Raw genomic sequence first — 56688 nt, 5'->3', positions numbered from 1 at the left:
TTGGCCCGGTGTCCTCGGTGGCGTTCTGTTCCATGGCCTGCCTAGTGACCACGGTAACGACGGTCAGGGCCACGCCGCCCAAGACGGTGCTGGCGGCGAGGATCTTCCCCTTGTGCCTCCCGCACAGGTTCTTCGCTTTCTCAACGAAGGAGGAGGGCTCGCCATCCTCGGGTGTGGAGTTATTCATGCACACACATCTACCGGACCCATCCCTCACCTGTCAGGCAATCACCCGACATCGCCCGATTAAGTTCAGTAGCTACAGAGAGTGAGGTTCACCTCTGTCTAGTTGGAGGACTGGCGACAGTTGAATATGCGAGCCCACCACTATCAGACCCCGTATCGCAGCGGGCTCTCGTTCTGCTGAGAGGTGTCCTTGCTGAGCGACCGCATCGTCGCCGATCGAACCTTCATCTTGGGCTGTAATGGGACAACACTCGTTAATGCTTACGGCTGAATCGGTACCTCATAAACGATCTCGCACAAGGCCGCTGGCACCACGATGTCCGCGGTCTCCACTGGCTGCCCCTCATCGCTGAGGTACGTCCGCTGAATCCGCGTCACCAACGCTCCTCGCTGAACGCCCAGGAGGTGAGCCTCCTCCGCGGTTGCTTGCCCAGGTTCAGGTCGCTCCACAGCCCGACTGACCGTGATCCCGATTTCCGCCATCCGATCGACGACACCCTTCCCGGCGTGCGGTCCACCCTCCGGCAACACGACGATCGTCCCGGCCGTCAGCTCGTAGGGCTCCCAACTCGTCGACAGCTGAACCGGCCTGCCGTCCGCCAGAAACTCGTACGCCGTGCGCACGCACAAGTCACCCTCGGCGATGCCGAGCCGTGCCGCGATGTCTTCGGGCGCCGGCACCTTCGCATCCGTCCGGCTCTCCCACGTACCCCGCTTCCGTAGTGCCGCCATGTCGGCCACGAAAGGCGAGCCGCCCACCTGCTCGCGGCACGTAGAGCGCACGATGCGTACGCGCTCCCGCGGCTCGGCGACATAGGTGCCCGAGCCGGCGCGCCCTTCCAACACCCCCTGCGAGATCAGTAGCTCCTGTGCACGGCGGATGACGTTCTCTCCCACCCCACACTCCTGTGCGAGTTGGAGCCGGGACGGTAGCCGGTCGCCTGGAGTCCACTCCTGGTCAGCGATGCGCTGCCGAAGCACATCGGCGACGCGGAGGTAAGGAGGCTGCGAACGCATATGGAAAATCTAGTCCACTAGCTCTAATCTAGTTAACTAGCTATACGGACAGTAATTCCTCGGCGACGGAGGCCAGCCTGTGCCCTCACCAGAAGCTCGCGCAGAGCATCTGCGTAAGCAGCTCTTGGCCGCCGGGTTCGCCCCGCAAGTCCTGGATCACGGCGACCACATGTCCGTCGAGACGCAAGTCCCCGACGGCCAGTCCGAGGAGTCCTGGCAGGGGTTACTGCGGCTGCTGGAGGAAGCCGACTGGTTCGGCCTGGTCGACAGCAGCGAACGCGGCCGCACTGCATGGGCCGCCATCAGCAAAGAAGCCCCCGAGACGGCAAGCGGCGCCGTACGGGGGCAAGGCCAACCAGCTACAGGGAGCTGATCAGCATGTTCGAGAGTAGTTGCTGTGCAACTGCAAGAGCCAGGCAGTGCTACAACCTCCCCCAATCACGGCCGTGTGAGGGCATCTGCCCTGGCGCGCACCGCCCTCACTCCGACCTTCACCCGCGCGGTACCGCCTGGCTGGAGGCTCAGTGATGCCCTCACCTCAGCTTCCGGGCACCGCCCGCGGAGGCCAGCTGGAGCCCTACCGCTCGGTCGAGTGCCGCATCGGCACGCACATGTGCGGTGAAGGCGAACCGCGGCAGTTCGCCGCCGATCTCCCGCTGATCTACGAGATCTGCCAGTGCACCTGCCACACCCCCGCCACCAGCGACAACACGACCCATACCAGCAGGGGGACAGTCTGATGCTGCGTACTCACGCTCCACGCATCGAAGCTGTGGACATCACACCTAGCACGGTCCGTCTGCGCGACGTCATAGATATAGGCGGTCGGCAGTGTGAGGTGGTCGACCTGCGTGAACGTTTGGACGGCTCGAAGGTCCTGATTCTCCACACGGGCGAGCTGTTGACCATGCACCCAGGTTCCCGGTTCGCAGCGATCCGCACCACGGTGGTCGTCCCCGTCCGCACCATCCCAGGTCGGTGATGGCCGACGTGAAGCACCGACACGAGGAAATCGCCGAAGCACTACGCGCGGACATCGCGGCCGGCACCTACCCCGCGGGAAAGGCCTTGCCTGCGGAAACTCAGCTCGCGCACCGGTTCGGGGCAAGCGTCCCGACAGTCCGGTTGGCCCTGGGCCGTCTGCAAAACGACGGGCTCATTGAGAAGGTGCCAGGCAACGGCAACTACGTTCTACGGCCTTTCGAACGCATCACCTACACCAACGACAAGTCGGTGACGGACGGGCTGACGCCGACCACCACGACACTCACCGTGGAGATCACCACCACGGAGGTCGAGGCCGATGTGCAGCTCTCCACACAGCTGCGGGTACCCGTCGGAACCCGGCTGAACAGGTATGTCTTCCTCAGCCGCCAGGGCACATCCCCGCACAGCCTGGCCCAGGTCTACGTCCCGTGCAGCGTCGCGGAACTCACCGTCCCGCCAACCGGTTGGTCACCCCTGGGGGACGACATCCGCGCCCAGCTGGTTGACCGGGGCATCCGGCCGACATCGACCGTCGTGCACATCGCCGCCCGACTCCCGGAGCCCTCTGAGGAGAGGCAGCTCCGGATCGGCTCCGGCACAGCCGTCCTGGCGATCCGGCGCAGATCGATGGACGCCGACGGCCGGGTCATTGAGGCAGCGGTCCTGGTCCTACCAGGCCACCGGTCCGAAGCGGTGTTCAGCACCCACATGCCGGTCGACGAAGCGGAGGCGAAGAAGTGACGGCTGACATGGACGACGACATCGCGAGGCTGACACTCGCGGGATACAGCTCCGTTTCCCTGCGCCTTCTGCCCTGGACCAGCGAGGCCGGTACGCCCTGCTACCTCAGTACTGACGACAACACTGGGTACCTCTCCCGACTTGCTGACGAGGTGGAGGATTCGCAGACCGAAGCGGCGCATGAGGTACTGGGCGCGGCCAAAGCGGTACTCGGCGACAAGCGGTCGGGATACCGGGAAATGCGTTTTGCCCTGGCGCGGGCGACCGAGTCGCTAGGCGACATACTGCTGATCGCGAAAAGCCGCGGTGAGCGGCTGCCGGCGCCGGATGTCGAGCCAACGACATCCGGTGGCGAAGAGGAGGATAACGGGACAGGGGAACACTTCAAGGCCTGAGCGCTCTCCCCACATATGCTGATACAGCCAGCTGGCCCGACTCCCGTGCCAGGGAGCCGGGCCGCGCTGCCTCGTTCTCATTCACTGTCCTGGTCGCAGCCGTCGGTATGGTACGAGCCCTCGCAGAGGCGATGAGGACACGCCGGTCTGCAAATGCCCTCCGCCCGCATCCACAAGTTGCGAGCCCTCACAGGGACGATGAGGGTGCGTGCAAGCACAGGCCCCCAGGCTCCCGCAAGTTGAGTTGCGACCCCTCGTAGGGGCGATGAGAGCCGGATCGTCACGATCATTTCGTTCTGATCGTGATGTTGCGACCCCTCGTAGGGCGATGAGGGCGTCACCGGCTCCGCCGAGGACGTGGCCCGCTACGCGTTGCGACCCCTCGCAGGAGCGATGAGGACAAGCGGGGCGCGGTCCACAACGTCGGTACGTCGGCGAGGTGCGACCCCTCACAGGGGCGATGAGGACACTTCGCGCAACGGCACCGCAGCGGCCGGGCCTCGGCGTTGCGACCCCTCGCAGGGGTGATAAGGACGGGTGACGGTGTTCCGGTCGTCCACGGTGCCGGCGGGTTGCGACCTCTACCAGGGGCGAGGAGGAAGCGGAGGCCAGCTGATGGACACCAAGCACTGTGCCATGTTGCGACCCCTCGCAGGGGTGATGAGGACCAGCTGCACAGCGGCCACTGGACACGCGTGCCCTGACGTTGCGACCCCTCGCAGGGGCGATGAGGACGCCGTGGCCAGCAGCGCCAGGTGCTGCTGATTACCCGGTTGCGACCCCTCCCAGGGGCGATGAGGACGGCCCGCTTCCTGCCGGACGTGGCGCTGATCGTCCCATTGCGACCCCTCCCAGGGGCGATGAGCTGCCGCCCGGATGTGCAAGGTCCCGCTGGTGCTGCAGTTGCGACCCCTTCCCAGGGGCGATGAGGACCAGGAGCAGCGGGGCCTGCCAGAGCGCACCTACGAGTTGCGACCCCTCCCAGGGGCGATGAGGACCGTCACCGGCGGGGCGCAGGGCTCGCAGCAGATCAAGTTGCGACCCCTCCCAGGGGCGATGAGGACCGGCGAGGACCGTGCGATATAGGCTCATGCGCTGCGTTGCGACCCCTCCCAGGGGCGATGAGGACGAGTGCCGACTCCCGCTGCATGGACCGAGGCGATAGACGTTGCGACCCCTCCCAGGGGCGATGAGGACGTGGGCTCAGGACCAGGGCATGAAGACCTGGGCCTACATGTTGCGACCCCTCCCAGGGGCGATGAGGACCGACGACGGCGGCGCACGGCCGGATCGCACCAACGGTGGTTGCGACCCCTCCCAGGGGCGATGAGGACCCTGGTCGGTGGAGCACCAGTCCGCCCGGCCGGTGGAGTTGCGACCCCTCCCAGGGGCGATGAGGACATGGTCGCCGGGGCCATCCGGGCCATGGGCACCGCGTTGCGACCCCTCTCAGGGGCGATGAGGACGCGGCCGGGTGTGCTGGAGCGGATCGCGGACTGGATGTTGCGACCCCTCTCAGGGGCGATGAGGACGCCAGCGCCCAAGTCGTCAGCTGGGGTGTGACGATCAAGTTGCGACCCCTCTCAGGGGCGATGAGGACCGGCCCGACCAAGCTCGGGATCGGCGAACCGGTGCACGGGTTGCGACCCCTCTCAGGGGCGATGAGGACTCCGGCACCCTGCACGGCGCCGAGGTGAAGATCTTCATGTTGCGACCCCTCTCAGGGGCGATGAGGACCCCAGGGTGTCAGCGGGCCGGGTCAGCTCGGGGATATGTTGCGACCCCTCTCAGGGGCGATGAGGACCACGGGCCCGTCGGCGTGCCCATCCTGACCCCCTTAGTTGCGACCCCTCTCAGGGGCGATGAGGACAGGGTGGTCTCGTCCAGTTCGGCGGGAGCGATGCGGTGTTGCGACCCCTCTCAGGGGCGATGAGGACTCGTCGAGCCCGAGACCCTGCCCGCCGCCGTCGCAATGTTGCGACCCCTCTCAGGGGCGATGAGGACGCAACGCCGCCATGGCCTTCATGTCCAGCCCACCCACGTTGCGACCCCTCTCAGGGGCGATGAGGACTCGCTCTGGAGGCACAGCTCTCCCCGATCACCTCGGAGTTGCGACCCCTCTCAGGGGCGATGAGGACACTTCGACCCGGCCGCGGGGCTCTTCGGCACCCCGCGTTGCGACCCCTCTCAGGGGCGATGAGGACACCCACCGGACCCACCGGACCCACCCTTTCCCTCTTGTTGCGACCCCTCTCAGGGGCGATGAGGACCCCACGGTAAAGCCACAGGTCACCCGCGATCCATCAAGACCGCATCCGGGCCTCTTTGCAGCAGACCTCCGGTAATGCAGCCGATCCCGGTGTGGCGCTGAAAAGTCGCGTGCCGGAGGCATCAGCAAGGTCCCTGGCCCGAGTCAAAGAATGTCGCTGGGTGCCGGCTCCACCGCACCCCACTCAAGGCGCTGTGGAACCGCGCCAGGGGGAAAGGTGTAGACGAGCACGTTGTCGTAGGACAGGTCGAGAGCGTCTTCCACGTCGGCCTGGAAGCGACGTAGTTGCGCCTCGCTGAGTTGGCCTTCGAAGACGCTGCGTTGCACGTGGTGGAGGTACTTGCGGCAGGTTCGCAGGATTCTGGAGTTGCGTTCGGCGAGCGTGTCATAAACGACGACCACGTACATGTCGCCTCACCACCAGATCCGGAACGGCTTGTACGGCGAGCCTTCTAGGCAATGGCGGGTCAGGGCTAACGCGTCCAGGTAGAGCAGTTCGTCGTATGAGACGTTGCGTCCGAGGGTGCGGTGGCCGACCGTGACAGCGAGTTCGTCACGGACCGTCTGGACGACGAGCTTTCGGCCGGGCTCGCTGAGCATGGCCTGGTTGGTGTCGCTGTCGAAGTGGTGGGACTTGAGCTGGTTGCGTTTCGCCATGCGCAGGAGGAGACGCTCGGCGAAGAGCGGCTTGAACATCTCGGACAGGTCGAGCACCAGCGAGTGCCGCTGTCGTTCCATGCTGCTGTGCAGGAAGGCGATGCCGCTGTGCAGCGGTGTCAGACGCAGGGCGGTGAGCAGCCGTGCGTAGGTGATGCCGTTGACGTAGCTGATGAACGCGTTGCCGGCGTTTTTCGGCGGGCGGCGACTGCGGCCGCCGAGTTGAAGCCACTCGGGAAGCTTGGTGTCCAGCACTTCCCAGGCGGACCGGCGGAAGGTGCCCTCTGCGCCCATCAACTGTTCCGGAGTACCGGCCAGCGTGATGGACTCCTGGAGCACCTTGTACGGGCGGGTCAGCAACGTGCGGTCGACGACACGGCGGACGTTGAAGGCGCAGGACTCGACGATGCTGCGGGCGACCTGGAGGCTTCGCTCCGGGTTCTCCGCGAGTCGGGCTTGGGCGAGGACGGTCTCTCCTGACGTGCTCGTCTCCGAGGTGAGGAGTGAACCGGTGTAGTCGCCGTAGTAGCTGAGCAGGTGGACGTTGACGCGGTGGCGGTTGAGGAGGGAGACCACCGCGGTGTTGATGTCGACTTCAGCGCAGGCCACGATGTCGCGGACGTCCGTGATCGGGATGTGGACGTTGCCGGCGTCCTCGCGCTCGATGAGCAGGGACTGGTCCTTGCGGCGGATCCGACATGGTGTGGTCAGCCAGTACGTACGGGCGGCGGCGGGCATTTCACTCCGTCCAGCAGTAGTCGGTGAAGCTGCAACCGCGGCATGCGGAACGTGTGAGCCGCTCTGGGGAAGTGGGCGCGGCGGCCACCGCCAGGACTTCGACGATGTCCGCTTCGGCCTGGGCCTTCGCTTCGGGGGTGTAAGGAAAGCGCTGGGTGCGCCTGGTCTTCGGGTAGTGCAGGACGGCGCCCTGGGCTTCGATGCCCAAACCGCGTAGTCGGTGGCAGTAGTGGCGACCTTGTGCCTGGTCGGCGGGGCTGGCGCGTGACGAGGACTTGACCTCGTGCACCCAGTGGCCACCGTCGACGAAGTCGAGTCGTGCGGCGCCGAGGTCGACCGGTGAGTGGCGGGTGTAGGAGGTGTCGTGTACGGCTTCGCCGAGCTGTACCGCGGTGCTCAGGTGTTCGGGGCGAATCCCGCGGACGTAGAGCCACAGCTGGCGGCGGCAGTGGTAGAGGTACTTGATGTGTACGCCGCCTACGTCCGCCGCCTCCATCACAGGACCTCTCCGGGCTGGTAGGTCTGCTGGGGGCGTCCGCGCACGGAGAGCAGTCCGCGGTCCGGGGTGTAGTCGCCGTCGATGATGCGGACCTGGAGGGTTTTCTCGTAGCGGGTGAGTGGGCCGGCCCAGTGCGGCATGGGGATGAGGAATTCGTCCGCCAGGAGTCGGCCGGCGGCCTGGTTACCGGTGCCGGCCTCCTGGAGTGCCGCGACGTAGCCGTCTCGATCTTCCTCCAGGATCGCCTCCGTGCCCTCGAAGAGTTCGTCGAACGTCTCGGAGAGGCCAGATCGGTCGTCGAAGGGGTAGGCGAACCGGAGAAAGGCGCTGTCGAACTCGTCGCGTCGTTCCATGACCTCCCGGCGCCATTCGACACCCCAGTCCGTGGCATACACCTCGTTGAGCCACTCGGTTGCGTCGGATTCGTCGACGGCTTCGCCGGCGTGGCGGGTGAGGATGTCCCAGGTGCTCTCCACTGGCTCGCGCCGGTAGATCCCGTCGGCGTACTCGTGGCTCCGGTCGCCTCGGCGCGTGTTCCAGATGGGACGGTGGACGATCACGTCGGCCGGCCGCCGGGCGCCGATGCGGTTGACCCGGCCGAACCGCTGGAGCAGTGCCTCAAGTGGCGCCGCGCCCGTGAACAGCACGTCGAAGTCGACGTCGAGACTTACTTCCACAACCTGCGTGGCGACCAGCAGCCCGGGTCGCCGCGTGTGCTGGCGATCCGGTGCAACGGTGCCGAACCGCTCGCTGATCTTCTTCTCGATGCTTGAGCGGTCCTTCCGGCGGAAACGTGAGTGCAGCAGGAGCGCTGCCTCCTCGCCGTGGCGTTCCCGGACGGCCGGGGCCAGGTCGGCGTACAGCTCCAGGGCATGGGCAACGTTGTTGGCGATGACCAGGACGGATTCGTCGTTGGACAGGCGCTTTCTGATCTCCTCGCGTGCGGCCTCGTCGGTGAGGTGGTGAGGGCGCGTGTGGAGCAGGTGGCGGATCGGCAGGCCCAGGTCGGTGGCCTCTAGGAGGGCGGTCGGCGCGGTGAGGGTTTCCTTGAAGACGTCGGCCATAACGGTGGGAAGGGTCGCGGACAGCACGGCGACGCGCCCGCCGAGGCGTTCCCATAGGCGTGCGCTGGCCAGGAGGTAGCCGAGGCGACGAGCGTCATACGCATGCAGCTCGTCGAGGATGAACACGGAGTTCGCGGCGTCGACGAGGATGCCGGAGTGGGCGGGGCCTGCAAGAGCGGCCCGCAACAGTTGGTACGGGGTGCCGACACGGACGCTCTCATGGAACAGCTTGGTGGCGGCGGCACGGGACAGCGCCTTGGCGGCGGCATCGACGCGGCAGGGGCCACCGGTCTCGTCCTCTTCGTCCCCGTCCTCCGGGCTGATGGACACGGCGAGGTGGTACGAGGCGGCTCGGGAGTGCGCGACCCCGACGGCCGTGGGGTCGCCCAGCACGTCAGCCAGCCGCGTGGCCATGGCGTTGATGGACGACAGGTACGGCAGGGTGAAGAAGACCCGTGGCACTCCACAGCCAGAGGACATAAGGGCGGTGGCCTGGCGGGCCGCCCAGAGCAGCGCCGCCTCGGTCTTGCCGCTTCCGGTCGGGGCCCGTAGCAGTAGGTGACCGGTGATGTCGGCGGCCTGGAGCTGATGCTTGCGCAGCGTCCTGCCGCGGTTGGCGAACTGCTGCTCCAGCCGACTGCGAAAGCCGTCATCAAGAGGCTGTGCTGTGGACAGAGAGCGGTGAGCCGAAGACAGGTGATCCGCGAGGGTCACGGCGCCTTGAAGGAGGACGGCTGCCAGACCCTCGTCACGGTCGACCGGGTCTGCCCAGCGGTCCAGGACGTCTCCCAGCAACCGGTGAGCATGCCCTGCCAGCCGGTCGATGGTCGCCTCCTTGCTGTCACCAGCGTTGGCGTCCACCGGCAGGGCCGCACGGGCGGCCGCCTCGTGAAGCCACGCTTGCAAGGCAGGGAGGGCCAGTGGCTCGCTTGGGGCGAATCGGGCGGCCATCTCAGCCGCTGTGGCCACTCCGTAGAGCGCCTCCACATCACGGCCGTTCTCTCCGGTGAGTGCGCGATGGTGGGTGACGACCGCGCTGGCGACCCAGGAGAGCAGGTCCGGGTCCTCAACGAGGAAGGGCAGGAAGCCGAGCGAGGCGACCTCGTGGCGCTCGCCCCAGCGGCGGGCCCGGCCGCTGATCATGGTTTGGAAGCCTCCGGCCACCTTGCCTGCGTCGTGCGTCAGGTCGGCCAGCTCCACGGTCGGCCAGAAGCTGCCGGCGAAGACCGCCTCTGCCACGTCTATACGGCCCACACGCCGTCGAAGCAGGTTTGCCGCGGCGTAGGCGGCCGAGAGGTGGGCGGTGAGTAACTCGGGAGGCCGGTGCCGTTGAGCACTCTTGGCCCAGACGGCGGACAGCGGGTCTGTCATGGTGCAGAAATCCGTTCTCACCCGGCCGCACCGGGCTACGGTACGGCCGGATCGGGTGGTACGGGTCAGGAACGCAGCCCGGTGTCGGGGTGCGTGCAGGGGAGAAGAGCGACGGCTTGGCCGTCGTCCGTGGACAGGCTGTCGGTGACGGGACGTTCCGCACGGCCGGAGGAATCGAACCGGTAGGCGTCCCACTGGGTGCGTCCCCGGCCATGCGCGACCGCCGTGGGCAGTCGCAGCAACGTGCCCGGGGCACCGCGCTCGTCTGGGACAACCGCGTGACGCTGAGACCCGGGCGCCGCGCGCAATGAGACCTGGTGCATCTCCAGGCCGACCAAGTCCTGGCTTCGTCCCAGTCGTAGTGGCCACACCGGACGGCGGAGTCTGCGACGCCACAGCTCCGGCTCGTCAACGAGCCATATCGTCAGCCTGGCGTCGGTGAGGAACTCGCGGTTGCGCGGGGTGGGCGAGGTCCGTTTTCCGCTGCCGTCGAGCGGGTGGTACGTCTCGTAGTCCATCCCTTTGCCGCCGGCCCTGAAGGCCATGGCGAACCGCAGGCCCGGGTCCACCTGCGCCCAGCCTCCGGCCGCGGCGGCCAGCGCGCCTCCGACGGTGGCGGGCGGCGGGCACGGGAGGCTGACCTGGACACCGGCATACAACGGGTTGCGGAAGGACACGACCGGTGCGGTGAACGTGACCTCCAGTGCCGTCCGTCCCGCGGCCGAGGGCGCTTCCGCCTCCTCCGCGGTCATGCCGCCGAGTCCTCGAACCACGTGTCGTGCTCACCCCGCTCGAACTCGCCGGCAAGCCGCTTCAACAGCACACGCGGATGATCCAGGACCAGACGGTTCTCGTCGATCAAGTCCTTGAGTTCCCGACGGATCTGTTCACGCTGGTCGCCTAGGAAGCCGGGTGCCCAGCCAAGCAGGACCGGGCCGTCTTCCAGCTCGTCACTCCAGGCGGCCAGCTCCTCACGCAGCACGTCCGGCAGGAAGACGGTCTTCCCGTCCCGTCCGCCCACGACGCGGGTGAGCGGATTGACTCCGCCCTTCAGCGGAGCGAGAAGGACGAGCGACGGGGTCCGGTCGCCATAGTGCTGGGCCTTCTTGGCGCCACCTCGCACGGCAGCCAAAGTCCTCAGCAGTGTGGCGATCCGGCGGCGGCGCTCCCCGACCGGGAGGCGCACGGCGGCGGTGCCGCGCAGCGTGGTCTCCTCCGCGCCCGACGTCTTGGCTTCCTCGGCCACGTCCTGGCTGATGGCTACCCGCAGCCCGTTGCCATCCGTCTCGAAGACGCCGACGCGCGGCAGGTCCAACAGTAGATCCCCGGCCAGCGTGGCGCTGTAGAGCTCGTGAGAGTGGATGACCGGGTGCTCCCCGGCCGGGAAATCGCGGCTCATGGTGCCGAAGTCCAGGGTGGGGCGCTGGGGAACGACGGAAACCAAGGTGCCGGTCGCCAGCACCGTGTCCCGCTGGTAGCTCTCCTTCTTCACCGCGACCATGTAGCCGAACAGGTCGTCGTCCAGGTGCCGGTCGGGGCGTCCGGCGGTGTACGCCTGTTGCTTGGCTCCCTTGCCGACGAAGGGGGCCCTACGCCATGGACTACACCGACCTGTCGGAGGCCGACCTCGACAGCTGGGCGACGCTGCGGCCGACTGGAAACACGCCACGAGAGGACTGGAGACACTAGCCAGCGACGCCCACAAGGGTATGCAGGCGAAATCGGACAGGGCGCGCTGGGCCGGCGTCAATGCCACGGTCACTCGCGCTTTCGTCCAGAAGACCGCCAAGGAGTTCGGTGACCTCCACACCGAGGCCAAGAGCATCTGGAGCATCCTCGACGACGCCCACATCGAGCTGGTGGGACTGCAGCGCCAGGTCCGTAACCTCGTTGCGAACGCCCGCGAAGAGGGTTTCTCGGTCGTGGATCACAAAGACGGCACCGTGAGGGTGTCCCAGGTTATGAACACCGTGAAATTACCGACCAGTGGCGAAAAGGCCAAGGAAAGAGCGCAATGGTATGCGGACCGGATCACGGATCTGGTGGGGCATGCGACCGAGGTCGACGCGTCAGTCGTCCGTGCGCTCGCCGCAAGCCATGGAAACGATCCGTACAATGCCGGGCATAAGGCCTACACCTCGCTCGATGAGGATTTGCTGCCCCAAGCTCTCAAGCTGATCGCACTCGGCGGCGACATCACCGCCCAGCAGCGCAAGGAGCTTACTTGGCTCTGGGCGTCGCTGACTCCGGAGGGCCGCGCCCAGCTGTGGGCAACACACTGCGATGCCCTGATCCTCGCGGGCGTACTCTCCCCCACGGTCTACACCGGGACGAATGACGACGGGGCGGGCCGCTATAACGTCAGCTGGCCGAACCCGCACGACTTCCTCATCCTGGAGGAGGCCAAGGCGATGGTGGTGGGGGGTTATCTCAGGGGGTACCCCGATGCAGCACGGAATATGAGTCACTACCTCAGCGGTTCCGGTTCGCCGGTGCAGTTGGACGTCGACCGGATGCTGAACGACGACGCTGCACTCCGCCAGGTCGCAGCGGGCTCGATAGACAGCGCGCAGCAGGAGCAGTGGCGGCGGCAGGCCCTCGCCGCCTTTGCAAAGTCGGGCGGGAAACCCGTCGCCATCCCTGTTCAGACCGCTCCCAAGGGCTACACCCACTCCGACGGCAACTGGTACCTGGCCGTCGGCAGAGCCAACACCAACACCACTGGCACGGTCACCGTCACGCCCGGCCAAGACGGCAAACCCCACGTGTCCCTTGACTACCAGGTCAACGTCTGGGACCGGTACAACTGGGATCCCGGAAAACACGCTCCGGTAGGGGGCATGAATATTTCCGACGCCGACCTGGCACGGCTGCACAAGACTGGTCTGGCCCGGGAATATTCCATGCGGGGCAGCGGATCAGTGCAGCACGTCGAATTGACCGGCGGTCCTCCCGGTGGCCACCCGCACGATACGACGGGTCGCATTCCCAGATAACTTGCTTGCCGCAAGGCGTGGGGCGTCAAAGCGTCTCTGCATCGACCCTGGAAAAGATCAGATCGCTTTCTTCTGCCACGGCCTCCTGCCACCGCACTGGGGATGCCGGTGCGTGCCGCAGCGCCTCCGGGTAGCTGGCCGATGCATAGCTGTTCGTGAGCCGATACGCATGGAAGCCGTGGGCTTTGAAAGTCTTCAACAAGTCGTTCACTGACTCGCCCAGCTGCTGCATACGGTCCGGAGTCACCTCCACCGTGATCTCCGCGTCCGGCCGGAGTTTTCCAAGCAGCGGCGCCATACCGCGCACTACGCTTCCCTCCGCCCCTTCCACGTCGATCTTGATGACCCTGGCATTGGCGATCTCGTCCTCCGTGAGCACAGCCGCCATCGGCTGGGCCTCAATCTCGAATGTGGACTCGGCAGGGCCGTCATACGGGACTATCGAGTTGGCGCCCATATTCCGTGAACTGGCCAAGATGAACCTCAAGGTCTCCTGGCTGTCGGATAGGGCCGCGTTGACGGCTCGCACATTGACGCAGCTGTTTAGACGCACCTGTTGCAGCAGCCGCTCGTGAAACGCGGGAGACGCCTCGATGGCCGTCACCTGCCCTGTCTCCCCGACGAGCCGCGACGCCAGCACGCTGTAGTACCCGATGTTCGCGCCGACGTCGACGAAGCCGTCCCCGGGTCGCAACCGTCGCTGGAGCCAGGCGGTCATGTGGGGCTCCCACACGCCGAACAAGTACAAGTACCGCTGGATGAGGTCCTGGGTGTCGACGGCGAACCGGGACCCGAACAGCGACTCGACCACCCGCCGTCGCGGATGGTCTCGCAGCCGCGGGTTCAGGTATCGAGCGACGAGTGGCGACTTGCCCAGCGTGCCGGGAGCATTGCGCACATAGCTGCGGCCGAGGGTAGCCAGTACCTCCGCAGTGGGGTTCTTCATCCGCTCGCCTCTCCGCAGCTCCACGGGGCGCCCTATCCCAGCGGCAGGGCCGGGGGAGAGGCTGGAACAGGCAAGGCTGTCACACCCGTCACAGCGTCACTCCCGTTCTCGTCCTCGGTGGCCGAGACGTAGCCGGTACCACTCTCTGTTCCAGCCATCCATACCCGAGCCGGCCGAACCTCTCATACGATCGCCCAGTCATCTTTAGGAGTGCAGCCTACCTGGGGGAAGCGTGGATACGGGCGAGCAGCTCGTGACGGTCGCCGCGGTGCTGCTGGGCGCCATCACCACCCACATCACCAATTTCCTCATGGAGCGCAGTCGCCACCGTCACGAGTACCGGACCCGTTGGGACGAAAAGAAGCTCGACGCCTACGCCACCTACATCGATGAGGTGCGCGCCGGCATCTTCGCCGCTGTCCAGCTCTACGAGCAACGAGAGGGGATACGCAGTACCGGGCGGCCCGAACAGGAACTCGCCGCGGACCTCGCGGACGCGGCGCGGCTGCGGGGCCGGGCCTTTGAGCGGGTGCTGCTCCTCGGCGGGGACGACGTCGTGGAGGCGGCACACGAGCTGAACGCACGCACGCTCGAAATCGACTGGCAGGCGAGCGGGAAGACCACGGACACCCTCGAAGCCTGGCGTGAGCGGAACCGCGTCGGGTTCCGCGCGATCACGGCCTTACATGAAGCCGCGAGGGTCGATCTGGGCGTGAGCGGCAGCATCACCGGCGAGAAGCACCCGGAACGCGATCTGCTGCTCCCTCCAGACGACGCCCCCGTCGGGTGACATCAAGCCTGGCATCAACTCCCTGGACAATGGCAGACGCCACTTACAACTCCGACTTGCGTAGGTGTTATGAGGGCGCAAAATCGCCCTGCTGCGCGTTGATGACAGCAAATACTTTCGTGTTTAATTCCGCGTGCTGTGGACGCATAATTTAGGTGATCAAAGGGTTTTCCGTATCGCTGGTGGTCAACGTTTGACGCGATTGCGCACAGCTAGGAGTGCTAGGCCAAGAAGGACGGGTTCAGCGAGGCGGGAGGCCATTTCGGTATAGGTGCCGGTGGTGGTCAGGTCCTGATTCGAAGAACGGAACACTACTGAGTTGATCACTACCCGCAGAGATCTTTCAAATCGCATGGTAGTGACTCGCTCGGTCCACGGTCCGACAGGGTTGACCGGAGCGGGAGTGTCAGTGGTTAGAGTGATCATCTGTCCAGCAGTGACCTGGCGACCGGTGGTATGAGGTTTTGGTTCGTTGGCTGGAATACCCCACAAGGTCATGGCTGCAATCGTGGCAGTCATAGCTACCCCCAACCAGGCCAGAGCCCGAGTTGCGCGCAGCCCGTATCCGGAGACGGCCCAGTAGGCGGTCAGCAAAGCCCGTTCGCTTCGGGGCCTTGTGGCATCATGCCGACGCATCTCCATCTCGCCGTAGTAGAAGTCGGCAGCGTCTGGTTCGTTCTTGCCGTCCTCCAGCGACTTGCGCAGCTGCCGGTAAAGGGCGGCTACTGCTGCCGGGCGCAGTTCGGGGGTGTCCGGCGATGGGAGGGTCCAGCCGTTGGAGGGGGTGGGCCGGCGGGCGATACGTGCTCGCCAGTGGTGTTCCTCGGCCAGTGTGTTTCGCTGACTCCAATGCCAGGGGGCGTGTCGGAACCAGCCGGTGGGGGTGGTCGCAAAGGTGCACCAGCCGTCAATTCGTAGCTGGTCGAGGTGGACGGCGCCGGTGAATCGGCAGTCGCTCAGGTCGATGTCATGCAGTGCGAGGTAAGCGGCGTCGACCCCGCTTACAGATGTCAGGCGTACACCAGGGTCCAGATCGGAAAGCTCCCTCTCTGGTAGTGGATCTTCTGGTCCGGGATTGTGGAAAGGAGTAGGACGTCCTGTGATCAACACTGGGTACTCGAAGACCGCATCTTGAAGATTTAATTCCGCGTAGCGCAGTTGGAGCTTGGCAGTTGAGGCCAGCCGGGTACGCACGAAACTAACCTGGCGCGCGGAAATTTCTAACGTTACCGGATACTGGAACATGGCGCGATCCAACGCTACCCATTTCCCGCAGATTAGCGGTCCAATTTGCGATGCTTGCTTGAATTGCGTCTCGCGAAACAAAACGTTGCCGGAAAATACCACGCAATCGAACATGGCGCCGAGGTAGAAGGTCGCTCTGTAGAAATGGGCGTTGCGAGAGAACGATGTATTGCTGAACAAGGCGTCGCCGGAGAAAATGGCCTGACTGAAGGCGGCGCTAGAAAATGTTGCGCCGTAGAAATGTGCGGTATTGGAGAAATTCGCACCATAGAAATGGGCGGCTCGGGAAAACGTCACCTGGCCAAAGTGGGCATCGCTGGAGAAGATTGCCTGACCGAACTGGGCGTCGTGGGAGAAGGTGGCTCCCCTGAAGTAAGCGGTACCAGAAAATGTTGCATTGCTGAACAAGGCGTCGCCGGAGAAGGTGGAATCGCCAAAACGAGCCTCATCGGAAAACGTTGCCTGGTCGAAATCTGCGTCGCCGGAGAAGGTTGCCCAGTCAAACCTGGAGCGGCCAAGGTTGGGCTTTCCGGTTGGATCACGCAGGGCGTTAAGCAACTGGGCCAACAGGTCTTCGTTGAAGGGAGTACCGCGGTGGTCGAGGGGGCTGTCAGGGGACAAGGAGGACAGGTAGATCTCGCGGTCTGCCACGTCCATGTGCGCCAGGCACACGGTCTGCCCCTGCATCTGGATACCGGGGCAACCGACTGGATCCGTTGCAGTGGCGCCGTGGCCGCAGTGCGGCCACGGCGGCGGTGAGGTGGGCGGTGGCGGTTCAGGGGATGCAGTGGCCATGTCTGGTGGACGACTGGGCGGTGCTGGAAAGTTGCCGGTCCTGCCGTACAGTCCGGCTGTTGGGGTACGCCAACCCGTACGCCAACACCAGCGCACAACTACGTACCCCCGCTACCGTCCCCGCACCACCACACCAGCCTCCCGCGAGCCCCGACCCGGCCTGAAAAGCGGAAGGTCGCCGGTTCGACCCCGGCCCCAGCCACCGCAGGTGAACAGCACGAAAGCCCCCTCCAAGATCACGGAGGGGGCTTTTTCGTGACTGGATGTCGCATGACGCTGGATGGATGTCGCATGACGTGAGCGCTGACATCGACGGGCATGGGGCGACCCGGGCGACCGGACCGGGTGATCAGGTGGCGCCCCGCGGCCGGGTTCAGGGAACGAGGTGGCCCGCGGCGCGGAACAGCTCGTACCACTCGGCCCGGGTGAGTCGAAGATCGGAGCCCTGCGCGGCGCCCGCGACGCGCTCCGGGTTGGTGGTGCCGAGCACGACCTGCATCTGGGCGGGGTGGCGGGTGATCCAGGCAGTCGCGATCGCGATGGCGGGGACGTCGTACTGGCCGGCGAGGCGGTCAATGACGGCGTTGAGCTCGGGGTAGTCCGGCGAACCGAGGAAGACACCCGTGAAGAAACCGGCCTGGAAGGGAGACCACGCCTGGACGGTGATGTCGTGCAGGCGGCAGTAGTCGACGATCCCTCCGCCGTCGAGGGTGGCCGACTGCTGCTCCGCGAGCATGTTCGCAGCGACCCCTTGAGCGACGATCGGCGCGTGTGTGATCGAGAGCTGAAGCTGGTTGGCCACGATGGGCTGACGCACGTACCTGCGCAGCAGGTCGATCTGGCGTGGGGTGTGGTTCGAGACACCGAAGGCGCGCACCTTGCCCGAGGACTCGAGCTCATCGAAGGCGCGGGCCACCTCTTCAGGCTCGACGAGCGCGTCGGGGCGGTGCAGCAGCAGGATGTCGATGCGGTCGGTCCGCAGGGCCGCGAGTGAGCCCTCGACCGATTTGACGATGTGCTCGTACGAGAAGTCGAAGTACGGCCCGTCCGTGACGATTCCCGCCTTGGTCTGGATCGTGATCTCGTCACGCTGCGACGGGCTCAGCGCCATCGCTTCGGCGAAGCGACGTTCGCAATTGTGCAGCTCGCCGCCGTAGACGTCGGCGTGGTCAACGAAGTCGATGCCCGCGTCGCGCGCGGTGCGGACGAGTTCTCGGACGTCGTCGTCGGTCTTGTCGGCGATACGCATCAGGCCGAGCACGATGTTCGGCGCGAGGATGTCGGTACCGGGCATGGTGAAGGTCTTCAGGACGGTTTCCTTTCAGAGGTTCCGGTATGCACAGTACAAGCGGGCCACTGTGCACATGAGGGGGCGGAGGCCCGTCGAGGCCAAGCGCGAAATCGGCGGCGAGCGTGAACTCGGCGGCGAGCGCGAACTCGGCGGCGAGCGGCGATTCCCGGATGCCCGGGGGCAGGATGCGCCGGGGGCGGGACCACGACGGGTGGACGCCGAGGGCGTGCCCTGGGGGCCGTGACGGATTTCCGCCAGTACGTCGCCTCCGGCGCTCCTACGCTGCGGCCATGTCATACCGCTTCGCCGGCATCGTCGACCGCTATCTACTCACCAGTTCCGAGTTCACCCGCAGGCTGCGAGCGGTACGGCCTGAGCAGTGGACGGCACCCACGCCCTGCGCAGAGTGGCAGGTGTCCAACCTGGTCAACCACATGACCCGGGGAAACCTCAACTACGTCTCCCTTCTGGACGGCGGCTCAGCGGCCGACTTCCTCCGACTCCGGGACGAGGACGCCCTGAACGGCGATCCGGTGGGCGCGTACGTCCGGTCAGTTCGGGAGTGCGCGGCGGCGTTCCGAAGGCCGGGTGCCCTCCGGCAGATCCTGGACTACCCCCTCGGCCCGGTGACCGGAGAACAGGCTCTCGCCGTCCGCGCCACGGACACCACCGTTCACACCTGGGACCTGGCCCGGGCTATCCACGCTTCCGAGGAGCTCGACCCCGGGCTCGTCACCTGGATTTCGGACCACCTCACGGAAATCTACGCCGGCTTGGCGGAGTCACCTGTCTCCCTCGACACCACCCACCGCTTCTTCGCCGCCCCCGGGGCTCTGCCCCTGGCCGAGGAGAGCCCTCAGGCCCGCTTGCTGCGGCTGATGGGCCGCTGAGCAGAAGAGAAACGCACCGAGTCGCCGGCCTCCCGGGAGGCCACACCCGGCCCGGTGGACGGCCTGTTCGCAACGCCGTGTCATGCTGAGCGACCACCAGGCGTGCGGTCGTGGGCGACGGCACAGTCGAAAGAAGTCACGATGCGCATTCCATGGCGCCGACGGTCAGCCGGCCGCTCTGGGCGACTCCTTGCCGCCGCGGGGATCGAACCCAAAACCGTGGAGGATCCCGACGAGCCGGCCATCTGCCGGGAGATCGCCTCGCGGGTGGCCCGGCGCGACCACGGCGCCACCGTCGAGGTCCTGGCCGTCGCCGAGGAACTGCTGGAGGACGAGGCCAACTACGAATTCGTCGTCGCCTTTCTGGAAGACCTCCAGAACCTTGTGTCCCACGGCCTCGACACGTTCCGTTCTCCCGACGAGATACGTGCGCTGCTCGGACCCCGAAGCACGGTCTGTTGGGACACGCTCACCACGTTCTGGACCGCGGTGGCGGACTGGTGCGCCCTCACCAACCTGTCGCTGGAACCAGCCGCACCGCTCCTCACCATCGAAAACGAGCAGCTCAAAACGCTCCTGTGGACCGCGAATCGGACCCTCTCCACCGGAGAGAAGCTCGGGCTCGCACAAGCCGTCCGTTATGAGAAGGCCGGTGGAGCGCCCATCCCCGGATACAGCCACGTCGCACTGGCGCTGCGGAGGATGGGGCAGGACTGAAGGTCCCGTTCTGATCTCCAGAGCAGGGCACCCCAGGCCGGCGCCGCGATGGCCAGCGGTACGACCGGCAGCACGGTCAGGTCACCCTCCCCTCCGGGGTGCCACCGAGGACATCGAACGGCTGCGCGCTATTCCTCGGTGGGATCGCTCTCCGGTGTGGCCGGCTCGATGCCGCGCACACGGCGTAGCCAGCGGGCCAGGGCGAACAGTGCGGTGCCGGCGATGCCGCAAGGCTCCCACGCGTCTGTCACCAAGGCGGCCAGACCGTTGCCCCGGACGATACAAATCGCCTGGACACCGACGGTCGCCGAGATGAACGCATGCGTGCGCGACGGCGCGCAAAGCAACCAGTCCACGGGACGCCAGGCAGGGCGTACGACGTCACGCAGCCGCATGCGAAGAGCCGCGACCAGGAAGCCCGCAGCGAGCAGTTGCTGCTGGGTCCGTGACGGGTTGACGCCGTCTTCAGGATTGCCGGCCAGCAGGGATTCCCATTCGTCGCGAAGGTGCGGTCGGGTCGATCCGGCCAGTTGGGCGGCGAGGTTGGCCGTGGAGCGAGCCGTTCGGGGGACCTGGGAGGCGAGGGGTTCGTTGCCGTCAGGGTCGAGGGCCGTCTGAGAGCTGAACGGTTCGTTGTCGTCGTGAGGATGGGGATCCCGAACCGTCGTCCCAGGTGCGAGGATCGCGCGCAGATGGTGCTTGGCGTGCCGGGCGGTGGAACGTACGGCGGCCGGGGTGATGCCGAGCGTGTCCGCGACGCTGTCCACCGGTAGGCCGAGGAAGTAGTGCAGCGTCATCACGTCGCGTTGTCGCACGGGGAGTTCGCCCAAGGCGCGGCACAGCGCCATCGACTCCTCGATCTGGCGGACGGGGTCCACGGCCTGGCGCACCGCCTCCATGTCGAACGCGGCGTCGATCAGCGGGCGGCGGTTGCGGGCCCGGCAGTGGTCCATGGTCTTGTTGCGCAGCACCCGCCAGGCGCACCGGGTGGGGTTCCCGGAGGCGAGGATCCGGTCCCACCCGCGGTACAGCTGCTCGAACGTGGCGTCGGCGATTTCCGCCGCGTCGTGCGGGTCGTGTACGAGGGCGTGGGCGTAGCGGACGAAGCGCTCGCGGTACATCCCGTGGAAGACGGAGAAGTCCATCGGCAGCTCGTTCACGCTCCACCGCCTGCCAAGCCGAGCTTGAACCGGCGATCCCTGCGGTTCTCCAGCGCTTCGGCAGCCTGCTGACGCCCGGTGCCGGTGAGCTCGTAGAAGCGGCGCGCAGGGCGACCGGGATGCGGGCCGGTCTCCTCATGGCTGGTGATCCAGCCGCGTTCGGCGAGCCGGTCGAGGATCGGGTACACGGTGCCGGGGCCGAGATCGGCTTTGCGGCAGATGCTGAGGCCCCAGGCCGGATCGTCTCTCGTCGAGGAGAGCAGGGTTTCCAGGACTGCGATCGTCGGCTTGGTGAGCCGCATGTTCGTCATGTCGCCACTGGAGCATATATCGAGTACGAAGTACAGTCGTAAGTCGAGTACGAAGTACAGCCGTATATCGAGTACCAACAGCCGTATGTCGAGTACGGGATGATCCGGCGGTCATGGATCGGTAGGCGCGGTAGTAGCCTCCGCGCATGAGCTGGCTTCCTGGCGATTTCGTCCACCCTGTGCATGTTCCGTTGCCCGACGGGGCCCACCATCTGCGGCCGATCAGGGAGGCCGATGTCGAGATCGACTATCCCGCCGTGATGGGCTCGCGGGAGCGGCTGTGGGCGATCTTCGGGCCGGCGTGGGGATGGCCCCCGGAGACGATGACCTATGAAGAGGACCGCGTCGATCTGCTGCGGCATGAGAGGGAGACAGCCGCGCACCAGTCCTTCAACTACGCGCTGCTGGGGCGGGAGGAGAAGGCCGTCCTCGGCTGCGTCTACATCGATCCGCCCGAGCGGGTCGGCGCTGACGCAGAGATCTCGTGGTGGGTGGTGGACGAGCTGGTCGGCGGTGAGCTGGAGCAGGCGCTGGATGCGCTCGTTCCGCGGTGGATCGGAGCCGACTGGCCCTTCCGGCAGCCCCGTTACCTGGGGCGTGACATCTCCTGGCAGGACTGGCTCGAACTGCCGCAGCTGCCGTAGTGCCTGTCTCTCACGTGGCGCCTGTCTCTCACGTGGCGCTTGCTTCTCACGTGGTGCCTGCCCCTGCCGTTGTGGCTGTGCCTGTGTGGCGGTTCCCGCCGTAGTGCCTCACCCCCGTGTCTTGCCGTTGACCAGCTCGGGGCCGAGGTGGCGGGAGAGCACGGCGGCGAGGGGAGGTGGCGGGCCGTCCATGGGGAGGTGCTTGTAGGTGTGGACCACGCAGGTCTGAACGGGGTGCGCCGGTCCGTCGCCGTCGGGTTCCCCGAAGCGGTTGGCGGCCAGCGGCAGGTGTTGGGGTGCCGCCAGGGCGAAGGCCACCAGCGGTGTGCGGTGGTCCTCCCACCAGAAGTGTCGGCGGACGGCCTTCCTGCCGAAGTCCATCCGGGCGAACGCCACCGCGACGTCCCGCCTCCCGTACGGCGCCGAGCGCAGCGCCGGCAGCACGTCGAGGATCCGCTCGCCGGCGGCCAGCAGGCGTGCCTCCTCATGCGAATCCCCCCAGGGCGGGGGATCGTCGTCGCGGAGGTCCTCGGGAACCTCCTTCGTACGCAGTACCGTTCCGACCGGCGGGCGGTCCCAGCGGGCCATCCCGCTCACGCTGCCCCAGTTGAGGCTGGCGTTGACGCACAGCGTGCCCGCCAGCAGCGCCCACGGCGTGCGCACCACGCGTTCCCTGGCCAGGTCCACCACCAGGCGTCCGAACGTGTCGGGGGCCACGAGGGTCGGTACGGCGGGTGCGAGGAATTCGTCGGTCCATGTCCCCATCGCTCCGTTGTAGTGACGCCCCTCCGCGCCGCGCCAACGAATTCCCTGCGGGGCCGGGGGCATGATCACGAGGTGGAGCAACGGAGCCAGCACGCGATGAAGAGTCCGGTCCCCGTCGAACCCGTCCCGCCGGCCGGCCTCGCCTCCGGAGCGAGCGATCCCGATGTCATCTGGTACGTGTCCTACGGCTCCAACATGCGACTCGACCGGCTGGCCCTGTACATCCGAGGAGGCCGGTTGCCGGGGACCGACACGGTCTACCCGGGCTGCCGGGACCACCGGATGCCGCAGCGGTCGATTCCGGTGACCCTGAGGGGTGCGGTGTACTTCGCCACCTGGTCGCCGGTGTGGAAGGGCGCGAGGGCCTTTTACGACCCGGAGGCGCCGGGGCGCACGCTCGCCCGGGCGCATCTGATCTCCGTGGCGCAGTTCTCCGACATCGTCGCCCAGGAGATGTATCGGGAGCCAGAGCCAGAGCCAGAGCCAGAGGCGGATGCAGAGGCGGAGTCCGGGGGGCGGCTGGATCTGTCCGGGGCGCTGGCCCACGGGCGTGCCGCACTGGGCGACGGGCGCTACGAGACGTTGGTCTGCCCGGGGCACGTGGCCGGGGTCCCGGCCGTGACGTTCACCGCACCCTGGCGCATGTCCGACGTGACGTGGCGGCCGCCGTCGGCCGCGTACCTGCGCCACCTGGCCTCGGGGCTGGCCGAGGCAGGACCGTGGGACGTCGACGCCGTCGCGGCGTACCTCGTGGCCTGCCCGGGCGCCGGGCACTGGACCGCTCCGGAGGTCGCCGAGCTGATCCGGCGTGATCAGCCGGTGTCCGACGGCTGACCGTCCGACGACACCACCTCCGACACCACCTCCGACGAAACCTCCGACGAAACCTACGGTCGGGCGGCGGCCACGAGGCGGAACCGCTGGAGTACCGCCGGTGTCGAGTCGTCCACGGTGAACCCGGGATCGTCCAGCGCCGCCCGCATCTCCTCGCCGTGCCAGAAGTGCTCGTGGTCCGTCCGCCACTCGGCAATGGTGGTGTGGCCCTCTCCCTCGTCCAGGACGTGTGCGAGATCCACCTCTGCGAGCGGGACGATCCGTACCTCGGTCATCTCGATGACGGCGACGGGGCGGTCGTCCGAGTCGACGACCACCTCGCGTTCCCCTGCTTTCGGCAGGGGCTCCCGCTCGTGCTCGTAGTCGACGACGAGTCCCGTCGTGGAGGTCTTGGAGCCGTCCAGGATCGCCGCGACGAGCCGGTCCCGCAGGGGCCCCGGGAATCCGAACTCGCCCTTCGGCAGCGCGGCCAGTTCCGCGGCGGGCGGGAGGTCGATGGTCATCCCGGCACAGTAGCCCGCGCCGCGCGGTCGGGGCGCGTGCGCACCCGACCACAGAACGTCTGCCAGCCACAGGACCTCTGCCCGCCGGGCATGAGCATCCCGCGCCGCACCTGCACACGTGCCACACCCGGGAACGGCAGGCGACGTAGATCACCGTTCCGCTGGCTACATTGCATGGCAAGAACTGGGTACGCTCGAACGGAATGCTTAAGTTACCGTTCAGTAAACGTGTCCTGTCCGCGCTTGCCGAACGGCTTGGTCATCCGCTCGCTCCCCCGGCGCCGTAGGCCTGGGAGGGAGGGACCCCCAGGTTCGAGGAGCCTCCATGCAACTCGCCGCGATCATCGTGTCGTTGGTTCTCGCCGTGGTCGGCGTGGCCCTGTTCGCCCGGGCCATCGCGCAGATCGTCGCGTACCTGCGGCTCGGCCAGCCCGTGCCGGCGGGGACGAGGTCGGACGATCCAGCTCGGCGTACCGGCACCGTCGCCAGGGAGTTCCTGGGCCACACCCGGATGAACCGGTGGGGCATCATCGGCGTCGCGCACTGGTTCGTGGCGGTCGGCTTCTTCACCCTGGTACTGACGCTGGTGAACGCTTTCGGGCAGCTCTTCCAGGCCGACTGGGCGCTGCCGCTGATCGGCGACTGGGCCCCCTACGAGGTGTTCGTCGAGCTCATCGGCATCTTCACCACGCTCGGCATCCTCACCCTGATCACCATCCGGCAGCTCTCGCTGCCCGGCCGGGCCGGCCGGAAGTCGCGCTTCGCCGGCTCCAACCTCGGCCAGGCCTACTTCGTCGAGGCCGTGATCCTGATCATCGGTCTGGCGATCCTGACGCTGCGCGGTCTGGAGGGCGCGCTGCACCACGTCGGCGGCTACGAGGCGTCGTACCTCGTGTCGTACCCGCTGGTCGCCGCCTTCCGCGGACTGGGCCTCGGCACGCTCCAGAACCTCGTCTACCTCGTTGCGCTGATCAAGATCGGTACGTCCTTCATCTGGATGATCACGGTCGCGTTGAAGACGGACATGGGCGTGGCCTGGCACCGCTTCCTCGCCTTCCCCAACATCTGGTTCAAGCGGGACGCGGACGGCGGCACGGCCCTCGGCGCGCTCCAGCCGATGACCTCCGGCGGCGAGCCGATCGACTTCACCGACCCGGGCGAGGACGACGTCTTCGGCGTCAGCCAGATCGAGCACTTCTCCTGGAAGGGCCTGCTGGACTTCTCCACCTGCACCGAGTGCGGCCGCTGCCAGTCGCAGTGCCCCGCCTGGAACACCGGCAAGCCGCTCTCCCCGAAGCTGCTGATCATGTCGCTGCGCGACCACGGCCACGCCAAGGCGCCGTACCTGCTGGCCGGCGGCGGCAAGACGACGGAGGGCGAGGAGAAGGGCACCGAGGAGCAGCTCGCCCAGGTCCCCGCCGCCGCGCTCGCCGAGGCCGAGCGCCCGCTCGTGGGAACCCTTGAGGCTGACTCTGACCCTGACAGCGGCTTCCCCGCGGGCGGCGTCATCGACCCGGACGTGCTGTGGTCCTGCACCACGTGCGGCGCCTGCGTCGAGCAGTGCCCGGTCGACATCGAGCACGTCGACCACATCGTCGACATGCGCCGCTACCAGGTGATGATCGAGTCCGCGTTCCCGTCCGAGGCCGGGACGATGCTCAAGAACCTGGAGAAGAAGGGCAACCCCTGGGGTCTCGCCAAGAAGCAGCGCCTCGAGTGGACCAAGGAGGTCGACTTCCCCGTTCCCGTCGTCGGCAAGGACGTCGAGGACCTGACCGAGGTCGACTACCTCTACTGGGTCGGCTGCGCGGGTGCCCTGGAGGACCGGGCCAAGAAGACCACCAAGGCGTTCGCCGAACTTCTGCACATCGCCGGCGTCAACTTCGCGATCATGGGCGGCGACGAGAAGTGCACCGGCGACTCCGCCCGCCGCCTCGGCAACGAGCCCCTCTTCCAGGAGCTCGGCATGGAGAACGTCGCCACCCTGAACATGGCCTTCGGGGAGGATGACGAGGACGAGTCGACGAAGAAGCCGAAGTCCGCGAAGAAGATCGTCGCCACCTGCCCGCACTGCTTCAACACCATCGCGAACGAGTATCCGCAGCTCGGCGGCGAGTACGAGGTCATCCACCACACCCAGCTGCTCCAGCACCTCGTCGACGAGGGCAAGCTGATCCCCGTCACCCCCGTGGAAGGCCTGATCACCTACCACGACCCGTGCTACCTGGGCCGCCACAACAAGGTCTACACGCCGCCCCGCGAGATCATCGCCAAGGTGCCGGGCCTGCGGAACGAGGAGATGCACCGCCACAAGGAACGCGGCTTCTGCTGCGGCGCGGGCGGCGCCCGGATGTGGATGGAAGAGCGGATCGGCAAGCGCATCAACGACGAGCGCGTGGACGAGGCGCTCTCCCTGAACCCCGACATCATCTCCACGGCCTGCCCGTTCTGCCTGGTCATGCTGACCGACTCGGTCAACGGGAAGAAGGCCGCGGCGGAGAGCGCCGGCACCGGAGCCGGTACCGGAGCCGGTGCCTCGGGCACGGCCACCGCGGTGAAGGAGACGTTGCAGGTCGTCGACGTGGCGCAGCTGCTGCTTGACTCGGTTCGGACGCCGGCCGGTGCCGCGGATGCGGACTCGGGGGCGGATGCGGATTCGGGTGCGGACGAAGAGGGTCCTGAGGGTGAAGGCGGCGGTTCCTCGGAGCCGGAGGCGTCTTCGGAGGCGGGTTCCACGGACTCTGCTGGCTCCACGGACTCTGCCGGCTCCACCGGCTCTGCTGACGCCACGGACTCCGGCTCCACGGAGTCGGAGAGCGACAAGGAAGCCAAGGGGGCCAGGGAAGCCAACGGTGCCAAGGAAGCCAAGGGTGCCAAGGAAGCGAAGGGAGCCGAGGGCTCAGAGGCCGGCGGTTCCGGCGGCTCCGGCGGTTCCGGCGCGACGGGGGCGGCCAAGCCGGAGCCCGTCGACTAGCCGGTAGCCAAGCCATGCGCGGGGCGGCCGCCGGGATCCTTCCAAGGAACCCCGGCGGCCGCCCCGTGCGTGCTTGAGGGCCACGTGCGTCTCCACCGTCACGCACAGCCGTGCACGCGCGCCGCTGTACGCCCCGTACGCATACGAACACGACCGCGTGCAACCGTTCCGTCCCGACCGGTGTCGAAGAGGGTGCCGGACCAGGAACGGGCCCAAGTCCGGGAGCCCCCCACCCCGCCCGGCCACCTCCGGACCTGGGAGCCGTACTCGTGCGTATCCACCGTTCGGCCGCGACAGTCGCGGCCTCGTTACTGCTGATGACGGGCGCCGTCATCCTCACCGCCCCGGTCGCCTCCGCCGGCGCCCCCGGCGGCACGCGCGCCGACGACCGTAACTGTGACTTCAACGGCGACGGCTACGACGACCTCCTCACCGGCGCGCCGAACGCCGTTGCGAGCGGTTCGAAGGGTGCCGGGCTGGTCTCGGTGCAGTACGGCGGGCGCGGTGGCCTCGACACCACCCACGCGCACGTCTTCACTCGTGCCACGCCCGGCATCGAGGGCGTCGCGAACCCGCAGGACCACTTCGGCGCGTCCGTGGCCAGCGGCGACCTCGACTTCGACGGGTACGACGACGCGATCATCGGCATCCCCGGCGACGACTTCAGCGGCAGGTCGAACGCCGGCGGCGTCGTGATCCTCTGGGGCTCGGCGGACGGCCTCAGCGGCGTCAAAAGCACCCTCCTCGTGGCCCTGGACCCGACCCCCGACGCGCACTTCGGCAGCGCGGTCACGGCAGCCCGGTTCGGCGGAGCCACCCCCGGCGACACGCTCGCCGTGCTCGACGAGCAGTACGCGCGGCTGTTCACGTACGAGACGCGGCCCGGGGGAGTGACCGGGACGCTACGGCAGGAGACCGAGTCCGCGGCGGGCCAACCGGCGCGTTGGTCGGTGCAGCAGCTGAAGCTGCCGGCCGGCACGGACACCCAGAAGCCCCAGAAGTCCCGGAGGGGCCAGCAGACCCAGAAGGGCCAGCAGACGCAGCAGACGCAGCAGGACGGCAGCCGCGTCCTGACGCCACGCTCGCTCACCACCGGCGACTACGACGGCAACGGCTACGCCGACCTGGTCATCTCAGGCGTCGACGAGGGCCAGGCCTCGGACGGCACGGACGTGTGGCACGGCTGGTCCGCGTACCTGCCGGGTGCCGACGACGGGGTGTCCTGGGTGCGGGACCTGCCCGGCGGCCCGGCCGTCGCCTCCGGCGACATCAACGGCGACGGCTACGACGACCTGGTGGCCGGTGCGCCCCAGCCGCTGGACGGCGGCCGGTACGTCGGCGGCATGATCGCCGTGCACTTCGGTGGCCCGGACGGGCCCGGCGTCGCCGACACCCAGGACCAGTACTGGTCCCAGGACTCCCTGCACATCCCGGGCGTCGGCGAGCCCGGCGACGAGTGGGGCGCGGACGTGTCCGTCGCCGACACCGACGGTGACGGTTACGCGGACGTCGCCATCGGCGCACCCGGCGAGGACCGTGACGCGGTCGCCGACGCGGGCAGCGTGACGGTGCTGCGCGGCGACCCGGGTGGGCTGGTGACGACCGGGGTGCGGACCTGGTCGCAGGACAGCCCCGACATCCCGGGCGCCGACGAGCCGGGCGACCGCTGGGGCGCCCAGGTGCGCCTCGTCGACCCGGACGGCAACGGCCGCTCCGATCTGCTCGCCGCCGCCCCCGGCGAGAACTCCGGCGACGGAGTGCTGTGGTTCCTGCCGGCCGCCTCCGGCGGCATCACGGCGACCGGCTCGTGGAGCTACGGCCTCGGCTCGCTCGGCTCGCCGCACACGGGGGCGGCGTACGGGGCGGCGGTCGACGAGTAGCCGACCGCCTGATCCCGTGACCGTGATCGACGAGCAGCTGAAAGGACGCACGGGCGCGGCGTAGGGGCTGTCCCCGAGGAATCCGGAGGGGCCGAGAGGAATCCAGGGGAATCCGGAGGGACCGAGAGGAATCCAGGGGAACCCAGAGGGACCGAGAGGGAACCCCGAGGACCCTCGGGGGCAGCCTGCGGTCATGCCTGCGTAACCCGTCGGGGACCCCCGTCGGCCACCCCTAGGGGATGTCACAGCTCGGCCGCAATGAGGGGCCCGACGCTCGGTGCCCGTACGGCAGTTCCTCGGAGCGGGTACGTTCGATGACGTGGCTGGATTCAGGATCGGGCGCGGCCGGGCGGGCCGCCCCCAAGCGCAATCGCAACAGCAACCGTACGGCGGGCAGGCCCCGCACGGCGGCCGGGCCGCGGCCTCGCCGCAGTACGGCGGCCCCGCCGCGCCCCCGTCGTACCCGCAGCCCTCGCAGGGCTACGGGTACCCGCACACCCAGGCGCCGCCGCAGGGTGCCACGGGCTCCCGGCCGCCCTACGGGCAGTCGTGGACGCAGCCGGCCCAGGCGTCGGCCGGACCGGAGGGCCCGGAGTACTTCGGCGAGGAGGAGGGCTACGGAGGCTCGGGCCCCGACTCCTACGCGGCGAACAACCCGGGGCACACCCAGTCCTTCAGCATCGGCGAGGACCCGTACAACGAGGGCGGCACCTACCGCGCCGGCCAGGCCGCCGCGCCGCCCGTGGGCCCGCGGCTGCACTGGAAGGACCTGATCAGCGGCGTCGTACTGCGCCCGCGGCAGACGTTCATGCAGATGCGCGACTACTCGATGTGGGGTACCGCGCTGACCGTGACGTTCCTCTACGGTCTGCTGGCGGTGTTCGGCTTCAACGGCGCCCGCGAGGACGCGATCAACTCCACGATCTCCACGGCCGTGCCGATCGTCCTGACGACCGGCGTCGTGCTGGTCATCAGCCTGTTCATCATGGGTGTGGTGACGCACACACTGGCCCGCCAACTCGGCGGTGACGGTGCGTGGCAGCCGACGGTCGGCCTCTCCATGCTGATCATGTCGCTGACGGACGCACCGCGGCTGCTGTTCGCGGTCTTCATGGGCGGCGACGAGTCGTTCGTCCGCGTCCTCGGCGGTGTCACCTGGATCGGCGCGGGCGCCCTGCTCACCCTCATGGTGTCCCGTTCCCACGACCTGCCGTGGCCGAAGGCGCTGGGCGCGTCCGCGATCCAGCTGGTCGCCCTGCTGTCCCTGCTGAAGCTGGGCACGTTCTGAGCCTGCTCGTTCCCTTGATCCCCCGGCGGAGCGCTGGGGAAGGGGAACGAAGGCTCGGGGGGCTCGGGGAAGGGCGGCGGGAAGGGCGGCCGGAAGGGGCGACCCGAGGTGGGGAGCCGTCGTGGCTGTTCCCGCATCCCCCTCTGTCGCCGTGCCGCTACCGTTCGGTTGTCGTCGTGCCGCTACCGTCGGTTGTCGTCGTGCCGCTACCGTCGGTGGACGATGCGGAGCTGGCGGATGCAGCGGATGCATCGGGCGGAATGCGGGAAAGCCCTTCGCTCCGCCCGTCGTTGGCGTACGTTGGTAAAGATTTTTCGGCTATTTCGGCCAATGTAAAGACTTTCTGGCGATTCCGGTTACAGGGGAACTCCGGTGACTGATACCGAGACCGGCACGGTCACGATCGACCTGGGCGACGGCACCACCGTGGCAGCCGAAGTGATCGGCGAGCTGCGATTCCAGGAGTCGGATGACGCTTACGGCGACGTCGACTTTCGTACTCGGGCCGCCGCCCGCACGGGCGAAGCCGTGGCCCTGACCTTGGACCAGGTACGTGACACGGTGCGGAACCTCGGTCGCTGGGCCGCCGAGACCGTGACCGGCCCGGCGGCGGGGGATCCGGACGCCTGCGAGGTCGAGTTCGGGCTCAAACTCGCGGTGAAGTCCGGCCGGCTCATGGGGATCGTCGCCGAGGCCGGCAGCGAGGCCGGCCTCACCGTCCGGCTGTCCTGGGATCTGGCCTCGCGCCGGGCGTCGGCCGGTACCGGTAGGAGCGAGGGGCAGGAGCGGTAAGTGTGCGCACGTGACGTGACGCACGCCTGCGCGGTGTGGATCGCCGGGGGAGAGGCGTTCCAGGGCTGTGGCTTCCTGGTCGCACCCGGCCTGGTGGCCACCGCTGCCCATGTCGTACGCGGCGGGCGTGGTGGGGACCTTGTCATCCACCATGCCTCGGGAACGCACAAGGTCCTGCCCGGGGACGTCCGAGCATGGCCGCCGGACCAGGCCTGCGACCAAGCTCCCGACCAGGACCGCGGCCAGGCCCGCGATCAAGCCCGCCACCCCCGTTTCCACCCCTATCCCGATCTGGCGCTGCTGAAAGTGCCCGGCTGGGTCGGGCATCCGATCGCCGACCTGGCCACCGCGGATCCCGCGCCGGGTCTGCCCGTGGCGGCCCTCGGCTTCTCGATGGAGACTCCGACGCCGGGCGTTCAGCCCGACACGCTGCGGCTCCACGTCGCGGGCCCTTCCGGGAAGTACCGACGCCTCCTGGGGGACGGGGTGCGTCCGGGCTTCAGCGGGAGCATGCTGCTCGGCCCGGACGGTGCGACGGTGGGCGTGCTGAAAGGCAGCCGGGACTACCGCAGTGACAGGGGCGGCTGGCTCGTTCCGGTATCGGCCTTGCGGGAGGTTCTCCACGCGGCGGGGCACGGGCAGAACCTCCGGCGGGAACCGCCGCCGTCACCCAGCGACTCCGAGCTGGTGGAGAGTCTTCTGGCGTTCCCCTCGTTGGGGCGGCAGGACGGGCGGCAGGACCTCCTGGAAGCCATGGGCCGCAACCTGGGGATGCCGTACGCCTTCGAAGTCGACGAACGGGCCGGCCGCAGGGAGCACCTCGGGCGGCTCGTGCACCGCTGTCGGCACTACCGCGACGAGCGGGCGGCCTTGCGTGCGATGTACGACGCCATGGCGGAACTCGCACCGCACGACCGCGCCTTGGACCAGCTCGGGCTGCTCGTTAGGCGGGCCGTCGGAGACCGTGCGGGCGACGAGTAAGACGGGGCGGCACGGGGTGAGCAGAACCGATCGAGAGGTGACGCAGCGCTTCCGTGAGACGCTGCTGTGCACGCTGCTCTGCGCGTTCCCCGACATGCAGCGCCGCGAATTCCGCAGGGACGTCCTGACCACCATGGGGCTCCACATGGAGGTGGCGGAACGTGACGTGCCGCGTGAACACGTGAAGGCCATCGTGCGAGCCGTGCTGGATTCCGGCAGCCTGATGCCCTTGGGAGACGCCCTGCGCCACCACGCGCCCGAGGACCGGGCCCTGCCGTGGCTGGAGTTGACCGTGTTGGCCATGGCCGGATTCGCCCCACTGCCGGAGAAGAGCATGCTCAGGCTGATAGAGGTGCTGCGGAGCATCCCCTACGACAGCCTCGCGCCCTGCACGCTGACGCGGTACGCGGCGGAGAGCGGCGGTGGCACCTTCGCCGCAGACCACCGGACCGTCCCCGAGATCCTGCTGTGGCTGGCGGACCGGCGCGGACCCGCGGTCGCCGAGCCCCTCCTCCGCTTCGTCGCCCTGCTCGGCGACGACCCGCATGTCGTGCGCACGCGGCAGGGGTCGCACCTGCGGGACCTGCTGGCCGATCTGAACGCGCCGCCCGCGGAGGGAGCCGACGACCGCCTGATCATCCAGATCCGTCTGGAGGCCACGGGCCCGGACCATCTGCCCAACAGCCGGTACCTGTTGCGGAGTGCCTACTACCGGCAGCGGCTGCCCGACGGCCCGTTGCAGCGGATCAGGATCCTCATGCATGACGAGGCCTACAGCAAGGACGAGCTCATCCGCAAAGCCCCTCCACAGCTGGCCCGTTGGGCAGAACTGGCCCACGAGGTACATCGAGCCGGCGGCAGGGTCAGGATCGAATTCCTGCTGCCCGCTTCCCTGCTGGGCCACGAGGCCGAATGTTGGACCGTCGGGCCTTCCAGAAAGGCGCTCGGGCACAATTATCCGGTCGTCATCCGCTCGCTGGAACGCTACAGCGACCCCTGGATCAACCCGACGAGTTGGCGCCGCCGATGGGGCAATCTGCTGTCGTCGGGACCGGATGCCGACATATCGAACCAGGACGCCGACGTATCGAACCAAGACGCCGACGTATCGAACCAAGACGCCGACGTATTGAGCGGCATCGAATGGCCCTCGTTGGAATTGGAGAAGCCGGGAGACCTGGCTGAATGGCTGAGTGAGCGCAGCGATCTGGCCTGCATCGGTCTGTCCGTGCCCTACAACGACCTGACGCCCGCCGCCCGGGAGGCCGTGCATGACGCACTGCTGATGGAAGGCGTCCCCGTCATGCTGTGGCGGCGGGACGCCGGTGATCCGGACGAGGTCATGGCCGCGCTGCGCCGGCACCGACCGGAGCACCTGTCCGAGCTTCCCGAAGCAGTCCTGCAATGCCGGAAAGCCGGCCGGTTCGACGAAGAGCACGTGAGCCAGCGCATCACTTTGCTGTACGACGATCCACATTGCGTGGATCCGGCCCAGGACTCGCCGTACGAGGGGATGGCATGAGCGAAGAGGCATGGTGGGTCTACCGGGGCACGGGGGTGCCGCACAGACGCGTCGAGGACCTGCCCGAGGCTCCTCCTTGGCGACGTTTCGCGCGGGCGTTCGAGGGCGAAGGGGACACCCTCCGTGAGCCACCATCGGAGCCGGTGGACGGCTCGACCGCACGTCGGCTGGGTCGAGCCCGTCAGGTTGCGGCGTACCAGGCGGACGAGAAGGAGATCCAGCTCGTCAACCTCGCCCTGCACCTCCGGCGGCCGCTGCTCGTCACCGGAAGGCCGGGCGTGGGGAAATCCACCCTCGCCTTCGCGGTCGCCCATGAGCTGGGGCTCGGCCCGGTGCTGCGGTGGCCCATCACCAGCCGTTCCACGCTCGGCGACGGGCTCTACGCCTACGACGCCATCGGCAGGCTGCACGACGCCGGGATCCGAAACGGCAGTGCGCTGGTCAGGCCCCGCAGGCAGCGCATGGCTTCCGGTATCGGCTCGTACCTGCGGCTGGGCCCCCTTGGCACCGCGCTGCTGCCCTGGCGCCTGCCGCGCGTTCTGCTGATCGATGAGATCGACAAGAGCGACTTCGACCTCCCGAACGACCTGCTGAACATCTTCGAGGACGGCGAGTTCGAGATCCCGGAGCTGGCCAGGCTCGGACCAGGCAGACAGCGGGTGATGACGGCCGACCCGCACCACACCGCCATGGTGACCGGTGGCGTGGTGCGCTGCTCCCAGTTCCCGTTCGTCGTCCTCACGAGCAACGCCGAGCGGGAGTTCCCCACCGCGTTCCTACGACGCTGCGTCAGGCTCGACATGGCACCCCCGGACGAGGCGAGGCTCGCCGCGATGGTCGCCGCGCACCTGGGTCACATGGGCGGGGACGGGCAGGACGCGGCCGATCGCGCGCAAGAGCTGATCGCCGAGTTCCTACGGCGACAACGTGAGGACGGTGCCGAGCTCGCCAACGATCAACTGCTCAACGCCCTGCTGATGGCGGGACGGGGCCTGTGGGACGGCGAAGAGGGCCAGCACCTGGTCCGGAACGTCCTTCTGCGCCCGCTCAACCAGGAGTGAGCGGTCAAGAGTGAGTGACCCGGAGTGAGCAGCCGGGCCAGAGTGAGTGACCCGGAGTGAGCAGCCAGGAGTGAGCGACCGAGTGCCCGGACCACGAGAGACAGCGCCCGAGCAGACGTTGGCGTCAGCGCAGCTGCGGGACGCCATCTTCCAGTTGCTCGACCTCGGAAGCGGTGGGCCGCTTCCCGAGGACCTCGCTGACGCCCTGTGGATCGCCCGGATCGCGGGGATCACGGCGCATTCTGACAGCGGCAGTCCGGCGGGAGCGGCAACTCCCGAGCGGATCGGACAGCGGGACGACACCCGACAGGAGGAGCCGCCCCACCCATCGGTGCCGTCGACGAGGCCAGGGACCGGGCAGCCCCGCAAGGCCACCGAGTCGCCGACGGACAGCCCGCGCCTCAAGCCCTCCCCCGGCACCGCCGCCTCACCCCCCACCCCACCGACTCGTCACACCCGCCGGCCTGACGCCACGCCGTCGACGCCGGCACCTCGCGCCCTCACCCCCACGCCGACGAGGACCCCGCACCGTCCACCGGTCCCGTCCGCTTCCTCCTCCTCCACCACCACCATCCATCCCTTCGTCGACGCCGCTCGCACCGGGAGCGGACGCACGCGGTCCGCCCACGAGGTCAAGGTGGCCGGGCCGCCGGCCCTGACCGGCATGTTGGAGCTGGCCAGGGCACTGAGGCCGTTGCGCCAGCTGGCTGACTGCGCCGGGCCGCCGGTGCTCGACGAGGCGGGCACCGTTCAGGTGAGCAGCGAGGCCAGACTGTTGCTGCCCGTGTGGCGGCCGGCCGACGAACCGAGGTTCTCCGTGGACCTGCTGGTGGACACGGGTGCCACCATGGCCGTCTGGCACCGCCTCGCAGGTGAGCTCTGGACGGCCCTGGAGCGGCACGGGTCGTTCGCAGACGTACGGTGCTGGGCGCTGGAAACCGACCGGCCGACGCCGCGGCTCGCCTCCTTCCACCGCCGCTCGGCTGTCCGGAGGGCCGCACACCGATCCGGCACGCGCTGGGACCGTCCACTCGACGACTCCACCGGGCGGCGCATCCTGCTGGTTCTCACCGACGGGGTCGGTCCGGCCTGGCGCGGTACGGAACTTCCGGGCTCGCTCGCCCGCCTGTCCCGCGGCCGCCCGGCGGCGGCGTTGCAGGTCCTGCCGCGCAGGCTGTGGCACCGTACGGCGCTGCGCGCGGCTCCTGTCCAGGCCCGCATTGCGGATCCGACCATTCCGGTGCCGGTCTTCCGCACCCCCGCATCGGAGTCCGTCTCAGCCAGGGCGACGCCGGGCTCGGCCAGGACGATGACGGGCTCAACCGGCGCGACGACGGGTTCAACCGGCGCGACGACGGGCTGGCTTCCCGTCATGGAGCTGGACGGTGCCTGGCTCGCGCCCTGGGCACACCTCGTCGCAGGGCGAGCGTCCGCCTGGGTCAGCATGCTGGCCGCGCCGCTCGACGGCGTGGCCCGACCGCCCGGCTCCGCACCGGTCTCGCGTCGCCCACCTGCCGCCACGCCGGCGGCCGAACGCGTGGCCCGCTTCCGCGCCGGGTGTTCCCCGAACGCATACCGGCTCGCCTGCCGGCTGGCCGCAGCTCCCCTCAGCCTGCCCGTGATGCGGCTGGTGCAGGCCGCCACCGTGCCGGACTCGGGGCAGACCGAGCTGGCCGAGATCTTCCTTTCCGGCCTCATCCAGCGGCGGCACACCGCTTCCACGGACCCGGACGACGTGGTCTACGACTTCCGGAGCGGTGTACGGGACGAACTACTGGGGGAGATGACGCGCCGTGACTCGGTGTGGATCCTCGAGGACGTGCTGGCCAAGGTGTCCGGGCACACCGCTGCCACGTTCGGCGGCACCCTGGACTTCCGAGCTCTCGCCGCCCGCGTGAGCGGCGCTGACACCCCAGGGCGGAGCGCGGCCCGGGAGCTGCCGGCGCGCAGCCTTCCCTTCGCCGAGGTGGCCGCGACCGTCCTCAGCGACGCCGCCGGCCGGCACGGAGCCGTCGCCAGGCAACTCGCCGCCGCGGCCCGCGGTGACGCCGCCATGACGTCCCCGCCCCACCCGGAGTTCCTCACCCCGCCACGGCCCATCGGCCCACTCGATCCCCCGCACCTGATCGGTCGGACGACGGAGCTCAACACCCTCCAGGCGACGCTCCAGCAGACGGAGCGCGGCAGCCCCGCGCTGGCCATCATCGAGGGGCCTCCGGGCGTGGGCCGCATGCGCCTCATCCAGGAATACCTCCGACACAACGGCGAGCTGCACACGTTCACCCATTGGATCGATGCGCGCAGCCCTGATTCCCTCGAAGCAGGGCTCGTCGGTCTGTGGCGCGCGCTCGGCATGGCCGGACCAGCCGGCGCCGACGTCTCCACCGACCGGCTCTGGGCCGAGCTGGCCCGATATCGAGGCTGGCTCGTCATCCTGGACGGCGTCCCACCAGAAGCCTGGCTGCTTCGTTACGAGGAAGGGGACGGGGTCGGGGACGCCCTGCCCCGCTATTTCCCCGCATACGGTCGCGGCTGCACGGTGGCCACCACCGACTCCCTGAACGGGTGGCAGCACCCGAACGCCAAGGTCATACGGCTGGGGGAACTCAGCCGAGATGACATCCTCGGCTACCTTCGGTGGTCTCTCGGTGACGGGCTCCGCAGCTCGGATCCGTACCAGCGGGCCGAGTTGGAGGAACTGGCCGACGGCCTGCCCCCCAGACTGCACGCGCAGGCCCTGGTCGACCTGTTGGACCGGCTCAACACAGGCGCCCCGCCCAGGCCCAGAAGGCCCATCCTGCGTGCCGACGGTACGCGCACCGTGTGGGCGGTGACTTCCTTCGCGATGCCCGGTCACAGCCCCCTGCTGGCCACCGCCAACCAGGACGGCACCGTGCGCATCTGGGACCCGGCGACGGGCAACCAGACCAGCATGTACTCCGGCGACCGGGGCAGCCCGGTGCTCTCGGTGACGACCTTCCTCCTCCGCGGACATCCCGCCCTGGCCATCACGGGCAAGGACCGGACGGTACTGCTGCTGGACCCCTTCACCGGTCGTGTCGTCGGCCGGCTCACCGACGACAGCCGGCCGACCGCGCCGGGACCCTTGCGGGCTGTGGCCCCGTTCGAGCTCAGTGGACGGATTCTGCTCGCGTCAGCCGGTGAGGACAAGCTGGTCCAGATGTGGGACCCGGCCACCGGAGACCTGCTGGGTGAGCTCACCGGCCACACGGCCTCCGTACAGGCACTGACGTCCTTCACGTCGCTCGACGGCAGCACCTTGCTCGCGACGGCCAGCCACGACCGCACGGTACGCATCTGGGACCCGGAAACCGGCACCCAGCTCGGCGAACCGTTCGTCGGCGGCACCAAACCCGTCTGGGCGGTGGCCGCCGTCTCCACACGCGACGGCCGCCGCCTCCTCGCGACCGCCGGTCCGGGCTGGACGATACGCGTCTGGGACGCCTACACCAGGCAAACCGTCTGCAACCTGACCGGACACACCGACAGCGTCTGGGCCGTGACGGCCTTCGCGGCGCCCGACGGCCGCCCTCTTCTCGCCTCGGCCGGTCACGACCGCACCGTACGCATCTGGGACCCGGAAACCGGCACCCAACTCGGTGCCCCCCTCACCGGTCACACCGCGGCGGTGCTCTCCGTCACGGCCTTCGTGGCGTCCGGCGGTCGCCTTCTCCTCGCCTCGGCCGGTCACGACCGCACCGTACGCATCTGGGACCCCGCCGACCGCATCGGCCAGTGACCAGGTCGGTCACAGCGCTTCTCTCGACGGCGTGACGGGCTCTCCCGACTTGCGCACCGGAGGCAGGGCACTCCACGGGAAGTTGATCCACCGATCGGTGCGGTGCCACACGTACTCGCACTTCACCAGCGACTGCGGCTTCTCGTAGATCACCGCGCTGCGCACCTCGGCCACCGCCTCGACGCAGAAGTCATGGACCAGCTTGAGCGTCTTGCCGGTGTCGGCGACGTCGTCGGCGATCAGCACCTTCTTGTCGGTGAAGTCGATCACGTTCGGGACGGGCGCGAGCATCACCGGCATGTCGAGCGTCGTACCGACACCCGTGTAGAAGGCCACGTTGACCAGGTGCACGTTCTTGCAGTCGAGCGCGTACGCGAGTCCGCCCGCGACGAAGACGCCGCCGCGCGCGATCGACAGCACTATGTCGGGCTCGTAGCCGTCGTCCGCGATGGTCTGCGCGAGTTCGCGTACGGCGGTGCCGAAGGCTTCGTAGGTGAGGTTCTCGCGAAGCTCGGGGGAGTTCTCGGGGCTCACCGGGATGCTCACACCTTCGTCCGGTGGAAGTTGAGGTAGGAACGCGAGGCCGTCGGCCCGCGCTGGCCCTGGTAACGGGAACCGTACCGGTCGGATCCGTAGGGGAACTCGGCGGGCGAGGTGAGCCGGAACATGCACAGCTGCCCGATCTTCATCCCCGGCCAGAGCTTGATCGGCAGGGTGGCGAGGTTGGACAGCTCGAGCGTGACGTGCCCGGAGAATCCCGGGTCGATGAACCCGGCCGTGGAGTGCGTCACCAGACCGAGCCGCCCGAGGCTCGACTTGCCCTCCAGCCGCGAGGACAGATCATCCGGAAGCGTGATCGACTCGTAGGTGGAGGCGAGCACGAACTCCCCGGGATGCAGGATGAACGGCTCCTCCCCCTTCGGCTGCACCAGCCGCGTCAGGTCCACCTGCTCGACGGAGGGGTCGATATGCGGATAGCGGTGGTTCTCGAACACCCGGAAGTACCGGTCGAGCCGCACGTCGATGCTCGACGGTTGCAACATCGACTCGTCGTACGGTTCGATCCGCACCCGTCCGGCGTTGATCTCGGCCCGGATGTCCTTGTCTGAGAGAAGCACGCCCCGAGGATACGCAGTACGGGCACACCCTCGGCAACGCGGGCGACCGGGGTCGCGGCTCAGGTGCCGCGACCCCGGTCGCGCTGTGGCGCTGTGTCGGCGGGTGGCTACGGATCGTGGGCGGCGGGGAGGGTGCGGGCGGCATGGACGGTGTGGGCGGCGTGGTGGGGGCCGGACCCCGGGCCGGCTGGGGCGCCGGGCGGGGCGCTGACCGGGGGGCGGGGGCGGGCAGGCCGCTGGTCACGGACGCGGGCCGGGTGTGAGCCCGGTGCGCGCCGGGTCCGACCCGGATGCGTGCTCCCGGCGCGGAGCCGTCGCGGATTCGACGCGGATTCGTCGCGGAGCCGGCTTCAGGAGCCGGTTCGTGGGGCGCGCGACGGTGCGGTCGGCGTCGATGCCGGAGCCGGAGCCGGAGCCGGAGCCGGTTCCGATGCCCGTCCGACCGGCACCGCGTTCCTGAGCCGATGGCAATGCGGGCACCGGATGAGCCGCCCGGGCCCGAGTCGCTCGGCCCGCTGCATCGGGAACGAAACGGTACTGAACACGTGCCCCTCGGCACATCGGACGACGGTGTGCTCCATCAAGCCCTCAAGTCCCTTTCCCGGGATGCGGATTGGCCGAACGAATGCCACATTACGGGATGAATGGGTCCGTCTTCTAGAGGGGTGCAGCCACCTTGAACACCCTTTGGGGTTCGGCGCCGCCCTCGTGGCCTCCTTGGATGCCCCGTACCCGCCAGCCGACGCCAGCGGACACCAGCGGCTCGGCCGCACACCACCTGACCGCCCACGCGCCCGAACGCCGAGGCCCCTCGAGGCCCCGGGCACCGGCGTGCCCACACTCTCACGCCCCCGCCCCCCGGCAAGGCCCGACACCCTGACCCCGCCCCGCCGACCCGTCGCCTCCCGCTATCCCCGCCACGGTGCCTCCGCCACGGGGCCTCCACCACGGACAGCCGTGGACTGCCCGGGACGGCCCTGGACAGCGCGAAGGCCCCCGGGTCACGGCGCCGGAGGCCTGGCATGAGGTACAGTGAGCGACGTTGGGAAGGCGATTAGCATCGGCTTCCTGATCACTGCGGGTGTAGTTTAATGGTAGAACATCAGCTTCCCAAGCTGAGAGCGCGAGTTCGATTCTCGTCACCCGCTCCACGCGAAACCCCCAGGCCAGAGGCCCGGGGGTTGTTTGTTGTGCGGGTGGGTTGCAGACCGGTCAGGTGTCGCGTGCCAGATCCGTGCCAGAAGGCCCGTCGGGTGCCTCATCAGGCGCCTGCTTGGCGGTGGCTGCCCGAGCCTTCCGTACGGTGGCGTCGAGGCCGGCGGCCACCTGCTCCTGGCGCTCGTCGTCGGAGTGCTGGTAGATCAACGCCGCCTTCTCGGAGGACTGTCCGGCGCGAACCATCGTGTCCTTGAGCGTGGCGCCCGAACGCGTCGACAGGGTGTGACCGGTGTGCCGGAGGTCATAGAACCGGAAGCCCTCCGGCATGCCGACCATCTCGCGAGCCTTCCGCCACCTCCGGCCGAACGTGCTGCGCCGGAAAGCGGCTCCGCGCTCACCGACGAAGAGCAGCCCGTCCGGGCCGGGCTCGGCGTAAGACTCCAGGTGCCAGCGCAGCTCCCGCCGCAGGAACTCGGGAAGGACCACGGTGCGAGTGCCCGCCTCGGACTTGGTGTCGCCCTGGACCCGTCGGCCGTTCGTGCGCTCCGGCTCGGCGAGGCGGACGCGGATGCGCAGCGTGTCCAGGTCGACGTCACGGCGACGGAGGCCGGCCAGCTCTTCCGGCCGTAAGGGCCCGTAGGCGCCGAGGTAGACCATGAGGCGCCAGCGCATGCCGACGGCGTGGGCGAGCGCGTCGACCTGGGCGACGGTCGCGATGCGCCGTTCGGCGGCCTTCTCCTTGCCAGCGCCCTTGATGCGGCACGGATTGCGCTGGATCAGGTCGTCGTCGACGGCCGTTTCCATGATGGCTTTGAGGAGCCGGTACGCCTTGGCCGTCGTCGTCTTGGCGCCCGTCCTGCGCAGGCGTTCGGTGCGCCACTCGCGGACGGCGGGCGCGGTGATGTGGTCCAGGTCGGCGGTGCCGAAGGTGGGGAGGATGTGGTTGCTCAGGAGGTAGCGGTACAGGTCTTCGGTGAGCGGGGCGAGGTCACGTTCCTCGATCCACTTCTCTGCGTAGACACCGAAGTTCACGGCCGCCGCGTCCGGGTCGCGCCACTGGCCCCGCCGAATCTCGGTCTGCTTCTCGGCGAGCCAGTCGTCCGCGTCGGCCGTCGTCTCGAACGTGAACGGCGCCGGGCGCATGACGCCGTCCGGGCCCGGATAGCGTGCCTGATACCGGCCGGAAGGGAGACGTCTGATCGCGCCGAACCTGCGGCGCCTGCCCTTGGCGTTGGCCATCAGGCAGCCCTCCCGTATCGGGAACGCGGGCGGGGACGACGCAGCGGAGTCACTGTGTGGGCGGTGACGAACTCCTGCACGGCACTCTCGGGGATGCGGACGTGGCGGCCGACCTTGACGAAGGTGATGCGGCGTTCCTCGATGAGGCGGCGGGGGAAACGGGCGGAAGTGCCGAGCTTGGCGGCCACCTCGTCGACGGTGAGCAGGCGGTCAGTGGCCATGAGGAACCTCCTTCGGCGTTGCGTTGGCGGGGGCGAGGGATGCGGTGAGCCATCGCTCGGTGGGCGTGAGGCCGGTTCCGGCATAGGCCCAGTGGGCGAGGACGAGCGTTGTCTCGACGGGAGTGGGGCCGTTGCCCACAGGCTGTGGATGGGCAGCGGTTTCCCCGCGGGCGATGGCGGCTTGGAGGCGGCGCCACTGGGCGCGGGCTTCGCGGAGGGCGCCGAGGGTGGTGGCGTAGCGGCGGGTCTTGGTGGAGAAGTGGCCGCGGAAGCCGAGCATGTGGGCCCAGGCGCGCAGGCGGAGGTGTTCCAGGTCCTTGCGGGCGCCGAGGGCCCAGGCGGTGCGGATGAGGCGTTCGGCGTGCGGGGTGATGTCGAGTTGGGCGAGTTCGGCGGCGAACTTCAGGCGGCGGTCGAGGGTGCCGGTGACAGCGGCTTCAGCCAGAACACGTTCAACCTGACTCTCACGCGCACGCCGCAGGCCATCACGATCACGGTGACGGACTCGGGAGGTTCCCCCACCAGGCCCCACATCCAGCACAAGCGCCGCATGGCCCTGCACGGTCGCGGCCTGGCCCTGGTCGAAGCCCTCGCCGACCGCATGGAAATCCGCAAGGGCGTCCACGGCCACGCCGTCATCGCCACCCTGCACAGCCCCAAGCCGAGCAACGACGCATGGCACGTGACCACCGCCACGACCAGGGAGCGTCAGCCATGCTGAGACTTCTCCAACCACAGTCCCCAGCGCCGTTACACCAGCACAGCGCGATCTACTGGGCAGAGGCCGTAGCGGTCGTCCCCTTGGTCAGCACCCACTGGCTCGGCTCCCACGCAGCAACGACGCCACGACTCGCCATCCGATGGCTCCGAAGCCGGGCACAGGACATCGCGGACCAGTTCGACGCCCCCGCTGCAGCATCCGTCCTCCACTGGCTCCAGGACCACCAGGAGCACGAGACCGCTCTACGCCTACTGGCCGCTGGCCGCCCCTACACCTTCACGGCCTTCGAGGACGCCACCCGCTACATGCTCACGATCCGCCCTACACTCGGACTCGTCGTCAACCGAGGCCGCCGGCATCGCAGTCAGGGGAGGCACCGCGCCCAAGGCCACTGAGTTACAACTTTCTCTACGGGTTCAAGGCGGCTCGCTCCGCTCACCGCGCGCGGCCCGGCCCCCGGCCGGGCCTGCGCTCCTGTCTCCGCCCCGCTCCAGCCCGGCCGGCGCCCGTGCCGCGCACAGCAATCAGCCGCTTGATGCCAGAGAAGGGGTACGTCGTGGCTGGGGCGGTCGGCTCCACGGCTTTACGGAGCCACTTTGGCGCGAGCCTCGCAGATCATGGCCCCAACGTCGTGCTTTACCGGGCAGGTCCACAGACCGCCCGACGCGCCGCAAGCTTACGGTGCCATGATCACTCGCGCCAAAGCAGCGCCACCCTAAAGCCGTTACGCCGACCTTGCTTGTGTGGTGTCCGCAACCAGCGCGAAAGCAGCGTCGGACCCGCTCTTGTCATCCAGCGCCTATAGCCTGCCTAAGCGCGGTCTCCGCTACTGACGTGCCAACCCTGACTGCTACCTCGAGAGCCCATCGGCCAGCATTCGCCAAGTGTTGGCGGACCCCGCCCTCGTTTCCCTCATCGGCAGCCTCTCTCGCAGCTTGAATTTCAGCCACGGCGCGGTAATCATCTGCGCTTGCTGCTTCAGTAACAAGTTGCTGCTTGAGGCTCTCAAGCTCTAGAGACAACGCTGGCATATCCGCTGTCAGCTGACGTTGGTCTGCCTGCTGAGTGAAATCTTGCGCTTTCACGTTAGGCCCCTGAGCACCTATCTGACTCTGGATGTTCTGAAAATACCCACCCGAGTATTCGTCCGCCATGACCACCTTTCCAATATTCACCGAAAAGCTCTGACCGATAAGTCTCTGCAGTTCCTCCATGCGGTCAACCAATTCCGGGTCGCCCCGCGCGCTCAACTCTCTGGAAATGCTAGCCATTTCCTTTTGTGCGTCATTAGTCACTCGCCGCATTTGGGCTAGAGTGGATTCGCGCTCCTCCACGAGCGCCTCGTTCTCCCGTACGAGCTCCTCTTGAATGAGACGTTCGAAAGTTCCGTCTCTATTATCGGCGTCTTTCATGCGCGATATGAGCAAGTCGTTTGCCAGGAGCTTCGTCGCGGTTTCCTCCGGCAAGTCTGCATAAGTTGCTAGATAAGCAGCAACCCTACTCACGATCTCATTGCGGTCTTGCCCAATTCCCCGAAACTCCGGCATGGCAAAGATCTGAGAGAATGCGGCATCAGACTGTCGATTTGGGGTCAGGAATATGCGCAGCGCTCTCGCGAGGGTGTCAGGACGTGTGACGATCCAAGTGCCTGATCCATAGACTGGCGACAAGACATCCCGGTCAAACTTGCGGAATATGTTATCTGCGCTAACGATGAGAGCCCCTGAGAATAGAGGGCCCTTACCCCGCGGTTTTTGCCGATTAGCTGCCGTCAGCCAGATAGCTACATCATGGTCGAGGGTAGCGTATGGCTTCTCTCTATGGGATTTCTCAGTCAGGTATGCCCTGTACTCCTCCACGAGCTCGGCTCGCTTGTAGCTCTCTTCCCGAGACGTGCCTGACTCGCGGAAAATGGTGAGGCCAAACTGCGCGAGAAGGACTGGAAGATTTGAATAACGTCCGAAGAATATGTCCACAGGGGTGGCAACTTCACTGTTGAGCTGATGATATCTCATCTCAATGCTCGACATTGCGCGGGGGAAGTTGAGGCGCGCACGACTGAGGGCGGGTGTGTAATGCAGTTGGCGCAGCCGGTCCTCGGCGGCCGACATGGTTTTTTCTAGTTCGCTCAGCGTCTTTTCATGATAAAATATCTTGAATGGAAATTTATCCTGCTTCAGCAGATTAAACAGGTCCACGGAGATGGCGTCATGAGGATTCGCGTGCGCTCCGATAATGCTATAAATTACGTTGGTGTCCACGAAAATAGTCAATTCGGGGACGTTGTTTGCGAGACTCCCGCGGGTTTCTTCATCAAGACCCAGGGCCAGGAAGTTGAACGTACTATTTACAAGCTCTAAAATGTACTCCACGCGATCAGGGTCGCGACCATCGAAGAATACTGCGATCGATTGTGAAATCTCGGGAAGCAGGTTATCTGCTAAGCCGGTTTCGGAGACTGCCGCTTTGAGTAGGGCATCTGGTGCTTCGTCGCCTGTAAAATCAGAATAATTGTTAACGGATGGATCGAAGAGTTTTACCGCGTCCATTCCGTGACTCAAAAAAGCCTTTCCCGCGTACGCCAGAAGGCAAGACCACAAAGCATCGCTTGACTGTTCTGGAACCAAGTGTTCCACCTCGGCCAGCCAAGACGTCTGTGCTCGGCGTTCCAGATCCTCCCCCGCTTGGATTCGGTCTGTTGTTGCTCGCTGAGCCTCTGAACTCAGTGCATACTCGCCGCGGAAGGTGTTGTAGGACAGAGTTTTTGCTTGAATTGCGCGATCGCGAGCGGCCGAAACATCGGATTCTGAAAGAGACAGGCCAAATAACGACTCGATGGCGCCCATCCAGTCTTCCGGCTCCCGCCATGGCCCATTTCCATAAACCATGGAAACAGGTAGAAGACCATCCACCACCTGCTGGCTTCGTTCAGTTCCAGATATCGCGGCAACCTGGCACAACCGGCGGAAACGTTTGGTGAACCGCGGGGCCGCAAGTGGTGACACTTCAGTTGCACCCCCCTCGTACACATCTTTAGTAACAGTCACACTGATATGTGGTGTTCTTGGGCGCATCAGTCTAGGGCAGGAGCGAACGATCCGTCAGTTGAACGGCAAGTTACGACGAATCTGCCGGGCGGCACGACAAGCCACCAGATCAAACGGGGGAACCACGGTGAAGAAGGCCGAGCTTGACGATGCCCATCCTGGCTATCCGCCCAGGTCAGCGCCCGAGCCTTAAGTGATCGCAGCTTCCCAAACTGATGGCCTTGGCGGGGTGACGATCTACGGCGGAGGAGGCCGGTTTCAGTCGAAGCGGTCACTCGCCCGTTCGACGAACGCCCGTACATGTGACCAGGGCGCTGCTGTCTTCCGCGATGAACAGCATGAAGGACCAGGAGCCATCCGCGGACCTGATCTGCCCGAGGAGTACCGGCTTGCCGTGTTGCCAGAGGAGGCGCACTGCGCGTTCCAGCCCGGTGGTCTCGGCGCCCTTCCGGCGGGTGTACCGGAGGCGGCGCTCATACACTCTCGCGAGCGACTCAGCGGGGCCCGCGCCATCCCATACGACGAACGAACCGCCGTTGCGGAGCGCCGCTAGAGCATCAACGGACGCTTGGTCGTCGCCGGCCAATAGTTGTTCCAGCTGCTCCCGCTCCATGCGGCCACCTCCGCCGGGATGTTGCTGTACAGCAGCCGAATACAGCAACCCCAGCAACCGCCCCTGACCGGCAGTGCCCCCCAGAACCTCCGACGTGGCCGGTATGACCTTCATTGCCCGACCCAGATAGAGCTGCGGATCAGAAGGTGCCCGTGCCCCTCGCGTGCCCCACACACCGGTGAACCACGGGGACGACATGCTGAGCCCGTCGATCTGAGCCGCTTCACGCGGGAGGCCGCTCTGCGCGTAGCGCCTTCCGGGCACACGACGGACTGACAGATCAGCAATGCGAGAACACACCTCTGCTCTCCCTAAAAGGCCTACTCAACGACGTACCATGGCTTTCAGCCTCCCGCCGCTGTACTGTTCTCTTTGCTTGGCAATGAGTTATGAAATTAGCCTTGACAAGCAAACAGAGGGCCCAGCTCCTGTCAGAGCCAAGCCCTCCGCGCAGTTCACGAGCCCGATCGCGACGGGTTTGTAGGTGGACGCCCTAATGGACGAACTGCCCCACCGTGGCGACGACCGCCACCAGCAGACCTGCCGCAGCTAGTGAGACTTGCCACCTTTCGGGCCAAGTCCAACTCCTGCGCGGTTTCCGCTCGGTCGGGCTTTCCACCACATGCCCCTCCTGTTCTTCCAGTGTTGTTTTGACGGAACTGTCAAAGCAAGCTGCCACCCGCTGCATACAGATCGACGGCGGGTGCGCAGCGCTCAAGAGGACCGGGCTGCTCATTTACCCATTTCCACGCCGCTGACTCCATCGGTGTCTGCACCTTTCCCGAGCGCGTGAAGAACGGAACTCGTGAGTCCACGCAACAGCGACCAGTCCAAGGGAAAGGGAAGTCTCTTCACCAGAACCCCCCTAAGGGCCTCTTCAATTAGACCCGATACATCATTGGCGGGGTTCGACACAGAAACCCTCCACGACTCGGGAGGATCACCCCAGAAAGTTCTCGAATTCGAGATACGCCTGAGCTCAATTCGCCTGCGAATATACATATCTATCTCTGCGCTCGGGATGTTGTATCGCTCGCAGACCTGAAATATCTCTTCAATACCGAGCTCAACGTACTGCCTGGCGCCCGCTGGCAGTTTGTGCATCCCACCCAGATGACCGCTTCTGCTTCTTCTATCACGCTCAGCGCGCTCCCATGCCTCATCCCATACTTGGACCGAACTCTCCGTCTCGCCGCAGGTGCGCGCAAGCTCGATGGTTGAACTACGGCTGAAATTCTGACGCCCACTAAGAGCATCGCCGAGCGTGCTTCTGCGGAGTTTAACGCTTCGCTGCTCAGCAATCTTTTCGATCTGCCGCAAGGTCAACCCCTTCCGCTTTACGAGGCGCCCCAGGGCCCGACGCAACTCGTTGTGAGTGGTAACGTCATCGGGGTGAATTGACATTGCCGCGAAGCCAAATAAAGAGTTTACCGATTCGACCTTCCTCCATACCTCCTCGGCAGTCTCGAAGTCCGAGCCGCAACCTCGAACGAATGCTTCGAATACTTGCCGACTAGGCATTTCGAACCCTTGCGTGGCGCGATGCAGCGAAGATTTCGAGATAAATGTCAACGCGGCGAGTTCTTCGAAACTGAGGCCAGCACGATACTTTTCCTGAATTAGCCAGGACTGTAAAGGTCCGATCCTCGCATTTCGATCTTGCATTCCATATCGCTGCACCGATACCCCCTCTTCAGGCAGCTGTAAGGTCGTAAAACTGCTTCCGTGGAACAGGAAGAGCGTGACAACGAGGAGGCATCCCTGTCCACCGATCCAAACTTTTCGTCCGGGACGTCCAGCACTTATCCGATGTGAGGACCTGCGACGGTCCAGACGTTCGCGCCGGTCGGAGGCGCGTGGGAGCCGAGTCGTCCCAGACCTGTCCGGTCTCAAGGTAGCGTCGACGGTGTGGTGGCCGTGCTCTATGGCTTCTACGCGAAGCGCCTCAACGGAAGTTCGGCCCACACGAACAACCTGATCCAGAAGGCACTGGAGGAGGCTGAGGGCGCTGTCTGGGGTTTCGGTCAGTCTCTGGGCCGTCCAAGGCCGCACAACAGTGACCAACGGAGAGAGCCGGTGACAGAGGTCCCAGGCGACGCCCCGAGGCCACGCCCGTTCCTCTGCGGACTGGTAGAGCCATGCCTAAGCCCGGCGGAGAACTGAACTCACTCGCTCCGAGACGGCCAAGCACTGGCCCCATCCAGCGTTCAGCTTGGGCCGTGCCACATCCGTGCCAGGTTGGGCGGGGAGCCACGGGGAACGGCGGGCAACGAGCCGGCATCGTCGAGGAGCTCCAACCCGTCCCCCAGCAGATCAGAAGCCCAACTGCCCCTAGGGAACCCGAGCTTCCCAAGCTGAGAGCGCGAGTTCGATTCTCGTCACCCGCTCCAAAGAGAAACCCCCAGGCCAGAGGCCCGGGGGTTGTTTGTTGTCAAAGCCGATCAGCGGGGCGCCCACCACGAGCACTCCGCAACCGTTCAGGTGTTGATGAGGCGGCTGTCGAAGCCGGCGTGTAGGAGGCGCTCGTAGGCGTCATATACGTCTCCGGGTACGTCCTGCTCGACGGCGAAGCCGCGCTTCGGGTACTCGATGACGCGTTGCAGATCGCCGACGAGCATGTCGGCGACGAGCTTTTCGTCGCCGATGGACTTGATGTAGTCGTCGAGCTCCAGCGGCTCGGAGGTGCAGACGACGTCGGCCTCGGGCCACAGCTTGCGGCATGTCGCATACGAGCGGCGTTCCATATACGGCTTGGAGATCAGCAACAGGGAATCCACCTCGACTCCCGCTCTCGCCAGCAGTGCCCGGGAGAGGGTGATGTTCTGACCGGTGTTCGCGGCCTTCGGCTCGACCAGGATCGCCTCGTCGGGAACACCCAGAGCCAGGGCGTGTTCGCGGTAGTGGACTGCCTCGCCGCGAGGGAAACGGGCGTGGGTGGTGGGGCTGTTGCCGCCGCTGAAGACCAGAACGGGGAAGACGCCGGCGCGGTACAGGTGCGCGGCCGTGGTTGCGACACCCAGGTCGTGGCTGCCCAGGCCGACCGCCGCCGAGCAGGGACGCAGCCGGTGGCCCATCTGGTGGTAGTTCCAGATCAGCGTCGCGTCGTGGAACTGCTCGTCGGTGATCTGGCGCTGCTGGTGCTCCGGCACGTCCGCTCCCTGGCTGGTCAGGCTCATTCTCGCTGGCCCCCTCGGATGCCCTCGATGCTGCGCAGCTGGTGGCTCAGCCCGTGTTGCCGGGCCAGCTGTGCGGCTTGGTCGAGGACGGACAGCCCATGATTCCGGGTTGCCGCATCCGACAGAAGGATGTGCCCGTAGGCGGTGTCCTGCCGGACTCGCTGCATCGGAGAGTCGACGGTGCCGGTGTTGCGGGCGATCTCGATGCAGTGCAGGGCCTGGGGAAGGTCTCCGGCACCGCGGTGGGCGAGAGCCAGCTTCTGGTGGGCGACGGACCAGTCCTCCGGTTCGCCCAAGTCTTCGAACTGGCGGCTGGCCCCGGTCATGACGCCGGTTGCGTACTCATGGTTGCCCTTCTTGCTCAACGCGGTTCCCACCCAGAGCCGGGCCCTGGCCCGGTCACGGGGGCTGAGGCGTTCGTCGGCGGCGAGCTGTTCGTAGGCGTGCGCGGAGGCTTCGAGGTGGCCGGACATCTCCTGGACGACGGCGAGTGAGAGGTCGATCTGCGCCACCCGTCGGGGGATGTCGAGCTCACCGAACAGGCTGCGCGCCTTGAGGTAGGAGTGGCGTGCGGAGAGCGGGCCAAGGATCGCGCCTTGGTCGCGTTGCAGGTCGCCGAGTAGGACGAGCGAGCGTCCGTGCAGGTAGCGGCCCTTGTCGTCCAGGGCGTGCGGGTCGTGGCGGCTCAGCCAGCGGTTGAGGAGCGCGGTGGCGAAAGGGAAGTCCTGGCGGCTGATGGAGACGACGGCGCGTTCGATGTCGTCGGTCCAGGTCTCGTAGTCAGCGGGTCGCCCGGTCGTCTCGTCCGGGCGGAGGAACCGTTCGAACCGGTGCTGTGCCTCGGCCCCAGCGCGAGCCAGGGCGGTGTCCAGGATGGCCTGCGAGTCCGGCCGTGGACGGGTCTCGGCGCCCAGGCCCTCCCACTTGGCAACCGTGCGCAGCGCCACGCCCAGGTGCTCTGCGAAAGCGCGGGTGCTCATGCGCAGCGCCGCCCGCAGGGCCTTCGCCTCACGGCCGGTCCACTGCTGCACAGCGATCACGGCTGACCTCCCTCCGCCATGTATGTAAGCACTGTCCGTGACGGTCCGGAGCGGTAAGTGCAACGGAAGTACAACAGCGGGTCATTTCGCGGCCGCGCCGGCAGGCCGACGCTATGCGGCATGGAAGACGCACTCATCACTGAACGCCGCCCGATCCCCGGCCCGCAGGTCTACGGCTACCTACGCCACGTCACCGGAAGCCCGGCCCGCCACACGGCCCTCACCGACTGCCTCGTCGAGTACTGCGGCCAGCATGAGCTGACGTTTGGCGGCGTCTTCACCGAACGCGAGACGCACGCCACCGTCCGCTCCGCCGCCTTCGTCGGCCTCCTCGACACCCTCGGACTGCCGGACACCTACGGTGCCGTCGTCCCCGCTCGCAATCACCTGGGCTCCCGGCAGATCGCCGCGGAACGCGAAGCGCAGATAGCGGCGACGGACACTCGGCTGATCGTTATTCGTCCCACGGCACCGCAGGCGGGCGCGCGGCCCGCACGTACGAACCCGACCCGCTCACCAAGGAAAGACGCAGGCCACCGCCATGGAAGCGATCAAGACCACGTATCTCTCCACCCTCCGGGAACCGGCACGACCTGAGGAGACCGGCATCTGGGAGGTCACCTGCCCCGGGCGCCTGGAAGAGGTAGGCCGCGTTCGCCGATGGACCCGTGACGTCCTCAGCGACAGTCCACACGCCGACGATGCGGCCCTGATCGTCACGGAGCTGAGCGCCAACGCCCTGCTGCACAGCGACAGCGGCCTCAGCCGGAACTCGTTCAGCGTCACTGTCACGTGCACCCCGCAGGCCATCACCATCACGGTGACCGACTCGGGCGGTGCACCCACCAGACCCCACATCCAGCACCCGCGCCGCATGGCTCTCCAAGGCCGCGGCCTGGCTCTGGTCGAAGCCCTGGCCGACCGTATGGAAATCCGCAAAGGGGTACACGGCCATGCGGTCATCGCCACCCTGCACAACCCCAAGCCGCGCAACAACGCCTGGGACGCGTCCACCGCCACCGCCAGGGAACGCCAGCCGTGCTGAGACTCCTTCAACGGCACCGCACAGCGCCGTTACGGCAGCACGGCACGGTTCACTGGTCCGAGGCCGTAGCCGGCGGCCCCCGTGGTCAACACGTACTGGCTCGGCTCCCGCTCAGCCACCACACCACGCCTCGCCCCGCTGATGGCTCCGCAGCCGCGCACAGGACATCGCTGGCCAACTCGACCCCGGCAGCTGCACCCGTCCGCCACTGGCTCCAGGACCGCCAAGAGCACGAAAAGGCACTACGTCTACTGACGGCTGGCCGCCCCTACACCTCCATGGCCTTCGAGGACGGCACCCGCTACATACTCACCACTCGCCCCACACTCAGGCATCCCGTCAACTGCGGCCACCAGCACCGCACTCAGGAAAGACACCGCACCCAAGACCACTGAGTTACAACTTTCTCTACGACTTCAAGGCGGCTCGCTCCGCTCACCGCGCGCGGCCCGGCCCCCGGCCGGGCCTGCGCTCCAGTCTCCGCCCCGCTCCAGCCCGGCCGGCACCCGTGCCGCGCACACAGCGATCAGCCAACTGATGCCAGGGGTACGTCGTGGCTGGGGCGGTCGGCTCCGCAGCTTTACGGAGCCACTTTGGCGCGAGCCTCGAAGATCATGGCCCCAACGTCGTGTTTTACCGGGCAGGTCCACAGACTGCCCGACGCGCCGCAAGCTTACGGGGCCATGATCACTCGCACCAAAGCAGCGCCACCCCAAAGCCGCTCCACCGACCTTGATGTCTCCCGAGCCTCAACACCCGTGCACGTCTTATGTCCGGTGAACTAGTGACATCAAGGGAAAGACACCGCTATTGTTGCCATCCCCAGCGTTGGGGCAGGCGGCGAAGGCCGGTTCACCACCCACTATCGACCGAGGTGCATGACCCCGTGACCGCCGTGAACGTAGGGCAAAGCAGCGAGCGACGCAAGGCAATAGAGAACGAGCTTAAACGCCTGGAAGAAAGCGCAATGTACAGTGCGCAGATCCAGTTTGAACAAACGAAACAATGGCGAGGAATAAATCTCACTCTCGGAATTCCGGCTACACTACTCGCCGCCATATCCGGGACTGCTGCCCTTGTCAACACAAGTGGTCGCATCGCTGCGGGGATCTGTGCTCTGACTTCGGCAGCGTTTGGGGCAATTCTGACTACGGTAAATGCCTCACATAGAATGAACCAGGCGGCGTCAGCGGCTAATGCATACCTGGAGATACAAACGGCCGCACGCCAGGTCCGCGAAATTGATCTGCCTTACGAAGCGATCGAAGACGTAAGGAATACACTCGCAGAGCTAACTGCGCGCAGAGACGAGCAGAACAAGACGGCGGAAGTGCCCAATAAAAGGGCTTACAAGAAAGCCCAGAAGAACATCAATAGCGGTGGACAAACGTACGCCGTTGACGAGTCGTAGAGCCGTAAGAAACGGGGGGATTTATATGGCCCGCACGATATCAGAAGGTTTCAGCCTATTCTTGGACTGCCTGGTACCGCTCCGGTCTCAACGCGACGCGGCCGCTAGTCATAGGGCTAGTGTCGAAAGCTCATTGAGTAACGCGATGCCCATTCGGCTGTTTTGTGAGACTGGGTCGTTCACGCATGGAACGGGAGTGCGGAATCATACGGATGTAGACCTTCTGGCTAGCATTGGACGCGTTCAACCAGCAAGCCCTGACACCGCCCTGTCGTGGGTGAAAACTGCTCTGTCGATGAGTTTTCCTAACACAACGGTGAGAATCAGTAGACCGACAGTCGTGGTGGAATTCGCTAGTGGAACCGAAACTTGGGAAATTCTGCCGGGATTCATCACTGACCGAGGGTCAGACAGCATCTCGGTATACAACATTCCCGGCCCATCTTCCGGCTGGATCGATTCGGCACCGACCGCACATTTAAAGTACGTGACCACTGTTAACACCCAGAACGAAATTAAAGGAGCCGCCAAACAGCTTGCCCGCCTCGCCAAGGCCTGGAAATACTACAACAACGTTCCCATCTCGTCATTCTATCTTGAGATGCGTGCGGCCAACTACATGTCTACACAGAAATCTTTCATCCCGGTTTTCGATATATGCTATTTCCTTGAAGATCTCGATAGAATGCAGCTAGCCTCGATGAACGACCCTTTGGGTGCATCAGGCAGGTTCAGCGCATGCTCTTCAGAGGTCAAGAAGTCGGATGCGCTATCTAAGCTATCAACGGGTGCTACACGGGCACGTAAAGCATTGGAAGCCCACAGCGGGAATGACGCTCAAACAGCTTTCTCCTATCTCAATCTTCTGTTTGGAGGAAAATTTCCAGCCCGTTAAGACTCCCCGGACGTCGAAACGTAAGCTAGAGGCTCATTCGCTTGATCGATAATGCGCCTCTGCCGCACTTGACGTGACTCCGTGCAAGAGCGGGCGGGACAAGGTGAAGCACTTCTTGCCGACCGGCCCGTCTCCCAGGCAGCGATCCATAGATCGAGGTCCCGAGCTGAACATGGCCCTCGCCTAATCGCTAATACGCCGCCACTCGGGAGAGGGGCCTTACCTGTCATGTGTCGACTAGGGTACGGCGGGCCCTGGCCAGGAGACCGCAGCCCGCCGTACCCTAGTCATGTCCCGGGACTCCGTTGCCTTGCTAGGCAGCCCCGCGACCGGTAAACAGGGCGTAGCACCCAGCTGCAACGATGGCAGTCGTTACCAGCAGGGACTTGAGGCGGGCGGTCCGCCCCTCGTCATCGATGGCGTAGCGGACCGTTCTCTAAAATCCGTCAATCATCTTAAACATTTGTTTCTCCAAATTCATTATGGCTAACGTTCTCCTTCACATATTGCAGTCACCTAGACAGCAAAAAGGCCCGCTTTCTCTTTTGCGATTAAATGCATCGCAATAGAAATCAGACCGCAAAATTGAAACATATGCAGTTATGTGGAGATGGAGACTCGAATTTAGCTACCACCATCTCCGTTGCGAGCGGATGCACTACTGGAGATAGCGCAGGCTCACCCTCAAGACAAGGGATCGTTGCGCCGGAAGCCCTTAGCGATCTTTTATTTCGCGTCGAGGTTTGCAGACCTCGACGCGAAATAAAAGATCGCTCCCGAGAGCGAAGAAGCCAAGTCCATACCCGAAGATCACGTAGTGCAATGCATGCCACTGTGTGCGACGGGCACCGAGCTGACTCCATATTAGATCCGGTTGGCGATTGGAGTCAAGAGTGGCGAAATGGCCCAGCTTGGCTGGTTATCAACCCTAGGGCTGGCGGTGATGGGTCGCAGCCGTGGGAACTATGTGTGACGGGACTGCTGCAGTTGGTGCCACCTGACGTGGCTTTCCGTAAGGCGGGCTGGGAGGATGCCGTACCGCTGCACCGACCGTCTCAGTTTCCGTCTCATTCAGCGTGGTTCACGGCCGGTCAGCCGAGACCGGGAGCCGATCCCGAACTGGTGGCGAGCCGTCCACGAACGCAGGTGAACGGCCCTGTGCATGGTCCCGGAGACGACCAACAGACTTGGAAAGCGTGTTGGGCATCGGAGTCGGGTTAACACCTGCCGAGGAGGGCGATGCGTGATCAGCTTGGAACGTGGAGACCATCATCGCCAGCGGCATAGCCGTCCTGGGGACGTTACTTGGTTCGGGGATCACCCTTGCGTTCCAGCAGTGCACCGCCGACAGGAGCCACCAGTTCACCCGCCGGGAGAAGCTCCGGCAGGAGCGACTCGATGCCTACTCAGCCTACGCCGGCGCGTTGATCAACTACCGCCGTTGCCTGGTTCACCTCTGGTTCTGTGAGCACGAACAGCCACCACCGGAGGACCCCGACACGGTGCGGGTCCGCGCCTACGATCTGCGTTCCAACGCCCAAGAAGCGTTGTTCCGGGTGCAGATGCTCACCGATGACGAGACGCTGAGCGGGGCCGCAGAGGACGCGCTCGCAGGCGTTATGGCACTGCCCAAGACAAGCCGCAGAGCCGAATTCGACGAAGCCAGAGTACGGACCCGTGACGAGATCAGCCGACTGGTCCAGGCAGCCAAACAACACCTCTGAGGCACTTGCAGATGCGCAGGTTAGTAGAAACCCACGCCGACAGGTCTGCACCACAAGCGCACCAGAACGGGCGGGGAACAGCGGGGAATCACGGTGAAAGTAGCCGGGGTCGACGAGGGCGCGCCGGGGCCGTTCGCCCAGGTCAGTGCGCGAAGTCTCCTCAAATGCCCCCAGCTTCCCAAGCTGAGAGCGCGAGTTCGATTCTCGTCACCCGCTCCATCGCGAACCCCCAGGCCAGAGGCCCGGGGGTTGTTTGTTGTCAAAGCCGATCAGCGGGGCGCCCACCGCAAGCACACCGCAACCGTTCAGGTGTTGATGAGGCGGCTGTCGAAGCCGGCGTGTAGGAGGCGCTCGTAGGTGTCATATACGTCTCCGGGTACGTCCTGCTCGACGGCGAAGCCGCGCTTCGGATATTCGATGGCGTGTTGCAGGTCACCGACGAGCATGTGGGCGACTGGCTACTGAAGTTGGTTGAGTGATGTTGGGCCGCTCGCCAGACAGCGGCGGGTCAGCTCCGGTAGCTCTGGGGCGTGGGGTACGCGCAGGGCGATGGGCTGAGCGATGCACCCAGCGAAGAAGGGTCCTCCGGCTCGACGTCTGGCACCGTCCGCGCTGACCTGTGGTCGGTTTACCGTGCCTCCAACAACTCGGTCGGAGACTGGAACCCGGATCGGCGGTAGAGCGGGACACTGCCTTCTGACGGCCAGACGATCAAGACGTCTATGCCGCTGTCCTGTGCATGCCTTCTCAGGGCTTGAAGAAGGGCTGCCCCGAACCCGCGATTGCGGTGTTCAGGCACCACGTAGAAGTTGGTGACGTAGCCGACCGGGGTGTTGTCCTCGTAGGGCTCCGGGATCCTCTCCACCAGGTGGAGGAAGACATGCCCGCAGATCTCGCCGTGGCTTTCTGCGACCCAGGCCAGCCAGCGTTTGCTTGCGAGCCGGTCCCGGATCCAGTCCTCGGCGTGTTTCATGGGACGGACCGGCTCGGAGAGGTCCCCGTCATGGTCCTCTTGCTTGAACGCCCAGCGCAGACGGGCCAGTACTGGCGCATCAGCCGCGTCAGCCTCGCGCACGTTGACGTCTGTGATCATCACGCAAGTCTCGCGCACCGCGTGTTGTCGCGCTCGCAGTTTTCTGGGCCCACTTCCATCAGCCTGCCGATAAGCCGTCCGCGATCAGTCCGCTGGCGGCCAAGCAGCCGTCGACTAG

52 protein-coding genes, 1 tRNA gene, 1 pseudogene and 1 CRISPR repeat array (1 of these 55 only partly in view) are annotated in these 56688 nt (G+C 66.5%); of the genes and pseudogenes, 27 read left to right on the top strand and 27 right to left on the bottom strand.

Translation table 11 applies throughout. The annotated features are described in order from the left end of the window. Positions 1–187, bottom strand: the 5' portion of a protein-coding gene (locus NQO67_RS35680; protein WP_255954598.1) for a hypothetical protein. Its footprint begins 173 nt before the window's first position; the window shows 187 of its 360 coding nt (coding positions 1–187); the start codon lies at positions 185–187; the stop codon falls past the left edge of the window. A 260-nt stretch (positions 188–447) separates the two neighbouring features. Continuing rightward, positions 448–1203: a GntR family transcriptional regulator gene (locus NQO67_RS35675; RefSeq protein WP_255954597.1), complete on the bottom strand. Its 756-nt coding sequence runs from the start codon at positions 1201–1203 to the stop codon at positions 448–450. A gap of 169 nt (positions 1204–1372) precedes the next feature. On the opposite strand from NQO67_RS35675, the gene NQO67_RS35670 reads away from it, so the two are divergent. From NQO67_RS35670 to NQO67_RS35655, 4 genes are all read left to right on the top strand, one after another. After that, the gene (locus tag NQO67_RS35670) at positions 1373–1576 is read left to right on the top strand and encodes a hypothetical protein (RefSeq protein ID WP_255954596.1); all 204 of its coding nucleotides are present in this window, start codon (positions 1373–1375) and stop codon (positions 1574–1576) included. A gap of 154 nt (positions 1577–1730) precedes the next feature. Next, positions 1731–1943 carry a hypothetical protein gene (locus tag NQO67_RS35665; protein WP_255954595.1) on the top strand — a complete coding sequence of 71 codons (213 nt, stop codon included), beginning with the start codon at positions 1731–1733 and terminating at the stop codon, positions 1941–1943. A gap of 241 nt (positions 1944–2184) precedes the next feature. Next, positions 2185–2931 carry a GntR family transcriptional regulator gene (locus tag NQO67_RS35660; RefSeq protein ID WP_255954594.1) on the top strand — a complete coding sequence of 249 codons (747 nt, stop codon included), beginning with the start codon at positions 2185–2187 and terminating at the stop codon, positions 2929–2931. Positions 2932–2939: 8 nt separating this feature from the next. Next, positions 2940–3326, top strand: a complete 387-nt coding sequence (locus NQO67_RS35655) for a hypothetical protein (RefSeq protein WP_255954593.1) — start codon at positions 2940–2942, stop codon at positions 3324–3326. Positions 3327–4293: 967 nt separating this feature from the next. Beyond that, a CRISPR array of direct repeats spans positions 4294–5596; the repeat unit is 30 nt; unit sequence GTTGCGACCCCTCTCAGGGGCGATGAGGAC. A gap of 143 nt (positions 5597–5739) precedes the next feature. Here NQO67_RS35655 and cas2 read toward each other — a convergent pair. The 6 genes from cas2 to cas7i all read right to left on the bottom strand — a co-directional run bounded on the left by cas2 (position 5740) and on the right by cas7i (position 11749). Further along, positions 5740–6003 (bottom strand): CRISPR-associated endonuclease Cas2, encoded by a 264-nt coding sequence (cas2, locus tag NQO67_RS35650; RefSeq protein WP_255954592.1) that lies wholly within the window; start codon positions 6001–6003, stop codon positions 5740–5742. A gap of 6 nt (positions 6004–6009) precedes the next feature. Continuing rightward, positions 6010–6990 carry a type I-B CRISPR-associated endonuclease Cas1b gene (gene cas1b, locus NQO67_RS35645; protein WP_255954591.1) on the bottom strand — a complete coding sequence of 327 codons (981 nt, stop codon included), beginning with the start codon at positions 6988–6990 and terminating at the stop codon, positions 6010–6012. Between the two features lies 1 nt (position 6991). Beyond that, complete coding sequence (locus tag NQO67_RS35640) at positions 6992–7486, bottom strand: CRISPR-associated protein Cas4 (protein ID WP_255954590.1); 495 nt, start codon at positions 7484–7486, stop codon at positions 6992–6994. Next, entirely contained in the window at positions 7486–9924 is a 2439-nt protein-coding gene (gene cas3 / locus NQO67_RS35635) for a CRISPR-associated helicase Cas3' (protein ID WP_255954589.1), read from the bottom strand. The genes NQO67_RS35640 and cas3 overlap by 1 nt, the downstream gene beginning before the upstream one ends. Positions 9925–9989: 65 nt before the next feature. Beyond that, on the bottom strand, positions 9990–10676 hold the full coding sequence (cas5, locus tag NQO67_RS35630) for a CRISPR-associated protein Cas5 (protein WP_255954588.1): 687 nt from the start codon (positions 10674–10676) through the stop codon (positions 9990–9992). Further along, on the bottom strand, positions 10673–11749 hold the full coding sequence (cas7i, locus tag NQO67_RS35625) for a type I-B CRISPR-associated protein Cas7/Cst2/DevR (protein WP_255954586.1): 1077 nt from the start codon (positions 11747–11749) through the stop codon (positions 10673–10675). Before cas7i ends, cas5 begins: the two co-directional genes overlap by 4 nt. Here cas7i and NQO67_RS35620 point away from each other — a divergent pair. Continuing rightward, a complete protein-coding gene (locus NQO67_RS35620) occupies positions 11634–12920 on the top strand; it encodes a hypothetical protein (protein ID WP_255954687.1) in 1287 nt (428 codons plus the stop codon). The two genes, cas7i and NQO67_RS35620, sit on opposite strands and share 116 nt — an antisense overlap. 25 nt (positions 12921–12945) lie before the next feature. On the opposite strand, the gene NQO67_RS35615 is transcribed toward NQO67_RS35620, so the two are convergent. Next, positions 12946–13866, bottom strand: coding sequence for an FkbM family methyltransferase (locus NQO67_RS35615; protein ID WP_255954585.1), 921 nt, complete (start codon positions 13864–13866; stop codon positions 12946–12948). Positions 13867–14098: 232 nt separating this feature from the next. Between NQO67_RS35615 and NQO67_RS35610 the strand changes: the two genes are divergently transcribed. Further along, positions 14099–14656: a hypothetical protein gene (locus tag NQO67_RS35610; RefSeq protein WP_255954583.1), complete on the top strand. Its 558-nt coding sequence runs from the start codon at positions 14099–14101 to the stop codon at positions 14654–14656. Between the two features lie 186 nt (positions 14657–14842). On the opposite strand, the gene NQO67_RS35605 is transcribed toward NQO67_RS35610, so the two are convergent. Both NQO67_RS35605 and NQO67_RS35600 read right to left on the bottom strand, forming a co-directional pair. After that, a complete protein-coding gene (locus tag NQO67_RS35605) occupies positions 14843–16588 on the bottom strand; it encodes a pentapeptide repeat-containing protein (RefSeq protein WP_255954582.1) in 1746 nt (581 codons plus the stop codon). A gap of 481 nt (positions 16589–17069) precedes the next feature. Then, a complete protein-coding gene (locus tag NQO67_RS35600) occupies positions 17070–18005 on the bottom strand; it encodes an aldo/keto reductase (RefSeq protein ID WP_308295728.1) in 936 nt (311 codons plus the stop codon). Between NQO67_RS35600 and NQO67_RS35595 the strand changes: the two genes are divergently transcribed. From NQO67_RS35595 to NQO67_RS35585, 3 genes are all read left to right on the top strand, one after another. Beyond that, the gene (locus NQO67_RS35595) at positions 17989–18231 is read left to right on the top strand and encodes a hypothetical protein (RefSeq protein WP_255954580.1); all 243 of its coding nucleotides are present in this window, start codon (positions 17989–17991) and stop codon (positions 18229–18231) included. The genes NQO67_RS35600 and NQO67_RS35595 overlap by 17 nt on opposite strands. A 46-nt stretch (positions 18232–18277) precedes the next feature. Then, entirely contained in the window at positions 18278–18877 is a 600-nt protein-coding gene (locus NQO67_RS35590; RefSeq protein ID WP_255954579.1) for a TIGR03086 family metal-binding protein, read from the top strand. A gap of 219 nt (positions 18878–19096) precedes the next feature. Further along, positions 19097–19594 carry a hypothetical protein gene (locus NQO67_RS35585; protein WP_255954578.1) on the top strand — a complete coding sequence of 166 codons (498 nt, stop codon included), beginning with the start codon at positions 19097–19099 and terminating at the stop codon, positions 19592–19594. A 128-nt stretch (positions 19595–19722) separates the two neighbouring features. On the opposite strand, the gene NQO67_RS35580 is transcribed toward NQO67_RS35585, so the two are convergent. Together NQO67_RS35580 and NQO67_RS35575 are read right to left on the bottom strand one after the other, a co-directional pair. Continuing rightward, a complete protein-coding gene (locus NQO67_RS35580; protein ID WP_255954577.1) occupies positions 19723–20754 on the bottom strand; it encodes an RNA polymerase sigma factor in 1032 nt (343 codons plus the stop codon). Beyond that, positions 20751–21065 (bottom strand): PadR family transcriptional regulator, encoded by a 315-nt coding sequence (locus tag NQO67_RS35575; protein ID WP_255954576.1) that lies wholly within the window; start codon positions 21063–21065, stop codon positions 20751–20753. The genes NQO67_RS35580 and NQO67_RS35575 overlap by 4 nt, the downstream gene beginning before the upstream one ends. Before the next feature lie 146 nt (positions 21066–21211). On the opposite strand from NQO67_RS35575, the gene NQO67_RS35570 reads away from it, so the two are divergent. Continuing rightward, entirely contained in the window at positions 21212–21709 is a 498-nt protein-coding gene (locus NQO67_RS35570; protein ID WP_255954575.1) for a GNAT family N-acetyltransferase, read from the top strand. Between the two features lie 108 nt (positions 21710–21817). Here NQO67_RS35570 and NQO67_RS35565 read toward each other — a convergent pair whose 3' ends face one another. Beyond that, the gene (locus NQO67_RS35565; RefSeq protein WP_255954574.1) at positions 21818–22474 is read right to left on the bottom strand and encodes a hypothetical protein; all 657 of its coding nucleotides are present in this window, start codon (positions 22472–22474) and stop codon (positions 21818–21820) included. Positions 22475–22570: 96 nt separating this feature from the next. Here NQO67_RS35565 and NQO67_RS35560 point away from each other — a divergent pair, with 96 nt between their 5' ends. Continuing rightward, a complete protein-coding gene (locus tag NQO67_RS35560; protein WP_255954573.1) occupies positions 22571–23308 on the top strand; it encodes a histone deacetylase in 738 nt (245 codons plus the stop codon). 53 nt (positions 23309–23361) lie between these two features. Here NQO67_RS35560 and NQO67_RS35555 read toward each other — a convergent pair whose 3' ends face one another. Next, complete coding sequence (locus NQO67_RS35555; protein ID WP_255954572.1) at positions 23362–23811, bottom strand: ASCH domain-containing protein; 450 nt, start codon at positions 23809–23811, stop codon at positions 23362–23364. Between the two features lie 325 nt (positions 23812–24136). On the opposite strand from NQO67_RS35555, the gene NQO67_RS35550 reads away from it, so the two are divergent. The 8 genes from NQO67_RS35550 to NQO67_RS35515 all read left to right on the top strand — a co-directional run bounded on the left by NQO67_RS35550 (position 24137) and on the right by NQO67_RS35515 (position 38069). Further along, complete coding sequence (locus tag NQO67_RS35550) at positions 24137–26785, top strand: (Fe-S)-binding protein (protein WP_255954571.1); 2649 nt, start codon at positions 24137–24139, stop codon at positions 26783–26785. A 269-nt stretch (positions 26786–27054) separates the two neighbouring features. Continuing rightward, positions 27055–28665, top strand: coding sequence for an esterase (locus NQO67_RS35545; protein ID WP_255954570.1), 1611 nt, complete (start codon positions 27055–27057; stop codon positions 28663–28665). Positions 28666–28984: 319 nt separating this feature from the next. Next, complete coding sequence (locus NQO67_RS44410; RefSeq protein WP_255954569.1) at positions 28985–29953, top strand: YIP1 family protein; 969 nt, start codon at positions 28985–28987, stop codon at positions 29951–29953. A 372-nt stretch (positions 29954–30325) separates the two neighbouring features. Beyond that, positions 30326–30745: a CU044_2847 family protein gene (locus NQO67_RS35535; RefSeq protein ID WP_255954568.1), complete on the top strand. Its 420-nt coding sequence runs from the start codon at positions 30326–30328 to the stop codon at positions 30743–30745. Continuing rightward, positions 30746–31726, top strand: coding sequence for a trypsin-like peptidase domain-containing protein (locus NQO67_RS35530; protein WP_255954567.1), 981 nt, complete (start codon positions 30746–30748; stop codon positions 31724–31726). Positions 31727–31742: 16 nt separating this feature from the next. Then, positions 31743–33248, top strand: a complete 1506-nt coding sequence (locus NQO67_RS35525) for a VMAP-C domain-containing protein (RefSeq protein WP_255954566.1) — start codon at positions 31743–31745, stop codon at positions 33246–33248. After that, positions 33245–34309 carry an AAA family ATPase gene (locus NQO67_RS35520; RefSeq protein WP_255954565.1) on the top strand — a complete coding sequence of 355 codons (1065 nt, stop codon included), beginning with the start codon at positions 33245–33247 and terminating at the stop codon, positions 34307–34309. Before NQO67_RS35525 ends, NQO67_RS35520 begins: the two co-directional genes overlap by 4 nt. An 82-nt stretch (positions 34310–34391) precedes the next feature. Beyond that, entirely contained in the window at positions 34392–38069 is a 3678-nt protein-coding gene (locus tag NQO67_RS35515) for an SAV_2336 N-terminal domain-related protein (protein ID WP_255954564.1), read from the top strand. Positions 38070–38078: 9 nt separating this feature from the next. On the opposite strand, the gene NQO67_RS35510 is transcribed toward NQO67_RS35515, so the two are convergent. After that, positions 38079–38603, bottom strand: a complete 525-nt coding sequence (locus tag NQO67_RS35510) for a phosphoribosyltransferase (protein WP_255954563.1) — start codon at positions 38601–38603, stop codon at positions 38079–38081. Between the two features lie 8 nt (positions 38604–38611). After that, positions 38612–39187, bottom strand: coding sequence for a dCTP deaminase (dcd, locus tag NQO67_RS35505; RefSeq protein ID WP_255954562.1), 576 nt, complete (start codon positions 39185–39187; stop codon positions 38612–38614). Between the two features lie 1077 nt (positions 39188–40264). On the opposite strand from dcd, the gene NQO67_RS35500 reads away from it, so the two are divergent. After that, positions 40265–40338 (top strand) — tRNA-Gly (locus tag NQO67_RS35500). 61 nt (positions 40339–40399) lie between these two features. Here the strand turns inward: NQO67_RS35500 and NQO67_RS35495 are convergent. From NQO67_RS35495 to NQO67_RS35485, 3 genes are read right to left on the bottom strand one after another with little or no spacing between them, the layout of a single operon-like run. After that, a complete protein-coding gene (locus NQO67_RS35495; RefSeq protein ID WP_255954561.1) occupies positions 40400–41584 on the bottom strand; it encodes a tyrosine-type recombinase/integrase in 1185 nt (394 codons plus the stop codon). Beyond that, a complete protein-coding gene (locus NQO67_RS35490) occupies positions 41584–41805 on the bottom strand; it encodes a helix-turn-helix domain-containing protein (RefSeq protein WP_255954560.1) in 222 nt (73 codons plus the stop codon). The genes NQO67_RS35495 and NQO67_RS35490 overlap by 1 nt, the downstream gene beginning before the upstream one ends. Next, positions 41795–42337, bottom strand: a complete 543-nt coding sequence (locus tag NQO67_RS35485) for a replication initiator (protein WP_374119241.1) — start codon at positions 42335–42337, stop codon at positions 41795–41797. The genes NQO67_RS35490 and NQO67_RS35485 overlap by 11 nt, the downstream gene beginning before the upstream one ends. Between NQO67_RS35485 and NQO67_RS44680 the strand changes: the two genes are divergently transcribed. Both NQO67_RS44680 and NQO67_RS35475 read left to right on the top strand, forming a co-directional pair. Next, positions 42263–42526 carry an ATP-binding protein gene (locus tag NQO67_RS44680; RefSeq protein ID WP_508493695.1) on the top strand — a complete coding sequence of 88 codons (264 nt, stop codon included), beginning with the start codon at positions 42263–42265 and terminating at the stop codon, positions 42524–42526. The two genes, NQO67_RS35485 and NQO67_RS44680, sit on opposite strands and share 75 nt — an antisense overlap. Beyond that, the gene (locus NQO67_RS35475; RefSeq protein ID WP_255954558.1) at positions 42520–42921 is read left to right on the top strand and encodes a hypothetical protein; all 402 of its coding nucleotides are present in this window, start codon (positions 42520–42522) and stop codon (positions 42919–42921) included. The genes NQO67_RS44680 and NQO67_RS35475 overlap by 7 nt, the downstream gene beginning before the upstream one ends. Positions 42922–43314: 393 nt before the next feature. On the opposite strand, the gene NQO67_RS35470 is transcribed toward NQO67_RS35475, so the two are convergent. The 5 genes from NQO67_RS35470 to NQO67_RS35450 form a co-directional block, all read right to left on the bottom strand. After that, entirely contained in the window at positions 43315–45441 is a 2127-nt protein-coding gene (locus NQO67_RS35470) for a hypothetical protein (protein WP_255954557.1), read from the bottom strand. 403 nt (positions 45442–45844) lie between these two features. Continuing rightward, entirely contained in the window at positions 45845–46186 is a 342-nt protein-coding gene (locus tag NQO67_RS35465) for a hypothetical protein (protein ID WP_255954556.1), read from the bottom strand. A gap of 732 nt (positions 46187–46918) precedes the next feature. Continuing rightward, on the bottom strand, positions 46919–47866 hold the full coding sequence (locus tag NQO67_RS35460) for a helix-turn-helix domain-containing protein (protein WP_255954555.1): 948 nt from the start codon (positions 47864–47866) through the stop codon (positions 46919–46921). Positions 47867–48663: 797 nt separating this feature from the next. Further along, positions 48664–49362 carry a YdcF family protein gene (locus NQO67_RS35455; RefSeq protein WP_255954554.1) on the bottom strand — a complete coding sequence of 233 codons (699 nt, stop codon included), beginning with the start codon at positions 49360–49362 and terminating at the stop codon, positions 48664–48666. Continuing rightward, the gene (locus NQO67_RS35450) at positions 49359–50402 is read right to left on the bottom strand and encodes a helix-turn-helix domain-containing protein (protein ID WP_255954553.1); all 1044 of its coding nucleotides are present in this window, start codon (positions 50400–50402) and stop codon (positions 49359–49361) included. The genes NQO67_RS35455 and NQO67_RS35450 overlap by 4 nt, the downstream gene beginning before the upstream one ends. A gap of 120 nt (positions 50403–50522) precedes the next feature. Between NQO67_RS35450 and NQO67_RS35445 the strand changes: the two genes are divergently transcribed. The 5 genes from NQO67_RS35445 (at position 50523) to kilB (ending at position 55477) form a co-directional block, all read left to right on the top strand. Next, a complete protein-coding gene (locus NQO67_RS35445; RefSeq protein WP_255954552.1) occupies positions 50523–50999 on the top strand; it encodes a hypothetical protein in 477 nt (158 codons plus the stop codon). Continuing rightward, entirely contained in the window at positions 50944–51447 is a 504-nt protein-coding gene (locus NQO67_RS35440; protein ID WP_255954551.1) for an ATP-binding protein, read from the top strand. The genes NQO67_RS35445 and NQO67_RS35440 overlap by 56 nt, the downstream gene beginning before the upstream one ends. 886 nt (positions 51448–52333) lie before the next feature. Then, positions 52334–52858, top strand: a complete 525-nt coding sequence (locus NQO67_RS35435) for an SLATT domain-containing protein (RefSeq protein ID WP_255954550.1) — start codon at positions 52334–52336, stop codon at positions 52856–52858. A 25-nt stretch (positions 52859–52883) separates the two neighbouring features. Beyond that, complete coding sequence (locus tag NQO67_RS35430) at positions 52884–53753, top strand: SMODS domain-containing nucleotidyltransferase (RefSeq protein WP_255954549.1); 870 nt, start codon at positions 52884–52886, stop codon at positions 53751–53753. A gap of 1259 nt (positions 53754–55012) precedes the next feature. Next, a complete protein-coding gene (gene kilB, locus NQO67_RS35425; RefSeq protein WP_255954548.1) occupies positions 55013–55477 on the top strand; it encodes a plasmid transfer protein KilB in 465 nt (154 codons plus the stop codon). Between the two features lie 305 nt (positions 55478–55782). On the opposite strand, the pseudogene NQO67_RS35420 reads toward kilB, so the two are convergent. Both NQO67_RS35420 and NQO67_RS35415 read right to left on the bottom strand, forming a co-directional pair. Continuing rightward, positions 55783–55932, bottom strand: a pseudogene (locus NQO67_RS35420) (YdcF family protein); the annotation flags it as partial. A gap of 173 nt (positions 55933–56105) precedes the next feature. Beyond that, the gene (locus tag NQO67_RS35415; RefSeq protein WP_255954547.1) at positions 56106–56570 is read right to left on the bottom strand and encodes a GNAT family N-acetyltransferase; all 465 of its coding nucleotides are present in this window, start codon (positions 56568–56570) and stop codon (positions 56106–56108) included. Positions 56571–56688: the final 118 nt, after the last annotated feature.

It is taken from the genome of Streptomyces odontomachi (assembly GCF_024435355.1).
In the GTDB taxonomy this organism is placed as follows: Bacteria; Actinomycetota; Actinomycetes; order Streptomycetales; family Streptomycetaceae; genus Streptomyces; species Streptomyces odontomachi.
The sequence above is the reverse complement of the archived record's forward strand: the minus strand, read 5'-3'. Positions and strand labels throughout refer to the sequence as shown.

What these genes read in the sequence shown, in the direction of transcription:
- NQO67_RS35430 (WP_255954549.1), top strand. Translation starts at nt 52,884, where the DNA reads ATGGCCCGCACGATATCAGAAGGTTTCAGCCTATTCTTGGACTGCCTG.
- NQO67_RS35520 (WP_255954565.1), top strand. Translation starts at nt 33,245, where the DNA reads ATGAGCGAAGAGGCATGGTGGGTCTACCGGGGCACGGGGGTGCCGCAC.
- NQO67_RS35620 (WP_255954687.1), top strand. Translation starts at nt 11,634, where the DNA reads ATGCAGGCGAAATCGGACAGGGCGCGCTGGGCCGGCGTCAATGCCACG.
- NQO67_RS35455 (WP_255954554.1), bottom strand. Translation starts at nt 49,362, where the DNA reads ATGAGCCTGACCAGCCAGGGAGCGGACGTGCCGGAGCACCAGCAGCGC.
- NQO67_RS35570 (WP_255954575.1), top strand. Translation starts at nt 21,212, where the DNA reads ATGAGCTGGCTTCCTGGCGATTTCGTCCACCCTGTGCATGTTCCGTTG.
- NQO67_RS35655 (WP_255954593.1), top strand. Translation starts at nt 2,940, where the DNA reads ATGGACGACGACATCGCGAGGCTGACACTCGCGGGATACAGCTCCGTT.
- NQO67_RS35490 (WP_255954560.1), bottom strand. Translation starts at nt 41,805, where the DNA reads ATGGCCACTGACCGCCTGCTCACCGTCGACGAGGTGGCCGCCAAGCTC.
- NQO67_RS35415 (WP_255954547.1), bottom strand. Translation starts at nt 56,570, where the DNA reads ATGATCACAGACGTCAACGTGCGCGAGGCTGACGCGGCTGATGCGCCA.
- NQO67_RS35665 (WP_255954595.1), top strand. Translation starts at nt 1,731, where the DNA reads ATGCCCTCACCTCAGCTTCCGGGCACCGCCCGCGGAGGCCAGCTGGAG.
- NQO67_RS35445 (WP_255954552.1), top strand. Translation starts at nt 50,523, where the DNA reads ATGGAAGACGCACTCATCACTGAACGCCGCCCGATCCCCGGCCCGCAG.
- NQO67_RS35670 (WP_255954596.1), top strand. Translation starts at nt 1,373, where the DNA reads ATGTCCGTCGAGACGCAAGTCCCCGACGGCCAGTCCGAGGAGTCCTGG.
- NQO67_RS35615 (WP_255954585.1), bottom strand. Translation starts at nt 13,866, where the DNA reads ATGAAGAACCCCACTGCGGAGGTACTGGCTACCCTCGGCCGCAGCTAT.
- NQO67_RS35565 (WP_255954574.1), bottom strand. Translation starts at nt 22,474, where the DNA reads ATGGGGACATGGACCGACGAATTCCTCGCACCCGCCGTACCGACCCTC.
- NQO67_RS35555 (WP_255954572.1), bottom strand. Translation starts at nt 23,811, where the DNA reads ATGACCATCGACCTCCCGCCCGCCGCGGAACTGGCCGCGCTGCCGAAG.
- cas7i (WP_255954586.1), bottom strand. Translation starts at nt 11,749, where the DNA reads ATGCTCTTGGCCTCGGTGTGGAGGTCACCGAACTCCTTGGCGGTCTTC.
- NQO67_RS35590 (WP_255954579.1), top strand. Translation starts at nt 18,278, where the DNA reads ATGTCATACCGCTTCGCCGGCATCGTCGACCGCTATCTACTCACCAGT.
- NQO67_RS35675 (WP_255954597.1), bottom strand. Translation starts at nt 1,203, where the DNA reads ATGCGTTCGCAGCCTCCTTACCTCCGCGTCGCCGATGTGCTTCGGCAG.
- NQO67_RS35595 (WP_255954580.1), top strand. Translation starts at nt 17,989, where the DNA reads ATGGTGAAGGTCTTCAGGACGGTTTCCTTTCAGAGGTTCCGGTATGCA.
- cas2 (WP_255954592.1), bottom strand. Translation starts at nt 6,003, where the DNA reads ATGTACGTGGTCGTCGTTTATGACACGCTCGCCGAACGCAACTCCAGA.
- NQO67_RS35495 (WP_255954561.1), bottom strand. Translation starts at nt 41,584, where the DNA reads ATGGCCAACGCCAAGGGCAGGCGCCGCAGGTTCGGCGCGATCAGACGT.
- NQO67_RS35605 (WP_255954582.1), bottom strand. Translation starts at nt 16,588, where the DNA reads ATGCAGGGGCAGACCGTGTGCCTGGCGCACATGGACGTGGCAGACCGC.
- NQO67_RS35550 (WP_255954571.1), top strand. Translation starts at nt 24,137, where the DNA reads ATGCAACTCGCCGCGATCATCGTGTCGTTGGTTCTCGCCGTGGTCGGC.
- cas1b (WP_255954591.1), bottom strand. Translation starts at nt 6,990, where the DNA reads ATGCCCGCCGCCGCCCGTACGTACTGGCTGACCACACCATGTCGGATC.
- cas3 (WP_255954589.1), bottom strand. Translation starts at nt 9,924, where the DNA reads ATGACAGACCCGCTGTCCGCCGTCTGGGCCAAGAGTGCTCAACGGCAC.
- NQO67_RS35575 (WP_255954576.1), bottom strand. Translation starts at nt 21,065, where the DNA reads ATGACGAACATGCGGCTCACCAAGCCGACGATCGCAGTCCTGGAAACC.
- cas5 (WP_255954588.1), bottom strand. Translation starts at nt 10,676, where the DNA reads ATGACCGCGGAGGAGGCGGAAGCGCCCTCGGCCGCGGGACGGACGGCA.
- NQO67_RS35660 (WP_255954594.1), top strand. Translation starts at nt 2,185, where the DNA reads ATGGCCGACGTGAAGCACCGACACGAGGAAATCGCCGAAGCACTACGC.
- NQO67_RS35440 (WP_255954551.1), top strand. Translation starts at nt 50,944, where the DNA reads ATGGAAGCGATCAAGACCACGTATCTCTCCACCCTCCGGGAACCGGCA.
- NQO67_RS35465 (WP_255954556.1), bottom strand. Translation starts at nt 46,186, where the DNA reads ATGGAGCGGGAGCAGCTGGAACAACTATTGGCCGGCGACGACCAAGCG.
- NQO67_RS35560 (WP_255954573.1), top strand. Translation starts at nt 22,571, where the DNA reads ATGAAGAGTCCGGTCCCCGTCGAACCCGTCCCGCCGGCCGGCCTCGCC.
- NQO67_RS35475 (WP_255954558.1), top strand. Translation starts at nt 42,520, where the DNA reads ATGCTGAGACTTCTCCAACCACAGTCCCCAGCGCCGTTACACCAGCAC.
- NQO67_RS35640 (WP_255954590.1), bottom strand. Translation starts at nt 7,486, where the DNA reads ATGGAGGCGGCGGACGTAGGCGGCGTACACATCAAGTACCTCTACCAC.